General features: G+C 70.3%; 48 protein-coding genes and 5 pseudogenes (1 of these 53 only partly in view). 28 read left to right on the forward strand and 25 right to left on the reverse strand.

Annotated features, from left to right (window positions below):
• Positions 1-165: the start of a TetR/AcrR family transcriptional regulator gene (locus tag HUV60_RS19190; protein WP_257850155.1), read on the reverse strand. Its footprint begins 471 nt before the window's first position; only the first 165 of its 636 coding nucleotides appear in the window; its start codon is at positions 163-165; its stop codon lies off the left edge, out of view.
• 134 nt (positions 166-299) lie between these two features.
• Between HUV60_RS19190 and HUV60_RS19195 the strand changes: the two genes are divergently transcribed.
• Positions 300-1,085: a VOC family protein gene (locus HUV60_RS19195; protein ID WP_257848485.1), complete on the forward strand. Its 786-nt coding sequence runs from the start codon at positions 300-302 to the stop codon at positions 1,083-1,085.
• A gap of 219 nt (positions 1,086-1,304) precedes the next feature.
• Positions 1,305-3,659, forward strand: coding sequence for a serine/threonine-protein kinase (locus tag HUV60_RS19200; protein ID WP_257850156.1), 2,355 nt, complete (start codon positions 1,305-1,307; stop codon positions 3,657-3,659).
• 677 nt (positions 3,660-4,336) lie between these two features.
• On the opposite strand, the gene HUV60_RS19205 is transcribed toward HUV60_RS19200, so the two are convergent.
• Positions 4,337-4,528, reverse strand: coding sequence for a hypothetical protein (locus HUV60_RS19205; RefSeq protein ID WP_257848486.1), 192 nt, complete (start codon positions 4,526-4,528; stop codon positions 4,337-4,339).
• Between the two features lie 249 nt (positions 4,529-4,777).
• Positions 4,778-7,807, reverse strand: a complete 3,030-nt coding sequence (locus tag HUV60_RS19210; RefSeq protein WP_257848487.1) for an AfsR/SARP family transcriptional regulator — start codon at positions 7,805-7,807, stop codon at positions 4,778-4,780.
• A 491-nt stretch (positions 7,808-8,298) separates the two neighbouring features.
• Here HUV60_RS19210 and HUV60_RS19215 point away from each other — a divergent pair, with 491 nt between their 5' ends.
• The 3 genes from HUV60_RS19215 to HUV60_RS19225 all read left to right on the forward strand — a co-directional run bounded on the left by HUV60_RS19215 (position 8,299) and on the right by HUV60_RS19225 (position 12,537).
• A complete protein-coding gene (locus HUV60_RS19215; RefSeq protein ID WP_257848488.1) occupies positions 8,299-9,156 on the forward strand; it encodes an LLM class F420-dependent oxidoreductase in 858 nt (285 codons plus the stop codon).
• 109 nt (positions 9,157-9,265) lie between these two features.
• On the forward strand, positions 9,266-11,857 hold the full coding sequence (locus tag HUV60_RS19220) for a bifunctional FO biosynthesis protein CofGH (protein ID WP_257848489.1): 2,592 nt from the start codon (positions 9,266-9,268) through the stop codon (positions 11,855-11,857).
• Between the two features lie 110 nt (positions 11,858-11,967).
• A complete protein-coding gene (locus HUV60_RS19225; protein ID WP_257848490.1) occupies positions 11,968-12,537 on the forward strand; it encodes a hypothetical protein in 570 nt (189 codons plus the stop codon).
• 10 nt (positions 12,538-12,547) lie between these two features.
• Here the strand turns inward: HUV60_RS19225 and HUV60_RS19230 are convergent, their stop codons facing one another.
• Positions 12,548-12,889, reverse strand: coding sequence for a DNA-binding protein (locus HUV60_RS19230; RefSeq protein WP_257848491.1), 342 nt, complete (start codon positions 12,887-12,889; stop codon positions 12,548-12,550).
• Between the two features lie 397 nt (positions 12,890-13,286).
• Here HUV60_RS19230 and HUV60_RS19235 point away from each other — a divergent pair, with 397 nt between their 5' ends.
• The gene (locus tag HUV60_RS19235; RefSeq protein WP_257848493.1) at positions 13,287-14,423 is read left to right on the forward strand and encodes an ADP-ribosylglycohydrolase family protein; all 1,137 of its coding nucleotides are present in this window, start codon (positions 13,287-13,289) and stop codon (positions 14,421-14,423) included.
• A 43-nt stretch (positions 14,424-14,466) separates the two neighbouring features.
• On the opposite strand, the gene HUV60_RS19240 is transcribed toward HUV60_RS19235, so the two are convergent.
• From HUV60_RS19240 to HUV60_RS19250, 3 genes are all read right to left on the reverse strand, one after another.
• Positions 14,467-16,035: a sodium:solute symporter family protein gene (locus tag HUV60_RS19240; protein ID WP_257848494.1), complete on the reverse strand. Its 1,569-nt coding sequence runs from the start codon at positions 16,033-16,035 to the stop codon at positions 14,467-14,469.
• 355 nt (positions 16,036-16,390) lie between these two features.
• Positions 16,391-18,268 (reverse strand): MFS transporter, encoded by a 1,878-nt coding sequence (locus tag HUV60_RS19245; RefSeq protein ID WP_257848495.1) that lies wholly within the window; start codon positions 18,266-18,268, stop codon positions 16,391-16,393.
• A gap of 215 nt (positions 18,269-18,483) precedes the next feature.
• A complete protein-coding gene (locus tag HUV60_RS19250; protein WP_443047345.1) occupies positions 18,484-21,093 on the reverse strand; it encodes a D-alanyl-D-alanine carboxypeptidase in 2,610 nt (869 codons plus the stop codon).
• A 228-nt stretch (positions 21,094-21,321) separates the two neighbouring features.
• Between HUV60_RS19250 and HUV60_RS19255 the strand changes: the two genes are divergently transcribed.
• The 3 genes from HUV60_RS19255 to HUV60_RS19265 all read left to right on the forward strand — a co-directional run bounded on the left by HUV60_RS19255 (position 21,322) and on the right by HUV60_RS19265 (position 23,648).
• Positions 21,322-22,083, forward strand: coding sequence for a GOLPH3/VPS74 family protein (locus HUV60_RS19255; RefSeq protein WP_257848496.1), 762 nt, complete (start codon positions 21,322-21,324; stop codon positions 22,081-22,083).
• Positions 22,084-22,372: 289 nt separating this feature from the next.
• A complete protein-coding gene (locus HUV60_RS19260) occupies positions 22,373-23,230 on the forward strand; it encodes a helix-turn-helix domain-containing protein (RefSeq protein ID WP_257848497.1) in 858 nt (285 codons plus the stop codon).
• A 226-nt stretch (positions 23,231-23,456) separates the two neighbouring features.
• Positions 23,457-23,648 (forward strand): DUF397 domain-containing protein, encoded by a 192-nt coding sequence (locus HUV60_RS19265; RefSeq protein ID WP_257848498.1) that lies wholly within the window; start codon positions 23,457-23,459, stop codon positions 23,646-23,648.
• 216 nt (positions 23,649-23,864) lie between these two features.
• Here the strand turns inward: HUV60_RS19265 and HUV60_RS19270 are convergent.
• From HUV60_RS19270 to HUV60_RS19290, 5 genes and pseudogenes are all read right to left on the reverse strand, one after another.
• Positions 23,865-24,149, reverse strand: a pseudogene (locus HUV60_RS19270) (MerR family transcriptional regulator); the annotation flags it as partial.
• Between the two features lie 750 nt (positions 24,150-24,899).
• Positions 24,900-25,409, reverse strand: coding sequence for a glutathione peroxidase (locus HUV60_RS19275; RefSeq protein WP_257848499.1), 510 nt, complete (start codon positions 25,407-25,409; stop codon positions 24,900-24,902).
• Between the two features lie 156 nt (positions 25,410-25,565).
• Complete coding sequence (locus tag HUV60_RS19280; protein ID WP_257848500.1) at positions 25,566-26,393, reverse strand: SAM-dependent methyltransferase; 828 nt, start codon at positions 26,391-26,393, stop codon at positions 25,566-25,568.
• Between the two features lie 229 nt (positions 26,394-26,622).
• Complete coding sequence (locus HUV60_RS19285) at positions 26,623-27,177, reverse strand: ester cyclase (protein ID WP_257848501.1); 555 nt, start codon at positions 27,175-27,177, stop codon at positions 26,623-26,625.
• A gap of 88 nt (positions 27,178-27,265) precedes the next feature.
• Positions 27,266-27,511 carry a hypothetical protein gene (locus HUV60_RS19290; protein ID WP_257848503.1) on the reverse strand — a complete coding sequence of 82 codons (246 nt, stop codon included), beginning with the start codon at positions 27,509-27,511 and terminating at the stop codon, positions 27,266-27,268.
• A gap of 105 nt (positions 27,512-27,616) precedes the next feature.
• Between HUV60_RS19290 and HUV60_RS19295 the strand changes: the two genes are divergently transcribed.
• Positions 27,617-27,781, forward strand: a complete 165-nt coding sequence (locus HUV60_RS19295) for a hypothetical protein (protein ID WP_257848504.1) — start codon at positions 27,617-27,619, stop codon at positions 27,779-27,781.
• A gap of 189 nt (positions 27,782-27,970) precedes the next feature.
• Here the strand turns inward: HUV60_RS19295 and HUV60_RS19300 are convergent, their stop codons facing one another.
• Positions 27,971-29,023 carry a sodium:calcium antiporter gene (locus HUV60_RS19300; RefSeq protein ID WP_443047347.1) on the reverse strand — a complete coding sequence of 351 codons (1,053 nt, stop codon included), beginning with the start codon at positions 29,021-29,023 and terminating at the stop codon, positions 27,971-27,973.
• A 716-nt stretch (positions 29,024-29,739) separates the two neighbouring features.
• Here HUV60_RS19300 and HUV60_RS19305 point away from each other — a divergent pair.
• Entirely contained in the window at positions 29,740-30,078 is a 339-nt protein-coding gene (locus tag HUV60_RS19305; protein ID WP_257848505.1) for a MerR family transcriptional regulator, read from the forward strand.
• A 295-nt stretch (positions 30,079-30,373) separates the two neighbouring features.
• On the opposite strand, the gene HUV60_RS19310 is transcribed toward HUV60_RS19305, so the two are convergent.
• The 5 genes from HUV60_RS19310 to HUV60_RS19330 all read right to left on the reverse strand — a co-directional run bounded on the left by HUV60_RS19310 (position 30,374) and on the right by HUV60_RS19330 (position 33,966).
• Positions 30,374-30,685, reverse strand: coding sequence for an SCO5918 family protein (locus HUV60_RS19310; RefSeq protein WP_257848506.1), 312 nt, complete (start codon positions 30,683-30,685; stop codon positions 30,374-30,376).
• 49 nt (positions 30,686-30,734) lie between these two features.
• The gene (locus HUV60_RS19315) at positions 30,735-31,139 is read right to left on the reverse strand and encodes a CBS domain-containing protein (protein ID WP_257848507.1); all 405 of its coding nucleotides are present in this window, start codon (positions 31,137-31,139) and stop codon (positions 30,735-30,737) included.
• A 51-nt stretch (positions 31,140-31,190) separates the two neighbouring features.
• Entirely contained in the window at positions 31,191-32,681 is a 1,491-nt protein-coding gene (locus HUV60_RS19320; RefSeq protein WP_257848508.1) for a DEAD/DEAH box helicase, read from the reverse strand.
• Between the two features lie 280 nt (positions 32,682-32,961).
• Positions 32,962-33,165, reverse strand: a complete 204-nt coding sequence (locus HUV60_RS19325) for a cold-shock protein (RefSeq protein ID WP_004986771.1) — start codon at positions 33,163-33,165, stop codon at positions 32,962-32,964.
• 573 nt (positions 33,166-33,738) lie between these two features.
• A complete protein-coding gene (locus HUV60_RS19330; protein ID WP_257848510.1) occupies positions 33,739-33,966 on the reverse strand; it encodes a DUF5133 domain-containing protein in 228 nt (75 codons plus the stop codon).
• Between the two features lie 72 nt (positions 33,967-34,038).
• On the opposite strand from HUV60_RS19330, the pseudogene HUV60_RS19335 reads away from it, so the two are divergent.
• The 9 genes and pseudogenes from HUV60_RS19335 to HUV60_RS19375 form a co-directional block, all read left to right on the forward strand.
• Positions 34,039-34,740 (forward strand): annotated as a pseudogene (locus tag HUV60_RS19335) (potassium-transporting ATPase subunit KdpA); the annotation flags it as partial.
• Positions 34,737-34,980 (forward strand): annotated as a pseudogene (locus HUV60_RS19340) (potassium-transporting ATPase subunit B); the annotation flags it as partial. The pseudogenes HUV60_RS19335 and HUV60_RS19340, both read left to right, overlap by 4 nt.
• 310 nt (positions 34,981-35,290) lie before the next feature.
• Positions 35,291-36,358 (forward strand): right-handed parallel beta-helix repeat-containing protein, encoded by a 1,068-nt coding sequence (locus HUV60_RS19345; protein WP_257848511.1) that lies wholly within the window; start codon positions 35,291-35,293, stop codon positions 36,356-36,358.
• Between the two features lie 704 nt (positions 36,359-37,062).
• On the forward strand, positions 37,063-38,193 hold the full coding sequence (locus tag HUV60_RS19350; RefSeq protein WP_257848512.1) for an acyltransferase family protein: 1,131 nt from the start codon (positions 37,063-37,065) through the stop codon (positions 38,191-38,193).
• Between the two features lie 496 nt (positions 38,194-38,689).
• A complete protein-coding gene (locus tag HUV60_RS19355) occupies positions 38,690-38,830 on the forward strand; it encodes a transposase (RefSeq protein ID WP_257848514.1) in 141 nt (46 codons plus the stop codon).
• A gap of 318 nt (positions 38,831-39,148) precedes the next feature.
• Positions 39,149-40,015, forward strand: a pseudogene (locus HUV60_RS19360) (ISAs1 family transposase); the annotation flags it as partial.
• A 207-nt stretch (positions 40,016-40,222) separates the two neighbouring features.
• The gene (locus tag HUV60_RS19365) at positions 40,223-40,345 is read left to right on the forward strand and encodes a hypothetical protein (RefSeq protein WP_257848516.1); all 123 of its coding nucleotides are present in this window, start codon (positions 40,223-40,225) and stop codon (positions 40,343-40,345) included.
• Between the two features lie 173 nt (positions 40,346-40,518).
• On the forward strand, positions 40,519-41,874 hold the full coding sequence (locus tag HUV60_RS19370; RefSeq protein ID WP_257848517.1) for a chloride channel protein: 1,356 nt from the start codon (positions 40,519-40,521) through the stop codon (positions 41,872-41,874).
• Positions 41,875-42,314: 440 nt separating this feature from the next.
• Complete coding sequence (locus HUV60_RS19375) at positions 42,315-43,733, forward strand: DUF2252 domain-containing protein (protein WP_257848518.1); 1,419 nt, start codon at positions 42,315-42,317, stop codon at positions 43,731-43,733.
• Between the two features lie 251 nt (positions 43,734-43,984).
• Here HUV60_RS19375 and HUV60_RS19380 read toward each other — a convergent pair whose 3' ends face one another.
• From HUV60_RS19380 to HUV60_RS19395, 4 genes are all read right to left on the reverse strand, one after another.
• On the reverse strand, positions 43,985-44,431 hold the full coding sequence (locus HUV60_RS19380; RefSeq protein WP_257848519.1) for a hypothetical protein: 447 nt from the start codon (positions 44,429-44,431) through the stop codon (positions 43,985-43,987).
• Entirely contained in the window at positions 44,428-44,694 is a 267-nt protein-coding gene (locus HUV60_RS19385) for a hypothetical protein (RefSeq protein ID WP_257848520.1), read from the reverse strand. Before HUV60_RS19385 ends, HUV60_RS19380 begins: the two co-directional genes overlap by 4 nt.
• Positions 44,695-44,807: 113 nt before the next feature.
• Positions 44,808-44,942, reverse strand: a complete 135-nt coding sequence (locus HUV60_RS19390; RefSeq protein ID WP_257848521.1) for a hypothetical protein — start codon at positions 44,940-44,942, stop codon at positions 44,808-44,810.
• 67 nt (positions 44,943-45,009) lie between these two features.
• Entirely contained in the window at positions 45,010-45,528 is a 519-nt protein-coding gene (locus HUV60_RS19395; protein ID WP_443047348.1) for a transposase, read from the reverse strand.
• An 84-nt stretch (positions 45,529-45,612) separates the two neighbouring features.
• Here HUV60_RS19395 and HUV60_RS19400 point away from each other — a divergent pair, with 84 nt between their 5' ends.
• Positions 45,613-46,086: a tyrosine-type recombinase/integrase gene (locus HUV60_RS19400; RefSeq protein WP_257848522.1), complete on the forward strand. Its 474-nt coding sequence runs from the start codon at positions 45,613-45,615 to the stop codon at positions 46,084-46,086.
• Between the two features lie 92 nt (positions 46,087-46,178).
• Here HUV60_RS19400 and HUV60_RS19405 read toward each other — a convergent pair whose 3' ends face one another.
• Positions 46,179-46,526, reverse strand: a complete 348-nt coding sequence (locus HUV60_RS19405; RefSeq protein ID WP_257848523.1) for a hypothetical protein — start codon at positions 46,524-46,526, stop codon at positions 46,179-46,181.
• A 587-nt stretch (positions 46,527-47,113) separates the two neighbouring features.
• Here HUV60_RS19405 and HUV60_RS19410 point away from each other — a divergent pair.
• The 4 genes from HUV60_RS19410 (at position 47,114) to HUV60_RS19425 (ending at position 51,731) form a co-directional block, all read left to right on the forward strand.
• Positions 47,114-47,833 carry a Crp/Fnr family transcriptional regulator gene (locus tag HUV60_RS19410; protein ID WP_443047349.1) on the forward strand — a complete coding sequence of 240 codons (720 nt, stop codon included), beginning with the start codon at positions 47,114-47,116 and terminating at the stop codon, positions 47,831-47,833.
• Between the two features lie 172 nt (positions 47,834-48,005).
• The gene (locus HUV60_RS19415; RefSeq protein ID WP_257848525.1) at positions 48,006-48,710 is read left to right on the forward strand and encodes a hypothetical protein; all 705 of its coding nucleotides are present in this window, start codon (positions 48,006-48,008) and stop codon (positions 48,708-48,710) included.
• Positions 48,711-48,723: 13 nt separating this feature from the next.
• Positions 48,724-50,853, forward strand: coding sequence for a hypothetical protein (locus tag HUV60_RS19420; protein WP_257848526.1), 2,130 nt, complete (start codon positions 48,724-48,726; stop codon positions 50,851-50,853).
• The gene (locus tag HUV60_RS19425; RefSeq protein WP_257848527.1) at positions 50,850-51,731 is read left to right on the forward strand and encodes a hypothetical protein; all 882 of its coding nucleotides are present in this window, start codon (positions 50,850-50,852) and stop codon (positions 51,729-51,731) included. The genes HUV60_RS19420 and HUV60_RS19425 overlap by 4 nt, the downstream gene beginning before the upstream one ends.
• An 18-nt stretch (positions 51,732-51,749) precedes the next feature.
• On the opposite strand, the gene HUV60_RS19430 is transcribed toward HUV60_RS19425, so the two are convergent.
• Entirely contained in the window at positions 51,750-52,289 is a 540-nt protein-coding gene (locus HUV60_RS19430; RefSeq protein ID WP_257848528.1) for a hypothetical protein, read from the reverse strand.
• A 110-nt stretch (positions 52,290-52,399) separates the two neighbouring features.
• Between HUV60_RS19430 and HUV60_RS19435 the strand changes: the two genes are divergently transcribed.
• Complete coding sequence (locus HUV60_RS19435; protein ID WP_257848529.1) at positions 52,400-53,662, forward strand: OmpA family protein; 1,263 nt, start codon at positions 52,400-52,402, stop codon at positions 53,660-53,662.
• Between the two features lie 57 nt (positions 53,663-53,719).
• The gene (locus tag HUV60_RS19440; RefSeq protein WP_269441207.1) at positions 53,720-54,967 is read left to right on the forward strand and encodes a hypothetical protein; all 1,248 of its coding nucleotides are present in this window, start codon (positions 53,720-53,722) and stop codon (positions 54,965-54,967) included.
• Between the two features lie 824 nt (positions 54,968-55,791).
• Here the strand turns inward: HUV60_RS19440 and HUV60_RS19445 are convergent.
• Positions 55,792-56,613 carry an HARBI1 family protein gene (locus HUV60_RS19445; protein ID WP_443047524.1) on the reverse strand — a complete coding sequence of 274 codons (822 nt, stop codon included), beginning with the start codon at positions 56,611-56,613 and terminating at the stop codon, positions 55,792-55,794.
• 483 nt (positions 56,614-57,096) lie between these two features.
• Between HUV60_RS19445 and HUV60_RS19450 the strand changes: the two are divergent.
• Positions 57,097-57,405: pseudogene (locus HUV60_RS19450) on the forward strand (tyrosine-type recombinase/integrase); the annotation flags it as partial.
• Positions 57,406-57,671: the final 266 nt, after the last annotated feature.

Genomic DNA, 57,671 nt, shown 5'->3' on the forward strand with positions numbered 1-57,671 from the left:
GTACTGATAAAAGGTCGCGGGAGAGGTCCCCGCCTTCCGGGCGACATCGATGACTTTGACATCCCGGTAGGGGGAGGAGCTGAGCATCTCGCTGAGGCAGTCGAGCAGCTTCTGCCGGGTCGCCTGCCCTCGCCGGCCGGCCACGCGGCCGTCGACGGTACGCACTTGTCCTGTCATGACGTCAGCTTACCGAGGGGTGATGGGAGCGCGATTCGGCCGACTGCAAATGGGGTGTGAGGTGTGTCCGCGCCGGGTGTGCCTGGTCTGCGCGGTGCGTGCGGCGCCGCTACTTTGACGGCATGGCCGAAAACAGGGCATCGGAGTACACGGAGGGCACCCCGTGCTGGGTGGACGCGCAGCTTCCCGACGTGGAGGCGGGCAAGCGGTTCTACGGCGAACTCTTCGAATGGACGTTCCAGGATCAGTCGGAGCAGCCCGAGTGGCCCTCACCGGCCACGCGCCCCGCGCGGTCCGTGCGCCCCTCGCCGCCCCTGGGGACGGTGCGGGCCCTGCTCGGCGGCAAGCCGGTGGCGTCCCTCGCGCACAAGACGGACGGCCGGCTCCCCACCGTATGGACGGTGTCCTTCGCGACCCCGGACGCCGAGACGCTGTGCCGGCGGATTCTCGCGGCGGGCGGGCAACTCGTCTCGGCGCCGCGCGCGGTCGGCGGACTCGGTGTCACCGCGCTCGTCACGGACCCCGAGGGTGCCGTCTTCTCCCTGTGGCAGGCCGGTGAACGACCCGGCTTCGGCCGCCGGCACGAGCGGGGCGCCTTCGCCTGGGTCGAGCTCTACACCCGGAACGCCGAGGCGGCCAACGCCTTCTACGGTGCCCTCTTCCATGACGCCCTGTTCGGGAGGAACGCCGAGCCCGACTTCGGCCGTGCCCCGGTCCTTGACGTCTTCCCGGCCGAGATGCCGCCCCATTTCCTCGTGCACTTCGCCGTCGAGGACCCCGAGGCCGCCATGGCGGACGTGACCCGGCTCGGCGGCCGCGTCCAGGTGCCGCCCTTCGAGACGTCGTACGGCACGGTGGCCGTGGTCACCGACGACCAGGGCGCCTCCTTCGCCCTGCTGTCCCGCTGAGCGGTTCCCGGGGTGGTCCTTCGGCCGCCCACCCTGCCCCTTGTCCGCCCCATTGCTTTGCATATGACACCGGACACCCCTTATGTCGCCGGGTTCGCAACCAGGGCCCCGGACAGGAAGAATCGGGGTGCGTGCCGCCACGGGGCTGCGGTGGTGAGACGCTGCACTTCGGTCGCGCACAGGTGGTGGCGCGATTCGCACGGGGAGGTGGCAGGCAAAGTGGTGGATCAGCTGACGCAGCACGATCCGCGGCGTATTGGGCCGTTCGAGGTGCTGGGACGGCTGGGTGCCGGCGGCATGGGGCTGGTCTATCTCGCGCGGTCGGCGTCCGGCCGGCGCGTGGCGATCAAGACGGTCCGCACCGAGCTGGCCGAGGACCAGTTGTTCCGCGTCCGCTTCACACGCGAGGTGGAGGCGGCCCGGGCCGTCTCCGGTTTCTACACCGCGGCCGTGGTGGACGCCGATCCGCGCGCCGCCGTGCCGTGGCTGGCCACCGCGTACGTCCCCGCGCCCTCGCTCGAGGAAATAGTGAACGAGTGCGGGCCGATGCCGGCCCAGGCGGTGCGCTGGCTGGCGGCCGGAGTGGCGGAGGCGCTGCACTCGATCCACGGAGCCGGGCTCGTCCACCGCGACCTCAAGCCGTCGAACGTCCTCGTCGTCGAGGACGGCCCGCGGGTGATCGACTTCGGGATCGCCTCCGGTGTGTCGAACACCCGCCTGACGATGACGAACGTCGCCGTCGGCACCCCCGCCTACATGTCTCCCGAGCAGGCCAAGGACTCCCGCAGCGTCACCGGTGCCAGCGACGTGTTCTCCCTCGGGTCCACCCTGGTCTTCGCGGCCACCGGACACGCCCCGTTCCACGGCGCGAACCCGGTCGAGACGGTCTTCATGCTGCTGCGTGAGGGCCCGGACCTGGACGGTCTCCCGGACGAGCTGCGTCCGTTGATCGAATCCTGCATGCAGATGGACGCGCCGGCCCGGCCCAGCCCCGCCGACCTCCAGTCCCAGCTCGCCCCGCACCTGTTCGGCTCCGGCTCCGACGACAGCGGTACGGCCTCCGCGTGGCTGCCCGAGCGGGCGGTGAGCCTGATCGAGGGCCGTCGCAACGGGCGTCCGCCCGCCCGTCCCGCCCCCGTCCCGGGCCGCAGCGTCGGTGGCGGCCGGCCCGCGGTGCCGCCCCCGCCCCCGGTCGACCCCGTCATCCCGCCGCCCCCGCCCCGGCCGCCGGTGCCGGCCGGCGCCGCCCCCGACACGGGCCCGGTCCGGCTGGCCGGTGCCGCGGTGCCCATCGGTCCCGGCCCGCGCGTAGCCGACACACGCGCCGCCGCCGTCAAGGCGCCCCCGCCGGAGGCCGCCCTCGCCGCCTCCTGGTCCAAGCCCCGCCCCGGCGTCAACGGGGACGACCCCGCCCCGGGCGGGACGCCTCCCGGGGCGCCGGAGCAGCCGAGCGGCTGGCGGCCGTGGCGCTTCCGGATGTCCAACGACGTATGGGGCATCCCGTCCGTCGCCGGTGACCTCGTCTACGTCACCTCCTTCGAGGTGCACGCCCTCGACGTGGCCACCGGCCGCCGCCGGTTCAAGACCCGGGACGTCGCCTGGTCGATGGCGGTCGCCGACGGCCGGATCCATGCCTCCGACGGCCCCACCCTGTTCGCCCTGGACGCCCGTGAGGGCGGCGACCTGTGGCGGCTGTCCACGGACGCCTGGGTGTACTCGCTCCAGGCCGACCGCGGCACCGTCGTCACCGGCACCCGCGGCGGCGGCGTGCAGGGCTGGGAGGCGTCCACCGGCCAGAAGCTGTGGGAGGTCACCGGCTGCCAGACCGACTTCGAGTCCCCGGAGGCCGGCCCCGCCGTCCACGACGGCACGGTCTACGTCTGGCAGGACGCCCGCCTGCGCGCCCTGGACGCGCGCACGGGCGAGGAGCGCTGGTCGTACCCCATCGGCGACGCGGCCTCCTGCGGCGGTGTCCCGGTCCGCCTCGCCCCCGCGCCCGACGGATACGTGTACGTCTGCGCGGGCACCCGCGTCCTGGCCCTGGACATCGCCGGCGGGCACGTCCGCTGGCACTTCGAGGCCCCCGCGGTCTTCCTCTCACCGCCCGCCTTCGTCCCCGGCCCGGCCGTCGCCGGCGGCGGTGTGTACCTCGCCGACTACCTCGGCACGGTCTACGCCCTCGACGCCACCGACGGTCGCGACCGCTGGCGCATCGCCACCGAGGCCCGCTCCTCCGTGGAGCCGGTCCTGGCCGCCGCCGGGCACGTCCACGTCGGCAGCGGCAAGGGCCTCTACACCCTGGACGCCGTCACCGGCACGCCCAAGTGGCGCTTCCAGTCCGGCGGCGACATCGTGGGCGCCCCCGCGGTCGCCGAGGGCCGGATCCACTTCGGCTCCACCGACCATCTCCTCTACACCCTGAAGTCCGACGACGGCCGGCTGAGATGGAAACTCGCGACCGGCGGCGAGATCACCGGCTCCCCGGTCGTCCGGGACGGGGTCGTCTACGCCTGCAGCAAGGACCGTTGCGTCTACGCCCTGGACGCGGAGAAGGGGACGGCCCGGACGACGTGACGGCCGCCCCGGGGCCGGGCGCGCGATGGTCGCCCGGATCACGCCCCCGGAGCGCGGGACCCGGCGGGTACCCACCCCGCCACGGCCGCCGCCTGCCGCCCGCGATCCGGGGCGGCAGGCGCATCCCGGAGCGGGAGCGCCCGGCGGTCGTTTCCGGCACAGGCTCCGGGGGTCTGGGGTCTGGTGGTCCGGAGGTCCGCAAGCACGGACGGGGGCACCGGCGAAGGCGGTCGGCGCCGTGCTCCGGACGTCCCGCCCGTCGGCCGCTCCGTGTGGCGGGGGACCGCCGTCGCCCGTCGTTGAGGGACTGGGGGACTGTCCGGGCGCCCGTACCTCCGCGTGCGGCGCCGCGAACGGCCGTGCTCCGACGCTGTCCCGCCACGCGTCGGGACCGGGAGGGTGCCGAGGAGCGGGCTGAGGGGGGAGAGCCGGGGCCGGCCCGCCCGCTGTTTCCGGGCAGGCGGACGGGCCGCGACGGCTCCCCCTCCGTGCCGTCGCGGCCCATCCGTTTCCCGTGCTGTGCGGTCCGCCTGGACTCTGTTGCTCAATTCGGGGGAGGGTCACGCACCGCGTCCGAGAGGGGCCGGCCGGGGCCGGACCGCTTCCTCGCGAGGCCCGTTCCCTGCGCCCCGTCGACGGGCCGGCGTCACTCTCCGCAATGGAGCAGCAGAGTCCGCCTACCGGGTCGGTCTGAAAGGCTCCGACGTGGCGTGGATGTCCTTGGTCTCCAGCGGCTCGTCCGTGGCGTGGATGTCGCCCTGGGCGGTGGCGCCGCCGTCCTCACTCTTGCCGTCCTGGGCCTTGGTGCCGAGCGGCTCCGAGGTGGCGTGGATGTCGCCCTGCGGCTTGACGACCTGCTCGTCGCTCATGATTCTTCCTGCTCCCCTGTGTGGTGTTCCTGCCGTCCGGCCCGTCCGGGCACTCCCCCGAGGGTGACCGGACGGGCCGTTTCGGCCGCTCGGCCCTGACGGGCCTGTGCTGTGACCTCTCCTGACGACCCGCCTGCCCCCCGACGCGACGGATCGACTGGGTCCATCGTCCCGCCCGGCGATAAACGAACGATGAACGCCGCGACGACGGGCATCGACACAGCCCGCGGCCTCCCCGCCGTGCCGCCCTCAGGCCGCCTCGACCGGCGTCAGCAGGGCCCGTACCGCTGCCGCCTCCGGTGACCCGAGCGCCTCGTAGATACGGACCGCCTCCTCCCAGCAGACGCGGGCGCGGCCCGTGTGGCCGACGCCGGTGAGGGCGTGGCCCAGGACGGTCAGGACGTTGCCGCGCCGCCACTCACCACCGATGCCGCGCAGCACCGTCAGTGCCAGCTCGGCGTTCGCCGCGCCCTGGGCGTACCGCTGCCCGGCGAGGTCGACCTCCGCCAGGCGGAACAGGGTCATGCCCTCCCACAGCCGCTGCCGGCTGTCGCGGAAGACCTCCAGCGCCTCCAGGAGCCGGTCGGCCGCGTCGACGAGCCGGTGGCTCTGGGTGAGGGCCATGCCGAGGGCGTAGCGGCCGTTCGCGCCGCGCAGGGAGTTGCCCATGGCGTCGTAGATCTCCATGCCCTCCTGGGCGAGCGCCACGGCGCTGTCGGTGCTGCCGGCGGCGAGCCGGACCCGTGAGAGGTTGCAGAGCGCGCTCGCCTCACCGGGGCGGTCGCGCAGCGTCCGGAAGTGCGCGATGGCGTGGGTCAGATGCTCCTCGCCGGCCTCGGTGCGGCCCTGGTAGAGGGCGATCACTCCGCGGGCGTTGTGGGCCCAGCACACGGGCAGCAGGTCGTCGGCCCGCCGGGCCAGCCGGACGACCTGATCGGCCTCCTCGTCGGCCAGGTCGAACCGGCCGCCGTCGAGGTGCGCGTGCGCCAGCGTCATCAGCGCCCGTGCCTCCACCCGCGCGACACCGGCCTTCCGGGCGGCGTCGAGAAGGGTACGCGCGGTGGCCTCGTACTCCTTGGAGTTGGCCCCCGACTCCGACAGGTCCACGGCGGCCCACAGCAGGTCGATGCTCCGGCGCAGCGTGTCCGGCAGGTCGGCGCACTGGCGGGCGAAGGACAGCAGGCAGTTCGCCTCGGTGTAGAGCCAGTCCCGCGCCGCCCTGCGGTCGGGGAAGCGCAGTCCGGGGTGGTCGGTGGCGGCCAGATGGTCGGCCAGCCGGTCCCCCGGCCGCTCGAGTGCGTACACGCCCGCCGCCGTCGCCAGGTAGAAGTCCAGCAGGCGGGAGAGGGCCGCGGCGCGTTCGCCCGGGGGCCGCTCGTCGCGTTCGGCGCAGGCGCGCGCGTAGAGGCGGACCAGGTCGTGCAGGCGGTAACGGCCGGGCGCGGCGGACTCCAGCAGGGAGGTGTCCACCAGGGACTCCAGCAGGTCCTCCGTGTCGTCGGCCGGGAGGTCCAGGACGGCCGCGGCCGCCGCCAGGGAGATGTCGGGGCCGTCGGCCAGGCCGAGCAGGCGGAAGGCGCGGGCCTGGGCGGGCTCCAGCTGGCCGTAGCCGAGTTCGAAGGTGGCCTTCACCGCGAGGTCGCCCGCCTGCAGTTCGTCCAGGCGGCGGCGCTCGTCGGCGAGCTTGGCCGTCAGCACGGACACGGTCCAGGTGCGGCGGGCCGCGAGACGGGAGGCCGCGATGCGGATGGCCAGCGGGAGGAACCCGCACGCCGCGACGACGTCCAGTGCGGCCTCGCGCTCCGACGCGACCCGCTCCTCGCCCACGACCCTCGTGAACAGGGCCAGCGCCTCGTCCGGGGACATCACGTCCAGGTCGACCAGGTGGGCGCCGGCCAGGTCCACCATCCGCACCCGGGACGTCACCAGGGCCGCGCAGCCCTCCGTGCCCGGCAGCAGGGGCCGTACCTGGGCCGCGTCGCGCGCGTTGTCCAGCAGCACCAGCACTCTGCGGCCGTCCAGCGCGGAACGGTACAGCGCCGCCCGCTCCTCCAGCGAGTCCGGCACGGCCGCCTCCGGAGTGCCGAGGGCGCGCAGGAAGGCGCCGAGGACCGTCTCCGGCTCGGCCGCCCGGGAGCCCGCGCCCTGGAGGTCGACGTACAGCTGGCCGTCGGGGAAGACGGCCCGCGCCTGGTGGGCGACGTGCACGGCGAGCGTCGTCTTGCCGACGCCGCCTATCCCGGCCAGCGCGGACACCGCCATCACCCGGCCCTCGGCCGAGGCGAGGATCGCGCCGAGTTCGCGTACGAAGGACGAGCGGCCGGTGAAGTCGGGCACATTAGCGGGGAGTTGTGCGGGACGGACGGGGGAGGCGGCCGGTTCGGGCGGCGCGGGGGAGGAGGGCTCCGCCAGCTGGGGGTCCGCCCGGAGGATGCGCTGCTGGAGCTCCTGGAGGCCGGGGCGCGGGTCCACGCCCAGCTCGTCGGCGAGCAGCCGGCGGGTGTCCGCGTACACCGCCAGCGCCTCCGCCTGGCGGCCGCTGCGGTACAGCGCCAGCATCAGCAGCTCGCGCAGGCGTTCGCGCAGCGGGTGCGCCGCCGTGAGCGCCGTCAGCTCCGAGACGGCCTCCGTGTGGCAGCCCTGCTCCAGGTCCATGTCCAGCCGCGTCTCCGAGAGTTGGAGCCGCCACTCCTCCAGCCGCACCCGCTGCGCCTGTGCGTACGGGCCCGGTACGCCCGCCAGCGTCTCGCCGTCCCACAGCGCGAGGGCGCGGTCCAGGAGCGTACGGGCCGTGTGCAGGTCCCCGGCGTTCCTCGCCCGCTCGGCGTCGGCGGCCAGCCCCCGCGCCACCCCGACATCCAGCGCGCCCTCGCCCGTCCCGCGCACCGCGTACCCACCGGACTCGCTGACCAGAACGCCGGACCCCAGCGTCTTCCGCAGCCGGGACGCGTACGTACGGACCGCGGCCAGGGCCTGTGAGGGGGGCTTGTCGCCCCACAGGGCGTCGATCAGCTCGGCCGCCGTCGCCGTACGTCCGCCGCGGAGCAACAGGGCTGCGAACAGAGCGCGTTGCTGCGGACTGCCGGTGCCGACGGGCTCCCCGTCACGCCAGGCGCGCACCGGGCCGAGCACGCTGAAGCGCAGCACCGGCGGGGCGGGCGACTCGGGCGGCTCCAGCCGTTCCCGTGACTCCCGTGACTCCCGCGACGCCGGCGACGCCGGTGGCTCCGCCGGCGAACCGGGACGCCGCTGCTCCGGTACGCGCGGTGCGCCGTCCATGCAGTCTCCCTATACATCCTCAACAACCACGCCAGTCTGCCTTGTCCGTGACGGATGCGGCAGTCGTGCGAGACGGCGATCACACGGGCGCGCACGGTCCGCGAGTCCCCCCCCCACCTTCTGCGCACACGTGCGCACGTGTGCCGCACGGACGGTGCGCCGGGGGCCGGTGACCGCCCTGCGTTTGTGCCCGCCGTGATGGTCCACGGCCCCGGGCGTCCAGGCCCGCCGTCGTACTTCCGCCGGGGGCTGCCGGCGGCCCGGGTCCGCGAACGCGGCCAGGGCGGGGGCGCGGTGTGGTGTGGTGCGGTGCGGTGAAGCCCTCGCGCGGTGCGGTGAACTACCTTGCCAGGAAAGGGAATCGGCGGATTCGAGGGGGAGCCTACTGGTCGCCCTTCCTGACGCCGGAGTCGGTTCCGACTGGTCGGTATGGACAGATGCTCCGGGCCCGGGTATTGATGACTCCGTCGTCCGCGTACGAAAGGCCGCTCATGCGCATCGCCGTCACGATCTTCCTCACCGACGAGACGATCACCCCCACCCGGCTCGCCCGTGAGCTGGAACAGCGCGGGTATGCCGGGCTGTACCTGCCCGAGCACACGCACATCCCCGTCGAACGGACCACCCCGTACCCGGCGGGCGCCGAGCTGCCCCGGGAGTACACCCGCACCCTGGACCCGTTCGTCGCGCTCGGGCAGGCCGCGGCCGTCACCGGGCGGATCGGCATCGGCACCGGCATCACGCTCGCCGCGCAGCACGACCCGATCGACCTGGCCAAGCAGATCGCGACCCTCGACCACCTCTCCGACGGCCGGTTCACCCTCGGAGTCGGCTTCGGCTGGAACGTCGAGGAGGCCGCCGACCACGGCGTGCAGTGGCATACCCGGCGCGATCTGGTCCGGGACCGGATGGGCCTGATGCAGGCCCTGTGGTCGGAGGAACCGACCCCGTACGAAGGCGAGTTCGGCAGTGTCCGGGCCAGCTTCGTGTACCCCAAGCCGGTCCAGAAGCCGCGGGGCCCGGTCGTCGGGCCGCGCACCCTGGTCGGAGGGGCGGCAGGCCCGAAACTGTTCACGCACATCTGCGCGTACGCCGACGGCTGGCTGCCGATCGGCGGGCGCGGCCTGTCCGAGTCCCTGCCCGCGCTGCGCACCGCCTGGGCCGACGCCGGCCGCGACCCCGGTGCCCTCCAGGTCGTCCCGTACGCGGTCCGGCCCAGCCCGGGGAAGCTCGCCCACTACGCCGACCTGGGGATCGACGAGGTCGTGGTGCAACTGCCGCCGGAGGAGGAGGCGGGGGTGCTGCGGGCGCTGGACGCGTACCAGCCGTACGTCACCGACGCCCGATGAGGGCGCCCGGTGAGCACCTTCCGGGCACCCCGCCGGGTGCTCACCCGGCACCCCCCGGCCCCCGGACCGGCCCTCTATGTCCTGATCACCCCGAACGTATCCTCGAGGAATGACGACATCGGCATCCGCGACCTCCGGAACCGGCCCGACCGAGAACTCCATGCGTCGCGCCCTCAAACGGGCGAGGGACGGGGTGTCCCTCGACGTCGCCGAGGCGGCCGTCCTGCTCCGGGCACGCGGTGAGCAGTTGGAGGACCTGTCCGCCTCGGCCGCCCGGGTCCGGGACGCGGGCCTCCTGGCCGCGGGCCGGCCCGGAGTGATCACGTACTCGAAGAGCGTCTTCATCCCGCTGACCCGGCTGTGCCGGGACAAGTGCCACTACTGCACGTTCGTCACCGTGCCCGGCAGACTGCGCCGCGCCGGGCACGGGATGTTCATGTCGCCGGACGAGGTGCTCGACGTCGCCCGCAAGGGCGCCGCCGCCGGCTGCAAGGAAGCCCTGATCACCCTCGGCGACAAGCCCGAGGACCGCTGGCCCGAGGCGCGCGAATGGCTCGAGGCGCACGGCTACGACGACACGATCGCGTACGTCCGCGCCGTCTCCGTGCGCATCCTGGAGGAGACGGGGCTCCTCCCGCACCTCAACCCGGGCGTGCTGACCTGGACCGACTTCCAGCGCCTCAAGCCCGTCGCGCCGTCCATGGGCATGATGCTGGAGACCACCGCGACCCGCCTGTGGTCCGAGCCCGGCGGCCCGCACCACGGCTCCCCGGACAAGGAACCCGCCGTCCGACTGCGCGTCCTGGAGGACGCCGGCCGCTCCTCGGTTCCCTTCACCTCGGGCATCCTCATCGGCATCGGCGAGACGTACGAGGAGCGCGCCGCGTCCCTCTTCGCGCTGCGGAAGGTCTCCCGGGCCCATCACGGCATCCAGGAACTGATCATCCAGAACTTCCGCGCCAAGCCGGACACCGCGATGCGCGGCATGCCGGACGCGGAACTCGACGCCCTGATCGCCGCGGTCGCCGTCGCCCGGCACGTCCTCGGTCCCCGCGCCTGCATCCAGGCCCCGCCCAACCTGGTCGACTCCGAGTACGAGCGGCTGATCGCCGCAGGCATCGACGACTGGGGTGGCGTCTCCCCGCTCACCATCGACCACGTGAACCCCGAACGCCCCTGGCCGCAGATCGACGAACTCGCCGAGAGGTCCCGCGCGGCCGGCTTCGAACTGAGGGAACGCCTCTGCGTCTACCCGGAGTTCGTCCGGCGTGGCGAGCCCTGGCTGGACCCGCGGCTGCGCCCGCACGTGGCGGCGCTCGCCGACCCGGCCACGGGCCTGGCGCGCTCCGGTGCCCTCCCCGAGGGGCTGCCCTGGCAGGAGCCGGACGAGGCATTCACCGCCACCGGCCGTACCGACCTGCACCGCACCATCGACACCGAGGGCCGCACCGGCGACCGCCGTGACGACTTCGACGAGGTGTACGGCGACTGGGGCGCACTGCGCGAGGCCGCCGCCCCCGGCATGCGGCCCGAGCGCATCGGCACCGACGTACGCCAGGCCCTCGCGACGGCGGCCGGCGACCCGACCCGGCTCACCGACGACGAGGCCCTCGCCCTGCTGCACGCCGACGGCCCCGCGCTGGACGCCCTGTGCCGGATCGCGGACGACGTACGGAAGTCGGCGGTCGGCGACGACGTCACCTACATCGTCACCCGCAACATCAACTTCACCAACGTCTGTTACACGGGCTGTCGTTTCTGCGCCTTCGCGCAGCGCCGCACGGACGCCGACGCGTACACGCTCTCCCTGGACCAGGTGGCCGACCGTGCCCAACAGGCTTGGGAGGTGGGCGCGGTGGAGGTCTGCATGCAGGGCGGCATCCACCCCGACCTGCCCGGCACGGCGTACTTCGACATCGCGAAGGCGGTGAAGGAACGCGTCCCCGGCATGCACGTGCACGCCTTCTCCCCGATGGAGGTGGTCAACGGCGCCACCCGCACCGGCCTGTCGATCCGCGAATGGCTGACCGCCGCCAAGGAGGCCGGCCTGGACACCGTCCCCGGTACGGCGGCGGAGATCCTCGACGACGAGGTCCGCTGGATCCTCACCAAGGGCAAGCTGCCGGCGGCCACCTGGACCGAGGTCATCGAAACGGCCCACGACCTGGGCATCCGTTCCTCGTCCACGATGATGTACGGCCACGTGGACCAGCCCCGCCACTGGCTCGGACACCTGCGCACCCTCGCCGGTATCCAGCAACGTACCGGCGGCTTCACGGAGTTCGTCACCCTTCCCTTCATCCACACCAACGCCCCCGTCTACCTGGCCGGCATCGCCCGCCCCGGCCCGACGGCCCGCGACAACCGCGCGGTCACGGCGATGGCCCGTCTCCTCCTCCACCCCCACGTCCCCAACATCCAGACCAGCTGGGTCAAACTGGGCGCGGAGGGTGCGGCGGAGATGCTCCGTTCCGGCGCCAACGACCTGGGCGGCACGCTGATGGAGGAGACCATCTCCCGCATGGCGGGCTCCTCCTACGGCTCGTACAAGTCGGTCAAGGACCTGATCGCGGTGGCGGAGGCGGCGGGCCGCCCGGCCAGGCCCCGCACCACCCTGTACGGAGAGGTCCCGGAGGAACGGCAACGGGCGGCCGAGGCGTCGGACGGCCACCTGCCGGAACTGCTGCCGGTGCTGGACTGAGGGGCCGGGGGAGAGACCGAGCTGGGCAGGCCGGGCAGTAGGATGATCTGACCCTCGGTGTCCCCGACGCCAGGGGTCGGAACTCCGCCCGACCTAGGAGATGCGTACCGGTGCCTGCCCGTCTTCCTTCGTGGGCCTGGGTGACCGGGCTGACCACGGGGGCGCTAGCCGTAGTGGCGGTCCTGGGCGTCCAGGCGGACCAGGGGACGAAGCCCACCGCGTCCACGAGCCGCCCGAGCGCGCCGGCGACGGCGGACGCGAAACCGTCCGCCGAACCGGAGGAGAAGGAGACCGGGGCGGAGGCGGTCCCGGCGGACTCCGGCACCGGTCGCCGTATCGTCTACTCCCTCGACGCGCAGCAGGTGTGGCTGGTCGACGCCAGCGACGCCCCGCGCCGCTCCTTCGAGGTCTGGCCGGGGACGGTCGACCCCGACCCCGGTACGTACACGATCGGCACCCGCACCGGGGCCACGACCGGCAGTGACGGTGTGGAGGTCGAGCACGTCATCTACTTCGCCGTGAAGTCCGGCGTCTCCATCGCCTTCTCCCACGCCGTCGACGGCTCCTCGCCCCCGCCCGCCGAAGGCCGCCAGACCGGCGGTATCCGCGTGGCCAAGGACGACGGCGAGGTCCTGTGGACCTTCGGCACGGCGGGGACGCCGGTGCGGGTCGTCGAATAACCGTGTGAGGTCAGACCGTCTCGGCCACCCCACGTGGATGCCCGGCAGAGAGCAGGCCGATGTCCTCCACGTCGGAGGTCAGGATGGTCACCCGGCCGGGATGCCGCAGGGCGGTCGCGCAGAGCATGGCGTCGACGGCGTACTTGTGGTCGTGAAGGCCGGCGGCACGCAGCAGAGCGGCGGCGGACTGGGCGAGCGCCTGGGCGACCGGTTCCACGCGTACACGTGGGAGCGTCCACCGCGGCGCCGCATCGTTGATCTTCGGATGGACCACCTCGACCAGCACCACGGCGGAGGTGATCACGGGCGGATCGGCGTCACGGGCGGCCGACAGCCATGCGTGGACCCCCACTGCGAACGCGGCGACGCCCTCCGTGCCGCCGGCCGTGACGAGGAGGCCCTCGCCCACCACGGCCAGGCCCTGGTCCTGGCCGTGGACCCCGGGTACGCGAGCAGGGGCGTGGCCCTCTCCCGACTCGGCCGCCACGGCCGGGCGCTACGGCCGGGCGCTACGGGACCTGGACCGTGCTCTGGAACTGAGCCCGTCGTACGAGTGGGCGCGGGCGCGGCGTGACGAGGTCCGACGCCGTCTGGACGAGGCCGGGCGTAGGTGACCAGGTGGGGTCGGACCGGTCACTTCGGTCACCGCTCCCATACCTCTCCGTGCCCTGAGCCGATCCTGATCCGACCGCCCCTGTTCGCATACAGTGCTTGGCGTCGCACGTACGCACGGTGTCCGGGAGGTCTGGGTGGACGCGACTGGCGGACCCGTGTGGGGGCGCCGCGAGCAGCAGGACTTCCGCAGCCGGGTGCGCGGGACACTGCTCGGGGTGGCCCTCGGGGACGCGCTGGGCGCGCCCGTGGACGGCCAGGGCGTCGACGCGATCCGCCGGGCGCACGGTGCCGCCGGGATCACCGGGCTCGCCCCCGCCCACGGACGGCGCGGTGCCGTCACCCATCTCACCCAGATGACCCTGTTCTCCGTGGACGGCCTGATCCGCGCCCAGGTGCGGCGCGACACCGGTGCCTGGCACCCGCCGACCGACCTGCACCGCGCGTATCTGCGCTGGGCCACCACCCAGCGGGACTGGGGGCCCGACGAGCGCCGCAAGGAGGACGGGTGGCTCGCCCGTGAGGAGTGGCTCTACGCCCGCCGCGACCCGGCCCGCGCGCTGCTGATCGGGCTGGGGGACGAGAGGATGGGCACGCCCGAGGAGCCCAAGAACCCGGGTGAGGCGGGCCCCGAGGCGGCGGCCCGGTCGGCGCCCTTCGGGCTGCTCGTCGGCTGGGAGCCGCAGCTCGTCGCCCAGCTCGCCGTGGAGTGCGCGGCACAGACCCACGGTCATCCGACCGCCTACCTCGCGGCCGGCGCGTACGTGGTGATCGTGCACGGGCTGGCCCGGGGCGAGACCCTCGACACGGCGGTGCAGCGGGCACTCGCTCTGCTGGCCGCACGGCCGGGGCACCAGCCCGTGTCGGACGCCCTGCAGCACGCCCTGGGTGCCGTGCGGCAGGGGATGCCGACACCGGAGCGGGTGACCCGGCTGAGCGGGGCCGGGGACGCCGAGGGGCTCGTCGCCGTCGCCGTGTACTGCGCGCTGGTGGGGGAGGACATACGGCACGGGCTGTGCCTCGCCGTCAACCAGGACGGGCCCAGCGCGGCGGCCGGTGCGCTGACCGGCGGGCTGCTGGGGGCCCTTTACGGCGAAACGGCCCTCCCGCCGGCCTGGCTGGCCGAACTGGAGGGCCGTCCCACGCTGCTGGAACTCGCCGACGACTTCGCCATGGAGATGACCCAGGGTCCCGCCCTGCACGGGCCGGCCGGGTCGTCCCCGGCCTGGATGGCGCGCTATCCGAGAGGGGCGGGCGGCTCCCTGACCGGGTGACGCCCATGACTTCCCGGACGCCCGTGGCCGGTGGCGGGCGGTCCTAGTCCGTCGTCCGGGCGGGTGCCGCGTCCGGGGCTCCGGACTGCGCAGGCACCGCCGCCGCGGCGGAGTCGTCACCGTCGGTGTTGATGCGCTCGATGACCGCCATCCGTTCCGGGGTGTCCTCCGGCTTCGCGTAGCCGACCAGGACGTACAGGATCAGTGAGACGGCGAGCGGGATCGAGACCTGGTACTCCAGGGACACGCCCCCCTCGACGGCCCAGTGGACGGGGTAGTTGACCAGCCAGAAGGCCAGCAGGCCCATGGACCAGCTGGTGAGCGCCGCGGTCGGGCCCGAGCGGCGGAACGGCCGCAGCAGACCCAGCATCATCGGGATGGCGATCGGCCCCATCAGGCCGGCCACCCATTTGATGACCACGGTGATGATGTCCTTGAAGGTGGGCGAGTCGACCTGTGTCGCCACCGCCATGGACAGGCCGAGGAAGACCACGGTCGTCACCCGGGCCGCGAGCAGCCCCGTCCGGTCGTTCCAGCGCCGCGCCCTCGCCGACAGCACCGGGGCGACGTCCCGGGTGAACACGGCCGCGATGGCGTTGGCGTCCGAGGAGCACATCGCCATCGTGTGGGAGAAGAAGCCGACGATGACCAGGCCCAGCAGGCCGTGTGGCAGCAGTTGTTCGGTCATCAGCGCGTACGAGTCGGAGCCGTCCGCCTTCTGGGACTCCACCAGCAGCGGCGACATCCACATCGGGAAGAACAGCACCAGCGGCCAGACCAGCCACAGCGCCGCCGAGAGCCGCGCCGAGCGCTCCGCCTCGCGGGGTGTGGCCGTGGCCATGTACCGCTGGGCCTGGTTGAGCATGCCGCCGTTGTACTCGAAGAGCTTGATGAACAGGAACGCCAGCAGGAAGATCGTGCCGTACGGCCCGACCAGCGGCTCCGCATGACCCTGGAGCTCCGGCTCGTCCCACACACCGAAGAAGCCTCCGTGGTCACCGAGTTCGACCACCACGGCGAAGAACATGGCGAGACCGGCAAGCAGTTGGATGATGAACTGTCCCAACTCCGTCAGTGCGTCCGCCCACAGGCCGCCGATGGTGCAGTAGATCGCCGTGACCACGCCGGTGATGAGGATGCCCTCGTTGAGCGAGACGCCGGTGAACACCGCCAGCAGCGTGGCGATCGCCGCCCACTTCGCGCCCACGTCCACGATCTTCAGCAGCATGCCGGACCAGGCCAGCGCCTGCTGGGTCTTCAGGTCGTAACGGTTCTTGAGGTACTCCAGCGGGGACGCCACATGGAGCCGGGAGCGCAGCCGGTTGATCCGCGGGGCGAACAGCTTCGACCCGATGGCGATACCGAGGGCGATGGGGAAGGACCAGGTGACGAAGGACGTCACGCCGTACGTGTACGCGATGCCGGCGTAGCCGGTGAACATCACCGCGCTGTAGCCCGACATGTGGTGGGAGATGCCCGAAAGCCACCAGGGCATCTTTCCCCCGGCCGTGAAGAAGTCGCTGACGTCGCCCACCCGCTTGTGCGACCAGACACCGATGGCGACCATCACCGCGAAGTAGCCGATGAGCACCGCCCAGTCGAGACTGTTCATGTCCCCCCTTCCAGGGTCCGCCTTGTGAACTCCGCTCAGCTGGTTGACACTTCGCCCGAGCGGGGTAGGTCTGCGGTGGGTCCGAGGTGCTTGTGCGGCAGGGCGCGAAGTGCCCGCTCATCGTGAATGTACAGATGTGGGCATGACAATGATGGGGAGGGTCAAGAGCGCGCAAAAATGTTCACGCTGATGACCGGTGTTCATGATGTTGAATGCCCGAGTGGGGTGGAGATCGCTGTGTCCGGCGCGTGAGCGCACCCGCGCAGACGAGCCCCGTCACGTCCGGTGCGGCGGCACGGTGTCCACCGGATCCGGTAAGGCGCCGGTCGGTCCTCGGACCCGCTGCGTCAGCCGGTCAGCGCAGTTCCGCCGGGCAGGGCGTGCCCCGCTGCACGTCGTACGGCGCCGCCAGCCGGTACGTGCCCGGCTCCGGCGCGAGCAGCACGGTCCACTTGTCGCCGTTCTCGTCCTCTTCTGTCTCCATCAGACAGCCGTTGAGGTTGTCGTACGTCTTCGGCCGGTCGTCCCCGCCCCCGTCGACGGTGCCGTCGGAACGGCTCCTGGACTCCTCCGTCTCCTGCGGGCCCTCCAGTTTGTTGCCGTCCGCGTCGACGATGCTCAGCCACGGCGAGTACGGGATGCGCACGACGACCCGGCCCGCCCTCCCGACCCGCATCGTCATCTCGCTCTGGCTGGCCCGCTCCACGACCGCGTTCGGCTCGGCCAGTGAGGTCGGGTCGTTCACCGCGAACAGCTGCCAGTTGGCGTCGCCCCAGATCTGCTGGAGATACGGCAGCCCCCGCTGCACCAGTTCCCGCTCCCGCTTACTGCCGTCACCGTCCGGCTCGTCCTTCGGCAGCACCACGAAGTGCACCGCCCACCGCTTCAGCCACTCGTGATAGTTCGCCGAGTTGAGGGTGTCGTCGTAGAAGAGAGGGTTGCGCTCCATGTCGGCCTGCCGGTTCCAGCCCCGCGCCAGGTTGACGTACGGCGCGAGCGCCGAGGCCTCGCGGTGCGAACGCGCCGGGACGACCTCCACCCGCCCCTTGTCGGCGCCGACCTCCTGGAGCTCGTTCACCAGCGGCGCGAGCTCCCGCGCCCAGGACGCGGTCGGCGTCGTGTGCACGACGTCGTCGACCGACTTGAAGCCGATCCATCCGACGAACCCGACGAACGCCACGACGATCGCGTACCACCTGCGGCTCCGCGGCACGGCGAACGGCAGCGCCGCCACCAGCGCCACCCCGGCGAACAGCATCGCCAGCCGCGTGATGTTGGAACCGATCTGCGAACTCACCAGCCAGACCAGCACCACGCCCAGCCCGTACACCGCGGCCGTGATCCGGACCGTGATCCACTTCCGGGGCACCAGGACGCACACCAGCACGGAGAAGACCAGGGGCAGGACGACCGAACCGAACCCCATCGGCTGCGTCCCCGAGAACGGGAACAGCCAGGCCGACACCGCCACCACCGCGGTCGGCCCCAGCCCCAGCGCCCACGCCCCCGGCCGCCGTTTCTGCAGGAACAGCGCCACCGCCACCAGCCCCACGAACAGGCCCGCGACCGGCGAGGACATCGTGGCCAGCGCCGCCAGCGGCGCCGCGCACAGGGCCTTCGCCCAGCGCTTGTAGCGCCAGCGGTACGGCCAGCAGAACACGACGGCGACCGCGGCCAGCCCGAACATCATGCCCAGCCCGAACGTCACCCGCCCCGAAGCCGCGTTGCCCAGCAGCCCGAACACACCCGCGAGCGCGGCCCACAGCGGGTTGCGCACCGCCCGGCTGCGGATCAGCAGCATCGTCAGCAGCGCGGCCGACACCGTCCCCGCGAGCATCATCGTCGTCCGCACACCGAGGGCCGACATCAGATACGGCGACACCACGCTGTACGACACCGCGTGCATCCCGCCGTACCAGGCCATGTTGTACGCGGAGTCGGGGTGCCGGCCGACGAACTCGGCCCAGGCGTCCTGCGCCGCGAGGTCACCACCACTGTTCGCGAACGTGAAGAACCAGGCGACGTGCAGCGCACCGGCGAGCGCGGTGACGGACAGCACCGGATACCGCAGCATCCGGGCACGCACGGCCAGAACGACGGCCTCGGGGCGGGAAGCGCGGGGGGAGACGAGGGCGCCCGGCGGCTGGTCGTCGGCTTCCGGCAGGGGTATTCGCGGGCCGGACTCCGGGCCCGGACCGGCGTCGTCTGCGTGTGTCGGCTCCGCAGTGGCCACCTGAAGGCACTCCCCGTATGGCGTCTTCGTGTTCGCGTCGTCGTAGCGCGTGGTCGTGGTGCGTGGTGCGTGGTCGTGGTGCGGTCACGGTAGCGGTGCGATCACCGGCGGCCCGCCCGTTTCGCGACGCTAGCACGCACCCCGCCGACCGTCGCCCGCGGTGGGCACCGGCCGGCGGGATGCGATGCCCGCCGTTCGCCGTCGAGCGTCGACGATCAGCTCACGCGCGTGAGCTTGGCCGTGAAGCCCGGTTCCACGAGGTCCTCCTGGAGAGCGACCGGGACCTTGACGGCGCCGCTGTCCGTGCCGTCGCCCACGGTGAGCGAGCCCACCTCCGTACCGGCCTTCGCCTGGTGCGGCACCTCCTCCCCGGCGAACGTCAGCTTCACCTCCAGCCCCGACCAGCCGGCGGCCTCGACGTCCTCGGTGAGGACGACGGGCGTCCGGCCGCCCAGCCCGTCGTCCACGTACCCGACGACGCTGTCCTTCTTCAGGACCGTCGCCGACTCGAGTGCCTCCTGCGCCGCCCGGATCAGCTGGTCGCCCGCGGAGAGCGCACCGGCCAGGATCGTGTTGTCGGCGCCGCCCGCGGGCTGGCGCACCACGGCACCGACGATGGTCCGGGTCTCGCCGTCGACGTCCTTCTTCGCGGCGAAGACGAGGTTGCCGAGAGCCGAGGTGGTCGTTCCGGTCTTGATGCCGACGACGCCGTTGGACCCCACCAACTGGTTCCAGTTCGGGTGGTTGACACCCTTGTAGTCGTCGTACGACATCATCGCGGCGATCTCACGGAAGGCGGGCTGCTTCATCGCCGCCCTGGCCAGCTTCACCTGGTCCACGGCCGTGCTCACCGTCGTGTCGTTCAGGCCTGAGGGGTCCGTGTACGTCGTGTTGGTCATGCCGAGGTCCGCGGCGGTCTTGTTCATCTTCTCGACGAACGCCTTCTCGGACCCCGCGTCCCAGCGGGCCACCAGCCGCGCCACGTTGTTCGCGGACGCGATCAGCACGGCCTCCAGTGCCTCCCGCTGTGAGATCTCGTCACCGGCGGTCACGTTCACGGTCGACTCCTGCCCGGCGTCGGACTGCTCCTCCGCGGCGTCGTCGATACCGATCGTCGGACCCTCGGCGCCGCTCTTGAGCGGGTGCTCGCGCAGGATCAGATACGTGGTCATGACCTTGGCGACACTGGCGATCGGCACGGGCTTCTGCTCACCTGAGGAGCCGAAGGTACCGATGCCCTGCACGTCCAGCGCGGCCTGCCCGTCGGCCGGCCACGGGATGTCGACCTTGCCGCCGTCGAAGGTGTAACTGTCCTCTGCGGTCAGTTCGAGTGTGGGAGCGGGGAGCGCACGCATGTTCTGCACGACCGCGAAGACGATCACCAGAAGCGCGACCAGCGGCGTCCAGATCTTGACCCGCCGCCAGGTCGTGCGCAGCGGGGTGTCCGGCGGCGGCGGGGTGTTGGTCAGCTCGGCCAGCAGATCCAGCGGCGGCTTGGGCGGCAGCGGCTGCTGCCGCGTCAGCTCCGGCCCGACCTGCGGGACGTGGCGGGTGCTGTCGGCCGGGGGCGCGGACGGCGCGGACGGCCGTGCCTGAGCCGAAGGTGGCAGCCGCAGCGCGGTGGTGGCGGAGTCCCCGCCCTTCGACAGCTTCGAGGGCTTACGGGTCTCGGGGTCGTCCAGGTCCTTGAGCGGCACGAACGTGCCGGCGCGCCGGGAGTCGGACTTGGAATCCGACTCGGGTGCGGCCGTGGAGGCCGACGTGGACCCGGGTCCGGCCTCGTCGGTCGTGCCGGCGTCCTCGGCCGCGTCGCTCAGCTTGAGCATGGTGGTGGGCTGGTCGACGGCGGGCGCCGGGGGACGCGGGGCCTTGAAGACGGCGGTGGGCTGATCGGTGGGGGACTCGGCGTCGCCGGTGCCGTCGCGGCCGTCGCGGCCGTCGCGGCCGTCGTCGGTGTCGGTGTCGTCGGCCTGGTCCGCGCTCGGCTCGGGGGTGGCATCGGCCTCGGGTCCGGACGTCGGCCCGGGGGCTGCGTCCGTGGTGCCCCTGTCGCTGTCGTTGCCGTCCTCGGCCGTGGGGGAGACGTCGTCCTCGGGGGAGGCGTCAGCGGCGGCCTGGGAGGCGTCCTCGTCGGCGTCCGGGGCGTCGTCGGTGGTGTCGGCGACGGGGGCTGCGCCGGCGTCGGCCTCCGCCTCCGGCTCGGACGCGGGCTCCCGCTCGCCCTCCGCGTCGGAACCGTCGGTCTCGTCGGACCCCTCGGGCGCGTCGGCGCCGTCTGCGGATCCGCGCTCGGAAGCCCCGCCGGCGCCCCCGTCCCGGCTCGCGCTGCCGTCCCTGCCGTCCTTCGGGCCGCTCCTGGCGCCCGTGTCGCCGTCGCCGGCGTCCTCGGCCTCCTGGGCGCCCTCGGCGTCCTCGCGGTTCCCGCCCTGATCCACCTCGTCCGCCGACCGTACCCACGCCGCGACGACGGCATCCAACGGCTCCTCCTCGCCGTTCGCCGCGGAATCGTCACGCCGGTCGGACGTCCCCTCCCCGTCCCCGGCGGAGTCGGGGGCCTCCTCGTCGTCGGTCTGCGCGCCGCTCACCGAAAGCACCCGGGTGGCCGTGTCCACACCCCCGCGCTCCCTCGCAGACTTCGACGACGTGGATGAATCCGACGTCGAAACGTTCCGGGGCACCCCCAGCCGGGGGTCCCGCTTCCCGGCGGAGCCCCCCTCGCTCCTGGCTCCGGGAACCGGGCCCGCGCTCCCCGCCGTCGCTTCTTCCGACGACTCGCGCTGCTTCGACCTGTCGGGGGACTCGCCCGCCACCGATGCCTCCTCCATGCGCCGCGCGTCGCGCGTACGCCAACCGAACCGTGAACCCGTTCCGCCGCCCGCGACAGCGCTCCGCAGCCCTGTCCGAACCATCTGCCAGTGTCCTGTCTGCGGACTTCCCCCACGCGGTAGACGAGAACGACATACCTATCGGTTCCCTTACAAACCAGTCACGTGCTCTCGACAGACCAATGTGAGAGGGGTCACCCTGTCATTCATCCACGCGGGGAGGCATGGATGGGCAGGAGCCGCAGAACACTTCCGGAAGAGCTTCTGCTGCTGGCGTTGGACCCGACCACGGGTACCACTGCACAGCCGCAGTCGCTCGACCTCGGTCTGGCCGGAGCACAGCTAGTGGAGCTGGCGCTGGCCGGACGGATAGCCCCAGACGGGGATCGTATCGCCGTGGTGGTACCACGGCCGACTGGAGATCCGACATTGGACTGCGCGTTGGAGCTGCTGCGAAGGCGCGGCGCTCCGGTCCGGGCGGTCAACTGGATTGGCGGGCCGCGACTGGGGCTCCGCCAGACCTACCTCTCGTATCTGGAGCGGTGCGGCATGGTGCATGCCGTGGCCGGTCAGATGTGCGGGGTGCTGCCGACGACTCGCTACCAGGCGACGGACACCGAGATCAGCCGGGAGATCAGGGCCCGGCTGGACTCCGCGATCCGTACCGGCGTGCCACCGGACCCACGGACCGCGGCGCTCGCCGCACTGGCGCATGCCGTGGGCCTCGGCAAGCACCTGTACCCGGGGAACGAGGGTCGCTCCTCGCGTTCCCGGTTGCGGGACCTGATCCGGCACGACCCGATGGGCGGCCTGGTGGCGCACGCCGTGATGGACGTGCAGAACGGCGTGGCGGCCCAGCCGCGCCGCAACCCGGCCCCGGCAGGAGGCCGTCAGGCCGCCACCGTCGGCGGCAGGGGCGGACCGGAACCCGCCCGTGGCGTTCCGGCCCAACCGCGCCACGGATCCATGGCGCGCGCAGTGGCCCACTAGGGCCACTGACCGGCCACGGCACCACAGACCCGGTCACGGGAGCCGCTGTCCGAGCGGGGCGGAGAGAGTGCGCGCACTCTCTCCGCCCCGCTCGGCGTGCCGGAAACCCGCCACCGTACCGACTTCGCACGGTTCCGTGCCGCCGGCGCCCCCGGACCGGGCTGTACCCGCGGGATATCCGCTGTTTCCCAGCGGCAGGAAGCGCCTTGGTGGCAGTCTGCTCAACACCAGATACGCAAAGTGGCAAGTACGAGTAAGTGCGAGGCACGCAGCCGGAGGTGCACGTCCCGTGGCGTCCAACGTCAATCCCACCGTCAGGCGGCGCCGGCTGGGCCAGGAGCTGCGCAGGCTCCGTGAGCTCAAGGGCATGACGGCGGAGGAGGTGGCGGAGCGCCTGCTGGTGTCGCAGTCGAAGATCAGCCGGCTGGAGAACGGCCGGCGCAGCATCAGCCAGCGGGACGTCCGCGACCTCTGCGGCGTCTACGAGGTCGAGGACCAGCGGATCGTCGAGTCGCTGATGCAGATGGCCAAGGACTCGCGCCAGCAGGGCTGGTGGCACGCCTTCGGTGACATCCCGTACAGCGTCTACATCGGTCTGGAGACGGACGCGGAGTCGCTCAGGGTCTACGAACCGCAGATCATCACCGGCCTGTTGCAGACCCGCGCGTATGCCGAGGCGATCGTCCGGGGCGGTTCGCCGGAGTCGTCCGAGCAGGACAACGGCAAGCGGGTCGAGGTCCGCCTGTGCCGGCAGAGCCGCATCACCGCCGGGACGGACCCGCTGCGACTGTGGGTGGTGCTGGACGAGGCGTCGTTGCGCCGGGTCGTCGGAAGCCGACAGGTCATGCGTGAACAGCTGGAACACGTCATGGAGTTGTCGCAGCAGCCGCACATCACCGTGCAGGTCCTGCCGTTCGAGGTCGGCGCGCACTCCGGCATCAACGGCCAGTACTCCATCCTGGAGTTCGCGGACGCGGCCGATTCGAGTGTCGTGTACATCGAGGGCGTGACCAGCGACCTGTACCTGGAGAAGCCGCACGACGTGCAGAAGTACACCGTGATGTACGAGCACCTGAGGGCCCAGTCCCTGAACGTGGAGCAGTCCCGTCAGCTGGTCGAGCGGGTTGCGAAGGAGTACGCGCGCTGAGGTCCCGGCAGGCAAAAGGGCGGAATTGTACACCGCTGACATGCCTGGCTGGAAGTATCTCCTGGAATATGCCCCCGGTCGAGTGAATGGCTGCTCCGAAAAAGGATGTTGGCGAGTAGCGTCGATCACGCCAACCGTCAGTGAAGGTTGGCGCAATCCGTTCTGCGGGTCCCTGCCGGACGCGCAGTCCGGTGACACCGACTCAGCAACCCGCTACGGAGCGAACATGGCAATTCGTCTGGGCACCACGGAAACGTGGACGACGTCCTCCTACACCAACAACAACGGCGCGTGCGTGATGGTCAGGTCGACCACCGAGGAGGCACTGGAGCTCGGGGACACCAAGGTCCCCGAGGGGCCGAAGCTGGCCTTCCCCACGGACGCGTGGGGCGCTTTCGTGGCCTCGGTGAAGGACTGAGAAGGCCGGACCGCACAGGGACGTACAGCGGGCCGCCAGCAGCCCCGCCCCTACGACGGGACACCTGCCGGCGGCATCAGCGCAAGCCCGTCCCAGGACCCCGTCACAAGCCCGGTCCCAGCACGACCGCACGGCTGAGGAGCCCTCTCGACGAGATCGCCGTCCTTGCCGAGAGGGCTCGGCCCGTGCCCGCGTCCCGCGACCGCGGCTACGCCGCTACCGCACCGGGAACGCCACGCCGCACACCGGGTCCTCGGCCCCCGCGGCGCCCCAGTCCGCGAAGTACACCTCCCGGCAGGGCCGTGCGGCCGTCAGCCCCCCGGCCGCCATCCACTGCTCCACGGCCTCGAACGCGGCCAGAATCTGCGGATGAGCCCCCCGCGCCTTGGTGATCCGGGTGCGGGCCGGCCGCTGGGCCGGCTCCACCCGCACCGCCGTCCCACGGGCCCGCCCCTGCGTATCGGCTCAGGCCCGCGCCGCCGCCTCGTCGGCGACCGGCACGCCTCGGCGGGACCGGCAGAACCGGTACCCGGTGACCTCGTCGCCCCGCGCCGGAACCAGCAGCCCAGCCGGTCGTACAACCGCGACGCCTTGGCCGGCAGACGCGCCCGCGCCGCGAACGCGCCGGTGCCGAGCAGTTCCTCGTCCACCGTGCCGTCCTCCGCCGCCGGGCAGCCCTTCCGCCCGGCGACACGAACGCTCCCCCCTGCCCCAGGGGCAAGGTCAACACCCCGGCGGACCCGAGGCCACCGTGGACGGGGCCGCTCTCCTCGAGGGAGCTTTGCCCGGCTAGCTGACTCTGCTGCGCAATTACCCGGCGTGATGACGCCGTGCCGATACGGCCTTCAGAGCGCGTCGCAGATGCAGGCAGGCCGGGCGCGGCCGAGCCCTGAAAGCATGGCACGTGATCGCTCGCCGAATTGAGCAGCAGAGTCCTAGCTCCCTCCTCCGCGGGTCACTCTTTTGCACAGCCTCCGGGCTGGATCACGGTCCTGAAGCGATCGTGCTTCGGCGGGTTCTGCACCGCGGACCGCTGCGCTGATCGGTGGCTGACCAGCTGTGATCAGTTGATCTTCCCGAACGGGTGACCTGCGGAGGACGGAGCTAGCCGACTCTGTTGCTCCATTGCGGAGAGGGACGCCGGCCTGTCGGCGGGGCGCAGGGAACGGGTCTCGCGAGGAGGCGGTCCGGCCCCGGCGGGCCCCTCTCGGATGCGGTGCGTGACCCTCCCCCGAATCGGGCAGCAGAGTTTTAGCCGAGCGCACCCTCGACCGCCGCCACGACCTCTGCCGACTCCGGCTCGGTCTGCGGCGAGAAACGGGCGACGACCTTGCCGTCCCGCCCGATCAGGAACTTCTCGAAGTTCCAGCGGATGTCCCCGCTGTGCCCCTCGGAGTCGGCGAAGCCGACCAGCCGCTCGTACAGCGCGTGCCGTCCCTCCCCGTTGACGTCGACCTTCTCGGTCATGGGGAAGGTCACGCCGTACGTGGCGGAGCAGAACTCGGCGATCTCCTCCGAGGTGCCGGGCTCCTGCCCCATGAACTGGTTGCAGGGCACGCCGAGCAGCGTGAAGCCCTTCGCCGCGTACTGCTCGTGCAGGCGCTCCAGTCCGGCGTACTGCGGGGTCAGCCCGCACCGGGAGGCCACGTTCACGACGAGCACGACCTGACCCGCATACCGCGCCAGCCCGGCGGGACCGCCGCTCAGAGCACCGATCTCGACATCGAGGGGAGAAGAACCGTTGGTCTCTACAGTCGTCATGACCGGATGCTAACTCCACGACAGGACGCACCGTTGCCCGGCGTCGGTCGTCCCGGCCGTCGGCCCGCCCCCCCAGCGGTCCCGGAGGAAGGGAAGGGAAGGAGAGCGGGGAGCCGGCACGCGTCGGCTTCCCCGCCCTCGCGTCGGCCGGGCCGCCTACGGCTTGCGGGCCACTCCGCCGTAGGCGTCCACGGCCTTCCCGTCGTCCTCGCCCGGTGTCCCGGCCTCGGGCCGCCACTCCGGGACCCGTACGACACCCGGTTCGACCAGTTCGAGGCCGTCGAAGAATCCGGCGATCTCCTCGACCTCGCGCACGTAGTACGGCACGGCGCCGCTCGAGTTGTACGCGTTCGACGCGGCGATCATGCCCTCGCTCGTCGCCGTACTGTCGCTGATCACGAGGTAACTGCCCGAGGGGAGAACCGCCATGAGCCGGCTCACCACTTCACGGGCCTGCTCGTAGTCGGCGACGTGGCCGAGCGTGTTGAGGATGATCAGGGCGACGGGGCGGGACAGGTCCAGCGTCCCGGCGGCGGCCCGCAGGACGGACTCGGGGTCGTAGAGATCGGCGTCCAGATAGTCGGTGCGGCCCTCGGGGGTACTGGTCAGCAGGGCGTTGGCGTGCGTCAGCACGATCGGGTCGTTGTCGACGTACACGATCCGCGCGTCCGGAGCGACGCGTTGTGCCACCTGATGTGTGTTGTCGGCGGTCGGCAGGCCCGTACCGATGTCCAGAAACTGTCGCACCCCCTGCTCCTCGGCCAGATGGGTGACGGCCCGCCCGAGGAACCGCCGACTGGTGAGTGCCACGTCGACCAGCCCGGGGAAGATGCCCTTGATCTGGTCCCCGATCTCCCGGTCGATCTCGTAGTGGTCCTTGCCACCGACGAAGTAGTTCCAGAACCGCGCCGAGTGCGGCTTCGTCGTATCGATACGGGCACGCGTCTCGAAACCGGCGCTGTCCTGAGTAGTGTCCTCCGACACGGCTGAGCCTCCTGTGGTGAGCGTGACCAGTGGGTCCAACCTAGGCGAACTCACCGGCCTCGCCTGTTGGTTGGCGGCGAACCCGGTAACCGAAGTGCGTGTTCCAGCCATCGCCGGAGCACGTACACGCAGCGCAGTGCCAGGCGCTACAGGAACCCCTGGTCTTCCTTCTGGGCGCGGACGAAGGCGGCGAACTCCGGAGGTGAACCGGGCGCCGCCTGAGAGGCGCTCAACTCGAACTGGCTTCAGAGGCAGGGGGAGTGGTGTTGACGAGCGTGGGGTGGGGCTCGTCACCGGACATGGCGAGGAGGCCCTTGAGGCAGCGTGCCGCCAGGAGCCAGTTCCGGGGGTTCCTCATGTTCAGGCCGCCGATGAGCTGCTTGAGCATGGTCAGGCTGTCGAAGTAGACGCGCTCGCAGACGAGGTTCTCATCGGCGTCGAAGATGAAGTACGCCGTCATGCGCACCCGGAAGCGGCTGCCCGTGGGCGGTATGGCGCCGAGCGGGCCGAGGTGGGTGCCGAGCAGCCAGAACTCGGTGATCACGGCGTCGTCGCTGTGCCGTATGGCGATGATCTCGTGGTCCTGGTCGGGGAAGGCGACCCGGCTGTCGTGATAGTAGGCCCGCACGGCGGTGTCGCCGTCATGGACCTGCATGGTCGGGATGAGTTCGTAGTGCGGGTGCGGGAATGTCGACAGGACGTCGTCCCACTCCTGGCGGACCTCGTCCCGGAAGTGGTGGAGGACGAGCTGGTGACGGGCCTTGCGGATCTCGTCGGTGGTCATGAGGTCCTACCTTTCTTGATGTGGGTCTGAACTGGTCATGCGGACTGGCGGATACCGGCGGGAGGGACGAACCCATGCCGTGTCAGCCCTATGTGATTTCGGGTATGGCGGACCGTGTGACGGGGTCGGGGCTGGTGACGTGGACGCTTCCGCGCCCCCGGTGCAGCTCGTAGGTACCGGAGCGGAAGGGGCGGTAGCCGTCGGTGACCGTCCACGAGCCGATGCGCCGGACCCAGGCCACCGGCCCCACCGCGAACACCTCACCGGTGCCTGTGGCCAGGGTGCCGCGCAACCGGCTGCGATGGCCCTCCGGCTGAACGCCCTTCTGTCGCACCGGTGTTCCGTCTCCACCGGCACACACTATGGCGCAAGGCGGCAAGCCCTTGCTCCGGGCGGAACGCCCTTCTCGGCCAACTCCTCCTGTCCGCTTCCTTGCTGTATGTCCACCCTTCAGGGGGCGGCGAAGCGGAGCAGTACGGCGATGGGGCCGGTGGTGACGACGGGCACCGACGCGGTTCCGGCGCCGGACCGGTTCGGCTGGTGGAACGACATGGTCGGCCGAAGGGAGACCGCGCGCTCCGCCGAAGCCCCGACCGATCGGTGAGGGTGGCAGCGGATACCTGACCTCCCGGCGGCTTCGGAGTCGGACGGGCACGCCACACGGCCACGGGCATCGGCCGCCCGTGGCGAAGCACCTCCGGGCCCGAAGCGCTGGGGTGTCGCCCTGCGCTTCGGGCCCCGGGGGCGAGGGGCGAGGGCTACGGAGGTGCTGTGCCGAGCCGTGGTGCCGGGCCTAGACGGCGAGGACGGTGACAATGCCGAGGTAGACAGCCAGGAGCAGGACACCGTCGAATCCCACGCGCAGCCAGTTGGCCCGCTGGCGGACGAGCAGGCCGCTGAGGAGGACAGTTGTCATCACCAGTGAGCCGCTGGTGAGGAACAGCTCCTGCGGGGCGGCGGCGTGGAAGAGCGAACCTCCTCCGTAGGCGATGTCGCCCACGACCAGGTTGAGCGCGTCGAGGCAGTTGCCGCCGATGATGGCGGCGATGGCCAGGGTCACGGCCCCACGGCGTACGGCGGCGATGGACGTGACCGTCTCCGGCAGCGCGTTGACCACCCCCATGAAGACCGCGCCGACGAGACCCGCGCTCAGACCGGTGTGCTCCGTGAGGCTCTCCGCGGCGCGGGCCACGGCCCACCCGCCGACCGCGACGATCACCGCGGCGGCCGTGAACTCCGTCCACAACCGCCGGGTGCTGTGGGAGGTCACGGCCTCGTCGTCGGCATCGCCGTCGGGGACGTCCGCCAGCGTGTCCGTGGTGCGCACGGCTCGCCACATGGGAGACCCCTGCCCGCGTATGAGCCGCAGGCCGCCCCAGTACAGAGCCACCATGGCGACGGACGCGGGGTGGACCCCCAGCACGGTCACGTCCGGACTGAACGTGGCCATCAGCGCGATGCCCAGCAGCACGATCAGCAGGCAGCCGAACATCATGTTCTGCAACGAGGCGGCAGCGTGCTCCAGGTTGGCCTCCCGGTGGAACGCGTCGGCCACCGCGATCGCCACGGTCTGCGCGGCGATGCCGCCCACGGCGTTGCTGTACGCGAGCTGCGGTTGGTCCGAGGCCGCGCTGACCGCCGTCATCACGATCCCGGACATCGAGGTGACCAGCCCGAACAGTACGGCGCCGAAGAACGCCTCGCCCCACCCTGTCCGGTCGGCCAGTACGTCGCCCACGCTCGCGAGCCGGACACTGCACACCACGGTGACGCTCGTGGCCAGGACGAAGACGGCGATGCTCCAGCCCAGTGGCCACAGCTCGTTCAGGAATGCGGGCACGGTCACCTTTCACACGGTCCGGAGGCGGCAGAGCTGACCAGTTACCCCGGCCCTCCTCCCCTCATGTGCGCGCCACGGGATGCGAATCCGCGCCCCCGCTTCAGGAGGAAGGGGTGTCACGCGGCGCAGCCAGGCACCGCCCGTCCCCGCTCCAGCCGGAGGCGGGCGGCTGCGGCTGATGGACCCCGGTGGGGAACCTTTCACTCGAACGGGCTGAAATCTGTTGTGGCTGATGTAGACATGCGGCCGTTGAGGAGTTAGTGTCTCTGTTGTAGCCAGGAAGTCGGTGGGGCGTGGCAGACACGAACTGCCCGCACGAAGAACAGAGGTAATAGCACGGCGGTGGAGCGGCGGGGCCGGAGTCCGCTTGGGGTCCCCTCGCTGACCGCCGGGCTCGGTGGCCGCATGAGGGTCACCAGCCGTACGCAGAATCCGCAGTACCGGGCAGCACCAAGAGGCCCGTCAGAAGAAAGAAGGAGGGCGACGCCATCAGGATCGCCCGGGCGAGAACGGTTCGCCCGGGTACCGCAGGCCCCGGAACGGAAGGTGGTCCCACGGTCACGCATCCGCGATCCCCGCATTCTCCGCCCCCCGACGGGGGCCGGCGCGGAAACAGAAGGCCGGCATGGCAAGAAGCCGGTCGATGGTGTTAGAAATCCCTCGGGGCCTTGGTGCCGTACGGCACCAAGGCCCCTCGACGCATTCCCCCATCAGAGGTGCAGATGACCGCAGACACACCGCTCGACCGAATCGACGACGACGACTACCCCGCTTACACCATGGGGCGAGCGGCGGAGATGCTCGGCACCACGCCCGCCTTCCTGCGGACCCTTGGTGAAGCCAGGCTGATCACGCCCCTGCGCTCCGAGGGCGGTCACCGTCGCTACTCCCGCTACCAGTTGCGTATCGCCGCCCGCGCCCGCGAGATGGTCGACCAGGGCACGTCCATCGAGGCCGCGTGCCGCATCATCATCCTGGAAGACCAGCTCGAAGAGGCCCAGCGCATCAACGCCGAACTGCGACGCGGTGATGTGGGGGCCGACCACACGACGGACGCCTGACCCGCACCTCCACAGCGGGAGGTGAACCACCTGGTCCGTAACCGGCAGCCGATCAGGCCGGACGTCGTCGCCCGGCCCGGTACGGCAGTCCGAGGAGACGAGGAGACGAGGAGCCCGGGCTGCCGGGCGGTCTCCGGAGCGGCAGCCCCCTGTTGCGCAGGTCACCCGCAGGAGTGGTTCTGGACAGGGCAGCCGCCCGACGCCTGACGAGACCGGGAAAACAAGCAGGCACCGGTACAGCCACCACTGCTGTCCTGGCGGCTGTACCGGTGCCTGCTCGCGTCTGTCCCGCCGGTCAGACGGACAGGGGGGCGCCGAGCATCGCGGAAGCCCGCTGGAGCGGATCCACGGTCCTCGCGGGCGCGGCCTGGGGGGCGGCGGTGCGGCAGGTGAAGCCAAGCTGGGCCATGGCCCGGAGGACCTCACCGGCGCTGAAATCGCGGCGGTCCTGGTGGGTGATGACCTGGCCGACCTGCTTGGCGGGGTAGTGGCGACGCCCGATGATCACGGAGTCGCCTACGACCGGCTCGGGCTTGACGCCCTTCATCGATTCCAGCACACCGTTCTTGGTGAGCTCGAACGGAAAGCGTGCGATGACACAACGCATGATGCCTCACAAGGAGAAGAAGGGGAGAGAGCCGACCCGGTGAAGCGGTTCAGCGGGAGCGGCCGAGGGCGCCCGGGACGTTGCCGTGTTCGTCGGCCACGGGACGGGCACCGGGCAGACGCCGCGGCACGGCGTGCCCGGCTCCGGCCGCCGTGGTCGGCGGCGAGGTGACGGGCCCGCCGCCGTCGGCGACGTCGCGCAGGCGGACCCGGTCCGTGTACCCGGTACTGTCCCGCACGGCGATGAGCCGGGCCCGGGTGACCAGGCCGGTGCACCGGCCGTCCTCGTCACGGACGAGGAGATGCCCCGTACGGGCGGCGGCCATGACGGACAGCGCCACCTCGACGGTCATGCCGTCCCAGACCTGAGGACCGGCCGCGTCCACAGCATCGGCCGCTGTCCGGTGCACGGAGCTGGTGTGCGGGGAGCGGGACCGTGTCTGGACCAGCGTCAAGAGATGCCTCCTGCGGAGATGGGCCGGCTTCCTGATCGGGACGACGGGGGCCTAGGCTGCCGCGTCGGAGACGGACTGCCGTGCGGGCGCGCGCCGGGTGGCCGAAGCCGGGCGGCGCCGGCCGCGGGTGGAGCGGCGCTTGGGGCGTTCGGCCACCGGCGCGGTGATGACGACCGGGATGCCGGAGGGGGCCTGGGCGCCGGTGATGCGGTGCAGGGCCTCCGTGCCGGCGCGGACCTGGGTCGTCTGCGGGACGATGCCGGCCGTCACCATGAGGCGGGTCATGGCGCGGCGCTGGTTCGGGGTGACCAGGGTGACCACGCTGCCGGACTCCCCGGCGCGGGCGGTGCGGCCGCCGCGGTGGAGGTAGTCCTTGTGGTCCGTCGGAGGATCGACGTTGACGACGAGGTCGAGGCTGTCGACGTGGATGCCGCGCGCGGCGACGTTGGTCGCCACCAGCACGCTGACGTGCCCGTCCTTGAACTGCTTCAGCGTACGGGTGCGCTGCGGCTGCGACTTGCCTCCGTGCAGGGCGGCGGCCCGTACCCCGCTGTTCAGGAGGTGCTCGGTCAGGCGGTCGACGGCGTGCTTGGTGTCCAGGAACATGAGCACGCGGCCGTCGCGTGCGGCGATCTCGGTGGTGGCCGCGTGTTTGTCGGCGCCGTGGACGTGGAGCACGTGGTGCTCCATCGTCGTGACCGCGCCGGCCGACGGATCGACGGAGTGCACGACGGGGTCGTTCAGGTAGCGGCGCACGAGCAGATCGACGTTGCGGTCGAGCGTGGCGGAGAACAGCATGCGCTGGCCCTCGGGGCGGACCTGGTCGAGCAGGGCCGTGACCTGCGGCATGAAGCCCATGTCGGCCATCTGGTCCGCCTCGTCGAGGACGGTGACGGAAACCTGGTCCAGTCGGCAGTCGCCGCGGTCGATGAGGTCCTTGAGACGTCCGGGGGTGGCGACGACGACCTCGACGCCGCCGCGCAGCGCGTGGGCCTGCCTGCCGATCGGCATCCCTCCCACGACCGTGGCCAGGCGCAGCCTCACGGAGCGGGCATACGGAGTGAGCGCGTCGGTGACCTGCTGCGCCAGCTCACGCGTCGGTACGAGGACCAGCCCCAGCGGCTGCCGGGCCTCGGCGCGCCGGCCGGCCGTACGGGCCAGCAGGGCCAGCCCGAAGGCGAGGGTCTTGCCGGAACCGGTGCGCCCCCGGCCGAGGACGTCGCGGCCGGCGAGGGAGTTCGGCAGCGTCGCGGCCTGGATCGGGAACGGTACGCTCACGCCCTCCGCGCCGAGCGCGGCCAGCAGCTCCGCGGGCATGTCGAGGTCGGCGAAGCCCGCCACGGCGGGAAGCGCCGGGGTGATCGTCCGGGGGAGAGCGAACTCACCCGACAACGCGGAGGGCCGACGGCTGTGACCGCCGGAGCGGACCGGCCCGCCGGAGCGGCCCGGGACCGATGAGCCGAACCGTTTGCCGCTCCTCCCCGGATCGGCGCCGCCCGTACGGGTGCGGGGGAATCGGTCGTTCGTGCGTGTGCGGTTCATGGGGGACCTTCCTCGATACGGCACATATCAAGGAATTCCCGCAGCGATGAGCGGCATGGAGAATTGCAAGAACAGGCCGGATGGAATGAAAAAATGAATCAATCGTGCGCTGCAGAGCAATAGCGGGGCCGCGTTCTGGTGCCCCTCTGAAGGTGATCCGTATGCGCAGTTCTGCGATTCCTCGCGGTTGTCCCGCAGGCGAAAACGCTGCGGGAAGTGCGTACAGTTGGGGCCCGCACCCCGAAGGCTGCGGGCCCCAACTGTACGGTGTGCGCCGGCGTCAGGCGGGAACGATGTTCTCCGCCGTCGGGCCCTTCTGGCCCTGCGCGATGTCGAAGCTCACCTTCTGGCCTTCGAGCAGCTCGCGGAACCCCTGGGCGGCGATGTTCGAGTAGTGGGCGAACACGTCGGCGCCGCCGCCGTCCTGCTCGATGAAGCCGAAGCCCTTTTCCGCGTTGAACCACTTCACAGTGCCAGTAGCCATGTCTTGTTCTCCTTCGGGAGCAGTGAATCGGTGCCCGCACTGTGCGGACACCGTGTCGCCGCAATGATCAACCCGCCGGAACAAAGACCGGTGCCAAAAAACACTTCCAGTGGCGCAGAAGCCGACTGAGGAGAATTTGGAATTTCGGGAACCACAACTGCAACTGGGATCGACAGTAGCACGATGTGGCAGTCGGTGTGCGCTGGACAATTCCGCTCTGTTCGTTGCTGCAAGGAAACTGCCCGCACGGTTCCGTAGAACTCTCACTCCGCGGGTGCAGATATAATGTCGTCCAGACCTCGACGCCCCGCGAATCCCCGGCTCCGGCTGTGAGTGCGACGATTCGGACCGGTGGAGGCCGACAGCGGGACGGTCGCGGGACAGGTCCTGGAGGCCGTCGACCGGACTTCCGGTCGACGGCCCGGTCCCCTCTCGAGCGATCAACTCGCAACCGTTACCGAGGTGTTCCCGGGATCTGCATGATCACCAGGCGGATCACTGCCCTCCGGACCGCGTCCACGGGCGGCTCTCGGTGACAGGGCTACCGGTCCGGCGGGTGCGGAGCGGGAGCAGTCAGGTGACGACGAGAGAGCCGTCGGCGGTACGGGCCGCGGTCAGCCTGCGGCGAGCGGCGATGAGGGCGGAGCCGATGTCACGGGTACCGGTGGACACGCACAGGGTGTAGGCGACGTCCTCCATGCGCCGGCGTGCTTCCTCGCCGCCGGTCTCGGTGTGCACCATGCGCAGCGTCTCGTACTGCTCGATCAGGTTTTCCAGCACGTCCGGGTGTGCCATGAGCATCGGAGGTTTCCCTTCTACCGTCACCCGCATGAGTCATACACGGACCCGTTTGCCCCGGGCTCCGGCCGCTATTCCTCGATCTTCGCGGTGGCCACCACGCTGACCTCCACGGGTACGGTGGACTCCTTCCACTCCTCCTTCACCGGCCTCGGCGGCGGTATCACGATGCTCGGCACGATGCTCGGAGAGATCGCGCCCGGCGGCGTCGGCTCCGGCCTCTACGGCATGCTCGTCATGGCGGTCATGGCGGTCATGGCGGTCATGGCGGTGTTCAGCGTCGGCCTGATGGTCGGCCGCACCTCCGAGTACCTCTGCAGGAGGACCGGCACCCGTGAGATCAAGTTCGTCGCCTGCCACATCCTGATCACCCCGGCCCTGGTACTGACCTTCACCGCCGCGCCGATGGCGCTGTCCACTCCGGCGAACTCGATGACCCACAGCGGGCCGCACGGTTTCCCCGAGATCCTGTACGCCTACACCTCCGCCTCGAACAACAACGGCTCCGCCTTCGCCGGTCTGAACGCGGACACCCAGTGGTTCAACACCAGGCTCGGCATCGCGATGCTGCTCGGCCGCTTCCTGCCGATGGTGTTCGTCCTGGCGCTGGCGGGATCCCTGGCGGAGCAGAAGCCGGCTCCGACCACCGCGGGAACCCTGCGCACCGAGAAACCCCTGTTCACCGGGCTGCTGGTGGGGGTGGCCCTGATCACCACCGGTCTGACCTACTTCCCGGCGCTTGCGCTGGGCCCCCTCGCGGAGGGACTGGCGTCATGACCACCGACACGCACCAGCACGAGGACCCGATGTCCCCCCCCGGCCCGGGCGCCGCACAACGACGTACCCACCGGTCCCACGTCCGGCCAGGGCCGTGTCGGCGCGGGCGTCTTCGACCCGAAGCAGCTGGTCAAGTCGCTGCCCGACGCCCTCCGCAAGCTCGACCCGCGGGCGATGGCGAAGTCGCCCGTCATGTTCGTGGTCCTGATCGGGTCCGTTCTGACGGCGGTGGGGGCGGTGGGGGCGGCGACCGGAGGCGCCCTGCTGCCGGCCCAGATGCTGCGCAAGGCCGAAACCGGCACCGGACAACCCTGATCGGGCCGACGAATCTCCGACGAGTGGCGCCCGGCTGCGCCGCGCGGTGCTCTTCCACCTGATCAGCACCGTGCGGCACGACCTGCCACCCGGTTCGGGGCGGCTCCTGCCGCGCCTCTGCCCCCGGCCCGACGGCCGGGGGCAGAGGCGGGGAACAAGCCCGATCGGTGACTTTCCATATCCATATGGTTGCCAAGAGTGGCGGTGCTGCGAGGTGGCCCATAACGTCGAGCTCATGAGGAAATGCCAGGTCACAGGCGTCATTTGCGCCATCGCACCCCTCGTCGCCGGCATGGGAGCCCTTGCTCCGGCCGCCTTCGCCCGCAGCGGACCCGAGCAGGTGGTCCGTCCGGGCCAGTCCATCCAGAAGGCCGTCGACGCGGCCGCACCCGGAGCCACCATCGTCCTGACGCGGGGCACCTATCGCGGAAGCGTCACGATCACGAAGCCGCTGACCCTCCGGGGCGCGGACGAGCAGACCGTGATCGTGCCCGGAACGGACGAGGAGGCACGGAGTGCGTGCGCGGAGGCGGGGAACGGCGTCTGTGTCACCGGCACGGACGCACAACCCGTCACCGGGGTGCGGATCCGGTCACTGACCGTCGAAGGGTTCAAGAAGAGCGGTGTCCTGGCCACGCGCACCGACCGGCTGGAGGTCCACCGGGTGACCGCCCGGGACAACGGCCAATGGGGCATCGCGCAGGACCGCTCCACCAGCGCCTCGTTCCGCCACAACACCGCAAGCGGCAACGGCGACGCCGGGCTGTACACCGCCAACGTGTTCGAGGCTGACGCGGAGAGCGAGACCCTCGACACCCGTGGCACGGTGATCAGCGGCAACCGCCTGACCGGCAACCGGATCGGCATGACCACCCGTCGGCTCAGGAACCTCACCGTCGAGCACAACGTCGTCGCCGGGAACTGTGCGGGTGTCTTCGTCGTGCTGCCGCGCGCGGTGGGCGACCTGACCGTCCGCCGCAACGCGGTCTACGAGAACAACACATCCTGCCCCGCCACCGCGCGCCTGCCCCACCTCCAGGGGGTCGGCATCGTCCTCGTCGGCGCGGAGGAGGTGCTGGTGACGCAGAACGCGGTCCGCGACAACGTGGGCGACTCCCCGTACTCCGGCGGGATCATCGTGTTCGGCAGCTTGGACGGCGTCCCCAACGAGCGGAACGTGGTCCGTGACAACCTCGTGCTGGGCAACCTCCCGGCGGACCTGGCCACCCGCGACGCCGAGGGGAAGGACAACAGGTTCATCAACAACATCTGCCAGACCTCCGAACCGGCAGGCGGGTGCTGACCGGTCAGGGCGCGGCGGCCCGGGGCAGCCGTCTCCGGGGAGCAGAGGCGATGGCCGCAAGGGAGACACCCTTCCCCCGGCATGCGGCCACGGACGCTGTCCCGCCCCGGGACCCGCACTTCCCCGGCTGCGGCACACGGGCGACACGTCGGCCTCCACGGCCGGAACCGGGCATGGCCATCGTCGGTCTGTCGGTCTGTCGGTCTGTCGGCCTGTCGGCCTGTCGGCCTGTCGGCCTGTCGGTCCGTCGTTGCGGAAGCCCGGCGGCTCGGCCGGCGAGCGGATCCGTCGTGTCCATGACGCCGACGTCACCTGACGGCAGACCGGGCGTGGCGGCGAATGGCTCTGGGTGCGCGGCCCGCTCGCCAAGGGCGCCGTGAGGCGAGAGGCATGCGTCGGGAGTGGGGAGGGGAGCCCCGCTTGCCCTTCTCGCAGGGAGCGCTGTACGTGGTGTGTGCAGGCGGTCCGGCCCCTCGGTGGGCGGACTCCGTGGAAACGAGGATACGAGCGGGGCGGGCAGTGCGGCGGGAACGCCGGCGAGAGGTGCGTCAGGGCTCCTGATGTGCATGTGGAGTTCACTGTATGAACCCGAGCCGGCAACCAAGCCTTCCACGGAGATCGGCACGGTGTGCCCAGCCCCGTCAAGTCGAGCACCGGTACGGCGGCCAATTCCGCTGCCGAGCCGCTGTCAGGAGTCCGCCGTCATGAGGGGCAAGCCACTCCCGAGGCGTGCCGCCACTGTCTCCGGTGACCGCGTCGGCGGGGCGGGCCGGGCCAGGAATCCGTGGTGGGACAACACCCGGTTCCTCTCCGCCTTGCTGATCGTGATTCTGCACACCGGCGGCAGCCTCCTGGCGCGAGAGGACGCACTGCACTCCTTCCACATCGCCAGCTGGGCCTTCCGGGTGCCTGCCTTCGTCATGTTGGCCGGTGTGTTCAGCAGTGCGGGACCGCTCGGCCCCCGTTCCCTGCGCACCCTGCTGCAGAACATCGTGCTGCCCGCCCTCGTGTTCAGCTTGCTCTACTCGCTGGAGAAGCACTGGCTGGGCGACGAGTTCATCGTGCACGTCGTCCAACTGCCGTGGACCCTGTGGTTCCTGATGTCCCTCTTCTTCTGGCGGCTGCTACTGCCGTTGGTGGTCCAGCTGCGTCACCCGCTGCTCGTCACCACCGGCGTCGCCCTCGCCGTGGGGTACGTCGAGGAGTTCGGGCTGGCCTTCTCGGCGAGCCGCACGCTCGTCTACCTTCCGCTGTTCTATCTCGGCTGGCGGATCGGCCAGGGCTTCCTGAGCACCTGGTTCACCAGCCGGTGGAGCCTGTTCGCGGCGGTCGCCGGGATCCTTGCCTCCTGCGTCGTGGGATGGCTGTGGCACAGGGACATCAAGGGCAACTGGCTTTCCATGCGCCATTCCTACTCCGCCGCCGATCCGCTGAGCCTGGAGTGGGCCTGGGGCGTCCGGCTGCTGGTGCTGGCCACGGCCGCGGCCCTGGTGCTCTGTCTGCTGCGGCTGATGCCCCGGCGGCGGCTGCCGCTGGTCACCACGGTGGGCGCCGGCGGGTTCACGATCTACCTACTGCACCCGCTGTTCATACTGCCGGTCCGGGAAATGGGCTTGATAGCACGGGTGAACACCCCGGCCGAGATCGTTGGTCTGGTGCTGTGCGCGGTTCTGCTGACGACGGTGCTCGGGTCCCCGCCGGTGCGCCACCTGGTCCGTCCGCTGACCCGGCCCTCCACCGGCTGGCTGTTCGCCCCCGCCGTACCCGGGCCGCAGCAGCCGGTACGGGGACCTGCTCACGTACCACCCGTACCGGAGCCCGCGCGCACCCCGTAGTCCTCCGCGGCCGGCTCCTCGTCACTCACCTTGAACGCGTCCCCGGGCCGGCGGCCGAACGGCTTGTCGCAGGCGGCTTTGGATCCGGTGGTGACTCTGTTGCTCCATTGCGGAGAGTGACGCCGGCCTGTCGGCGGGGCGCAGGGAACGGGTCTCGCGAGGAGGCGGTCCGGCCCCGGCCGGCCCCTCCCGGATGTGCGGTGCGTGACGACCATCCCTCGAATTGAGCAGCAGAGTCGGTGGTCGCCGCGGGGGCGGTGGGAACGGTGCAACAGTGCCCGGTCCGATGGAGCCGAGTCCGTGGATGGCGCCGAGGCGGACTGGTGCGGCTCGGCGACGAGCCGGCTGTGGCGGGCGGTCGTGGTCTGCACCGGGTGGCCGTCCGCGAGCGCCGCCGCGCGTGCGGGCGCGTATCCCCCAGCCGGACTGAGGTTCCCCCTGCTGGCCGGACAGCTTGATACTGGGACGGATGTCCGGGAGGAAGTAGTCACAGGTAGTGAGTAGCAGCATCATGAGTAAGCGGTGCACGGCCGAGTTCAAGCGGGACGCGGTCGCCTTGGCGTTGTCCTCGGTGAAGACGGTCACCGAGGTCGCGAGGGATCTGGGCGTGGGTCCGGAAGGGCTGCGCGGGTGGTGAAGCAGGTGAAGGCCGACCGCGGAGAGGGGCCCGCCAGGGCTTCGGCGTAGTCGGCTGACGTCCGCTTCCTGACAGATGACCAGGTTGGGCGGGGTTCGATGCAGAACAGGCACGGACACCTGTGATCATGGAGTTCTCTACGCTCTGTGATCCTGGGAAGCCAGTGCCTGTCGACGCATCATCTCTGTTCTCTCCCGCCTTTGACCAACTCGGCCCCCACCCGGGAGCTGCACCCGGGGAGATCCCCGGCCTGCTGGAACGCCTTGCGCAGGTCCCCGGCCCGCGTGATCCCCGCGGGGTCGGCATCCACTCGTCACGGTGCTGGTCCCGACCGCCTGCGCGGTCCTCGCCGGCGCGAGGCCGCTGCTGGCCGTGAGTGAATGGGTGGCCGACACCCCGGCGGAACTCCTCGAGCGGCTCGGCATCCGCGTCGACCCAATCTTCCCGAAACGCTCCTGGCCTGTGGAATCAACGATCCGCAGGCTCCTGGCCAGGACCGACACAGACGCCTTGGACCGGGCCGTCGGAGCCTGGCTCACCGACCGGCAGAAGGACGCGGGCGGTTTGCGAGGACTGGCCGTCGACGGGAAGTCGCTGCGGGGTGCCGCCCGCGCGAAGGGCCGGAAAATCCATCTCCTGGCCGCCTGCGACCACACCAGCGGCCTGGTCCTCGCGCAGATGGACGTCGGGGAGGAAACCAACGAGATCACGCGGTTCCAGCCCCTCCTGGACACGCTGCCCGACCTGTCCGGCACCGTCGTGACCAGCGACGCCATGCACACCCAGCACGACCACGCCACCTATCTGCGCGGGCGGGGCGCCCACTGCATCGTGATCGTGAAGCGCAACACGAAGAAGTTCTGCACGCAGTTGAAGTCCCTTCCCTGGAAGCAGGTCCCGCTCCGTGACCGGACGTGCGCGCCCGGTCACGAATGCTCCGAGATTTGCAGGCTGAAGGTCTGCACGGTCAACAACCTGCTCTTCCCCGGTGCCCGCCAGGCCGTCCAGATCGTTCGCCGCCGCGTCCACCGCAAGACGGGAAAGATCAGTCTCAGGACCGTCTACGCGGTCACCAGCCTCGCCGCGGAACAGGTCCCACCCGCCCGGCTCGCCCAACTGGTCCGCGGGCACTGGACGGTCGAGGCCCTGCACCACGTCAGAGACGTCACCCTCACCGAGGACGCCTCACAACTGCGTACCGGGAACGCACCCCGGGCGATGGCGACCTGCAGAAACCTTGCGATCGGAGCCCTCCGCCTAGCCGGCGTCCGCAACATCGCAGCCGGCCTCCGCCGGACAGCCCGGGACCAAAATCGCGCCCTCACCCTTCTGGGCCTCACATGATCAAAAAGGGCAAGGCCCGACTACGCCGAAGCCCTGACCATGATGCAGATGCTGGCCGACGTGATGCTGGTGGGAATGATCGCGCGGGTCCTCCTCGGCGCTGTCCGGGTCGCAGAAGACGCCCGGTCGGCCGGCTCCGGCGAGCCACCGGGCGCGGAGGAATCCGGTTGAGCAAGGGTGACGCGTCAGAGTCACCCGCATGGGCGGCGTTGAAATGCCCGCCGGTCAACGGCGTGCCAGGCTCGCAACCGCGCCGCTCGCAGCAGGCGGCGGGGCGTTCCGGGTTCGCTGAATTCGGCCGATGAGACCACAGGCGAGGTCCGCATCGCGAGGAGGCAGTGTGCATGCCGGTCGCCAGGACTGGATCCGAGGCCGCGTCACCCCAGGACCCCCTGACGCTTCTGCGGAGCCGCGCATACCTGGTGTTGTTGGTGACGGCCGCGCTGATCGGCGTGCCGGTGTCCGCGGCGGCGTTCGGCTTCCTTGCGCTGGTCGGTGAGATTCAGCCACTGGTCTACACGGATCTGCCCAAGTCGCTGGGGTTCGACGGAACCCCACCGTGGTGGCCACTGCCGCTGCTCGCTGTGGGGGGACTGCTTGCCGGACTGACGATTCAGTACCTGCCGGGGCACGGCGGGCATGAGCCGACGGCCGGGTTCAAGACCGCCGGCCCGCCCTCGCCCATCGAGCTGCCCGGCATCTTTCTCGCCGCCCTGGCGACGCTCTGCTTCGCTGCCGTCCTCGGTCCCGAGGCACCGCTCCTGGCGCTCGGCGGCGGGCTCGCCGCCGGCGCCGTGCGGATGATCAAACGGGACCCGCCGGAGCAGGTGAGCGCGGTGCTGGGCGCGGCGGGCAGTTTCGCGGCCGTCAGCTCGCTGCTGGGATCACCGCTGCTCGGAGCATTCCTCCTGATGGAAGCCTCAGGGCTGGGTGGGCCGACGATGGCGCTGGTGTTGGTGCCCGGCCTGCTGGCCGCGGGCATCGGTGCACTCATCTTCGTCGGGCTGGGAAGCTGGACAGGGCTGGGCACCTACTCGCTGGCACTGCACGACGTACCCGAGGCCACGCACCCGACAGCGGCGGAATTCGGCTGGGCTCTGGTCATCGGTCTGTCGGCCGCACTCGTGGGCGTGGGAATCCGATGGCTCGCCGTCCGGTTCAGGGTGCACGTCGAGAGGCGCCGGGTGCCGACCACGGTGGTCATGGGCCTGGTCGTGGCGGGGCTGGCGATCGGCTACGCGGAGGGCACCGGCAAACCGGCGACCGATGTGCTGTATTCGGGGCAGACGGCGCTGGATCCCCTTCTCACACACAGCGCCGCGTATTCGGTGGGAGCGCTGTCGCTGCTGGTCGTGTGCAAGGGCCTGGCCTATTGCGCATCACTGAGCAGTTTCAGAGGAGGCCCCATCTTTCCCGCGATGTTCGTGGGAGCGGCGGGCGGCATCCTGTTCTCCCACCTGCCGGGACTGACCCTGGTCGCGGGGTTCGCGATGGGTATCGGAGCGATGAGCGCCGCCATGCTGAGACTCCCGCTGGTCTCCGTCCTGCTCGCCACCCTGCTGGTCGGGGCACAGGGGCTCACCGTCATGCCGCTGGTGATCGTCGCGGTCGTGGTCTCGTACGTCGCGACGGCGAAGCTCACGCCTTCTCCCGCCACGGACCCGGGGCAGGAACCGAGGGCGGGCCGGCAGCAGCCGTGAGCTCGCCGGGAGACCTCCGTCCGTCTGCTCGCCGCAGTCATCGTGCGGCGCCGAGCGGATCGCCCGCCGCAGCGAAGCCTCTCCGGATGGGGATGGTCGTGCCGCGGGATCATGACGCCACCATCCAACGGCGGACCCGCACCTGGCTCCCTGAATGTGCGGCGGCCAGGGTGGTCCAAGTCGTCTGGAGCACCGCCCGGAGTTAGGTTGTAAGTGGATGCGTCCATCTCATCCGACGGGGTCCGACGGGGTCGGAACAAGCACCGTCCGCGGTGGCAGCCACCTGGTCGGGCCCGCACTCGACGTCAACGGCAAGGCTCACGACTCCGGCGACCCCATGCCGTCGGCGCGAACTTCGTCCCGGGCAGCGGAGCACGATCCGCTCCAGACGGTCATGGCCGACGCCTGCGCGTCGGCCACCACATCCTGGAGCGTCCACAATGAACGACAACCATCTCTCTGGCGACGAGACACGGCACCTCACCCCGCATGAGCGGGTTGCCCGCGGCAAGGCAGCACGCGTCGACGCGCCCCGTTCCAGCCACGCCGAGTTCATGCCCCCGCCGAAGCGCCCGGACCCGGTGGAGATCATCGAGAAGCAGTCCGCGACGCGAGTGCCGGAACTCGTGCCGATCCGCTACGGCAGGATGAGCGAGGCGCCGTTCCGTTTCTATCGCGGGGCCGCCGCCATCATGGCCGCGGACCTCGCGGAGGCGCCGCGCACCGGGCTCAGGGTGCAGTGCTGCGGGGACGCGCACATGCTGAACTTTCGGTTGCTGGCCTCTCCGGAACGCCGGCTGATGTTCGACATCAACGACTTCGACGAGACGCTGCCCGGACCGTGGGAGTGGGACGTCAAGCGGCTGTCGGCCAGTCTGGTCATCGCGGGCCGGGCGAACGGCTTCGGTTCCAAGGAGCGGGTGTCGGTGGTGCGGGAGACCGTGCGGTCCTACCGCGAGCGCATGCGGAGCTATGCCGGACTGGGCAATCTAGACGTCTGGTACTCCCACTTCGACGCGGACGAGCTGCAGGAACAGTTCGCCCCGGTACTGAGCGCCGAGCAGCGCGATCGCTGGGAACGCACCCGGGAGCGAGCCCGTGCGCACGACACACTGCAGGTCTTCGACAAGCTCACGCATGTCATCGACGGAAGGCGTCAGATCGCTTCCGATCCTCCCCTGCTGGTCCGGCTCCAGGACCTGCTGCCGGACGCTGAACGCGGTCGGCTGGAGCAGGAGATCAGCCGGCTGATCGAGCGCTACGGCCGGACCCTGCAGCCGGACCGCCGGTTCCTGCTGGAGAGCTATCGCCTTGCCGGCATCGCCCGCAAGGTCGTCGGCGTGGGCAGTGTGGGAACCCGTTGCTGGATCATCCTGCTGCTCGGCAAGGACGACGAGGATCCCCTGTTCCTCCAGGCCAAGGAGGCCGAGGAGTCGGTTCTGGCGCCTTACGTCGGAGGCAGCGCGTTCAGCACGCAGGGCGAGCGTGTCGTCGTCGGCCAACGGCTCATGCAGGCCACCAGCGACATCTTCCTGGGCTGGGAGCGCGTCCAGGGCATCGACGGCAAGCGGCGGGACTTCTACGTACGCCAGCTGCGCGACTGGAAAGGCATCGCTGTGGCCGAGAGCATGTCACCCAAGCGGATGGGCCTGTTCGGCCGGCTGTGCGGTGCCACGCTGGCCCGCGCCCATGCCCGTTCCGGGGACCGCATCGCGATCGCCGCGTACCTGGGCGGCGGCGATGTCTTCGACCGTGCGCTGGCGACGTTCGCCGAGTTGTACGCGGACCAGAACGAGAAGGATCACCAGGCCCTGGTCGAGGCCATCCAAGCCGGACAAATCCCGGCCGAAGCGGCTTGACGCTGCGGGATCCCCCACGAGTCCGGCATACGGCCGGACATCCGGTGGACCACCGCCGACTCCACGGTGAGATAGGCCACGTTCCACCTGTCGAGTACGAGACCAACTACTACACAGAACTCGCACAACCCCAGCTCACAACCACAATCTGAAGCCTCTACCGAACCCGGGGCGATTCAGTGTGCTGTCCGGCGAAGGCCATGGGTTGTCTGGAGCCCGGCGAGCGGCCGGAGTGAGGTGCGGGTGTCCCGTCAGACCTTCTCGACTCGCACGGAGTGGCCTGCGAGGAGTCGGTTCATGTCGTCGGTGTCGGAGGTGAAGACGGTTGCCTCGGCTCCCTGTGCGGCTTCTCGCCCGGCTACAGCCGCCAGAACGGCGTCGACGGCGTACTTGTGCCCGTGCAAGCCGGCCGCCTTCAGCATGCCGCGTGCCATGGCGATCACCTGGTCGTCCGTGTGCACGATGCGGATCCGGGACAGGGTCCAGTTCCACAGTGCCTGCCGCGACGCTTCGCGTGGGTCCCATGCCTCCAGGGTCGTGAGCGCCGAGGTGACGATCGGGATGTCGAGCCGCGGGGCCGTCTTGATCAGCGCGGCCATCTCCCGGTCGCCCTGGACTGCCTTGGAGAGGGCTTCGGAGTCGAACACGAAGACGCGCTGGCGCGGCCGGTGCAGCTTCGCTCGGGCGGTGCGGCTCACGCGGCCTCGTCCGAAGCCGATCGCTGCTCGTCATGCCAGCCGTCGATGGCGGCGATGCGCTCCAGCGCTGCCTGCTGCTCGTCGTCCGTCACGGCGCCGTGCTCTTCCTCGAGCCGGTCGGCCAACTCGCGCAGTCGGTCCATGGCGTCCTGGTGAGCGGCGGCGGCCGCGATGTAGCCGGACACCCCGCGTGCGTCGACGCGCTCCTTGATCGATTCCACCAGCTCTTCCGACACGGTGATGGTGATCTTCCGGGTTGCCATACTTCGAGTATGCCACGCTCTGTGTGGCGTGGCTTGACTCCTCGAAGAAGCCGGCTCCGAAGAGCAGGGGTGCGCGGGATGCCGCCCTCCACCCGGTACTACAGCCGGTGTTGTCACGGTGAGTGGTCTCGTTGGCGGTAGTGGCTGATGCGGGCCCTGGTCTGGCGCCGTCGGCGCCGGCGGTTCCAGTGCAGGGCGAGCCAGGTCCTGGCGGTGCGGGCGGGTGCCAGGACGATCCGGTCGTACATGCGGCGGATCTCGTTCAGGGACAGTGGGACGACGGCCTCCTCCTGCTCGTCGGTCGGGCCGGTGGGTTCACGGGGTGGCGTGGTGAGGGCGTATGCGTCGACTCCGCACGCCGGTGAGGAAGGCCAGGGCGAGCATGCACACGGTGGTCTGCCGGTACCAGGAGACCCAGCGGACCTGGTGTTCCTCCAGCCAGGCGCGCAGGGACCGTGAGCCGCCGCAGAGCTCGTCGGCCAGGAAGTAGGTGAAGGCCACCCCCGCCGCGAGAGCGCGCCCGGCCACGCGCCGGGCCGGCTCCGGCTTGGTCACCACGGTGCGGGCCCGTTCCTCGGGCACCCCGGCCTCCCCGCAGCGCCGGCGGTGTTCCTCACTGCGGCCCGCCCAGTGCTGCCCTGCATACAGCTCACGGTCGATGATCGCCCGCCCGCGCGAGGACCCGTAGGACAAGTGGAAGCTGACCTGGGCGTTCTCGACCTGTCCGGTGACGCCGGTGTACTGGCGGGCCACCCCGGCACTCTGGGTGCCCTTCTTGATGTCACCGGTCTCGTCCGCGGTCAGCACGGCATCCTGGTCCCGCAGCGAGTTCACCACGAACTCCCGCACCCGGTCGCGCAGTTCGTCGGCCTCTCAGGACGCACGGGCCAGGAAGTCCTGCAACCGGTCCGGCGAGGCATGCCCAAGAACCACGAACGCCGGTCCGTACCGATCCCGAGATTCCTGGCGGAGGAGCTGAAGCCCCACGTCGAGGGGCGGGACGAGGACGAGCTCCTGTTCACCGCCCCGCAGGGCGGACCGCTGCGGGCCCGCAACTTCCGGCAGCGGCTCTTCGCGCCGGCGGTCGTGAAAGCCGGACCGGGGCACCTCAAGGTCACCCCGCACAAACTGCGCCACACGGCCGCCTCGCTCGCCATCGCCAGCGGTGCGGACGTCAACGTCGTCCAGACGATGCTGGGCCACAAGTCGGCGACGCTGACCCTGGACACGTACGGGCACCTCTTCCCGGACCGTCTCGACGAGGTCTCGAAGAAGATGCACAAGCGGCGTGCCAAGCAGTTGGCCGAGGCGCAGATCAGGCTGGAGGAGGCCGAGCGGAAGGCCCGCCAGGCCGCCGAGGCGGTGGCCGCCCAGGAGGAGGACTCGGCGTGATGTGGGTCTGATCCGTGCCGAGAAACGGCAAACGGAGGGGGCCGCCGTCACTGGTATGGAACCGGTGGGGGCGGCCTTCCGGTCTTTCCGGGTCAGAGCAGCCTCGGCCGGCGGCCATCCCGCCGGGCCCGGTCCATCGCGGCAGCGGTCTCGTCCTCGGCCAGCGCCTCGATGTGCTCAGGCACTGACCGCTCGTCGAGCACGAAGAGCCGGCCACCGACGAGGCGAGTGGCGGTCTTCCAGCCCAGACGCTGGCCGGCCTCCCGCGCCGCCTGCCGAACGTCCTTGAGGTCGCCCATCTCCGCGAGGTCGTCGCTGTCCAGGACCAGCTGTCCGAAATACCCCTCGTACTGCGGCTTCAGAGCGACCCGCATCAACGACTCCAGCCGGTCGGCCAACTTCTCGTACCGGCGCCGGGACAACTCGTTCTTCGCGGGCATCTCGCACAGCTCCCCACCTCTGCCCGCAGCCGCATGTGTGCCATATGTGTGCTGCGCGTACGAAGGCCCTTCCGTCCGTCGGACGGAAGGGCCTCTGACCCGGCGTTTTGCTGTGCCCCCGGCAGGATTCGAACCTGCGACACCCGCTTTAGGAGTTTTCCCGGGGCGGGGCTGTGACCTGCGGAAACGTCACCGAAAGGGTGCCTGGCCTGGGGAAACACCCCTCCATAGTTCTCACGTGTTCGCGGGGTTTCCCGGCCTCATGTGTGCCGAATCCGTGCAGCTTCGAGCACCTGTCCGAGAGGATCCGACTGCTCGTATAGCCGTAGAGGAGTGAGCTTGTTCCGCCAGACATCCTTGTTGTGGTCAGGCTAAGAGTGCGGCCTCGTGCTCGGCGGGACAGCGGTAGCCGAGGCTGCTGCATGGGCGCTCATCGATCTGGTGTGCGCCCCTGGCATGCGCCCAGCGCATCAAGTGAGCCCTCCGCGCACTCTGCCCTGGTCCTCTGACAACTGCTTCTCTGGAACAGCTGATTCGCATGGATCAGAAGCAGATCAAAGTTGGTGCGGAGAAGGAGAGAAGTGCCCTTGACGCCGCAGTCCGCATCCCAGGGCCCGGAAGGGTGGCCTGCCCGCAGCTTCCTCGGTGGTCTGTCGGAGCCCGTCCGTACCAAGCTGCTCAGGATCGGTACCCGCTGCCGTTATCTACCCGAAGAGATCCTGATCCGTGAGGGTGACTTCTCCAACCATGTGGTGCTCTTGCGCTCCGGATTCGTCAAGGTCACCGCTCGCCTGGACAATGGCCACGAGGCGTTGCTCGCCATCCGGGTCGGAGGGGACATAGTCGGCGAGATGGCCGCCATGGACGACGGCGCGCCGAGGTCGGCCACGGTCACCGCCTGCGGAGAGATCGTCGCCAGCATCGTTCGCGAGTCCGACCTCCGGTCCTTCCTCGAATCCCACCCCGAGGCGGCGCGTGCGGTCAACAGGATCGTCGTGCAGCGGCTGCGCTGGTCGAACCAACGGCGAGTGGAGTTCGGGGGGTATCCGGTCAAGGTGCGTCTTGCCCGCGTGCTCGCCGAGCTGGCGACCTCGTACGGGCATCCGGTGCCGCGTGGGCTGGTCATAGGGGTCGACCTCACCCAGCCGGAGCTGGCCGCGCTCACCGGCTCGGCGGAGGTCACCATCCACAAGGCGCTCGCCGAACTGCGCAGAGACGAACTCATCACCACCGGCTACCGCCGTACCACTGTCCTCGACCTGAATCAGCTGCGGGAAATCGCCCAGCTGCCCGCGGCCGTTCCGTAACAGGGGCGTCGCCCGCACCGCCTGCCGAAAACCGTATTTCTACGACCCACTCGGGTTTCCCCGCCTCCGGGCGCACAGTTGACGCCCGACCTCGCTCGACCAAGGCAGATGGGTGACCGAGTCCATGACATCGCAATCACATTCGCAGGAGATCATCACGCGGCATCTGTGCATGGCTGCCGACGTGGAGAAGTACAGCCGCCTCGACACCCCGAGCCAGGAGGCCTTCCAAACCGACCTGGTGCGGGTGCTGGAAGAGGCGGCGGTGCTCAGCGGCCTGGACCGCACGGCCTGGGAACGTCAGCCGCAAGGCGATCAGGAATTCGCCGTCCTGCCGCTCGAAACCCAGGAACCGGTGGTACTCGGCGGCTTTGTACGGAACCTGGCCGTCCGGCTCGGCGAGCGCAACGCCAACCGCGCCGAAGAAGAGCGGATGAGGCTCCGGCTCGCCATCGACTTCGGCGTGGCCCGCACGGCCGCTCTCGGCTACAGCGGGCCCGCCCCCGTCTCCGTGGCCCGCTATCTCAACGCGCCCCAGCTGAAGCGGGTGCTGGAGGCTCTCGGCTCGACCGATCTCGCGTTGATCGTCTCCGACCGGATCTACCAGGACGTGGTCCGGCTCCGAGGCGAGGGCCAGGGCCTGGATCCGAGTCGGTACGTCAGGGTGCACGTTCACCAGAAGGAGTTCAGCGGCTACGGCTGGATCCACGTACCGGAGCACGGCCGGGAGGAGCTGGAGCCGCTCGTGGCCGACCCGGAGCCGGAGGAGGCCGCGACCCCCGCGCCCACCAATGTGGTGAAGAAGAACAAGGGCGGCGTCTTCCACTTCGGCAGTGGCGACGCGGCCAGGACCATGCACAAGAAGTACTACGGGTGATGGTGCGTGAGACATGGACGACAAGACCGAACCCATGAGCGAACGCATGGACCCGCTTCCGGCTGAGCCGTCCGCCGATGTGGAGGCGGCCGCGTCCACACCCGCCGACACGGAGACCACCGACGAACAGATCGATCACATCCGGCAGTTGCGGGAACGGGGCCTGGCGCAGACCGTCGTCGACGGGGGAGTCGAGGCGAGAGCCGTCGGCTTCGGCAGCGGTGACGCGGCCGGGACGATCTACAAGAACTACTACAGCACCCCGGCCGTCGACCCTGTCGACGGCCGGGTCCCGGAGGACGACCTGGACCGGCTGCGCGAGCTGTACGTGGCACCGGCCACGCACACCGCTCTGGTCGACCACCTGACCAGACACGGGATCGCGGTGCTGCGTGGGGCCCCCGGCTCGGGGCGTTACACCACGGCACTGCTCGCCGTGCGGCAGGCGATGGACACCGGCGTCGTTGTCCTGGACTCCGAGGCGGGCGTGCGTCGGCTGGTGACGGACGAAAGAGGCCTTCAGCCGAGCCGGGGCCACGTCATCGAGGGCGACGGCACGGAGTGGGCGAACGAACTCCGCCCGCAGTTGCTCATACGGCTGCGAGCAGCGACGTACGGCCGTTCCCCACTGGTGATCATCGTCGACGACCACGTGCCGGTCGGAGGTCTGACCGGGCACGTGGTCGAGCACGAGGTGGCGGACGTGATGCCGTTTCAGGTGCTGGAGCGGCATCTGACGGTGCTGCTCGCCGACCGGCCGCTGGACTGCCGCAAACTGTTGGAGCACGAGGGCCTACGGGAAGACTTGCGCGGACGCAGGTCCATGGCCGAGGTTGCCGGCCTGGCCGGTCAACTGGTGCGGCGGGCGCGCGACGGCGACGACGTCGACCAGATCGTGCAGGGGCTGGGAGCCGAGCTGCGGGCCAAAGCGGTGAGGCTCCTCGGACCGCCGCGGAAGAATGCGGCCGACGGGGCCGGAAGGCAGCAGTTGTCCCTGTGGTCGCACGCGTTCCTGCTGGCCAGTGTGGTGCTCGACGGGACGACGCTGAGCCGGGTCAGCCGGGAGTCCCACCGGCTCGCGGAGCTGCTGCACGGGGTGCGCTCACCCTCCTCGGTCCCGGCGATGCCGCTGTTCGAGGAGAGCGTGCGGGACTGGCTCGACCACTCCGACGTGGAGTTCACCGACCGGACCGGGCAACCGGTCGGGGCCCGGCACCCGGAGTGCCTGGTGCGGGTCAGCCAGCGCGGTCTCGGTGGGGCGGTCCTGGAGGTGCTGTGGCATGACCACAGTGGGGCACATGGCCCCCTGCTGGAGTGGCTGGACAGCCTCGTGGTCCGGGGCGAGGAGGACATCCGGGTGGCTGCCGCTCAGACGGTCGGTCTGCTGGCGACCTTCGACTGGGCGTACGTACACGAGGAACTGCTCGTACGTTGGGCATCCGAACGAGGGGAACACGCCGACCGGCGGCGGCTCGCGGCGGCCTGGGCACTGGAACGAGCGGTGACCGATCCGCTGCTCGCCCCCCGGGTTCAGCGTCTGCTGTCGCGCTGGTCCCAGCGCCGCGACTTCCAGGCGTGCGCCCAAGTCGCTTACGGCACTCGGATCGGTGCGATGTTCCCCGCAGAGGCACTGAGCAGTCTGGAGCGGATCGCTGGGGCGGGGACGAAGAGCGTGTGGGCCGCGGTACGGGAGATCTACGCGGCCGGATCACGAGCCCAGGTCCTGGAGAGGCTGGCCAAGTGGTCGGCCTCGTCACGCCACTGGCTGCGCGACGATGCGGCGAAGTGCCTCCAGGGGCTCAGCAGATTCCGTGGCGAGCGAGCGGTCACCGCCTTCCTGGAAGAGCCGGGGCCTCGTGAGCACCTGCTGCTCCTGAGCCGACGGACCCTGCTCAGCACCAGCCGTACTCACCGCCAGTGCGGCTGGAACTGCATGAGGCTGTGGGTGGAGCGGGCCGGGGACGAACCAGGCCTCGACGAGCTAGTGGCCGAGTTCTTGGCCGAGCTACCCGAGCCGGGCGTTGAGGGCGACCGGCTGTGTGAGCGGCTGCTGTTCCACCTGCGGTTGTGGGGTCATCAACTCCCCGACGGCGACACGGCCGTACATATCAAGTCCCTTCTGGAGGAGAGGTGGTCGATGTGATCAGAACATCGCGTCGTGACCCGTTCGCCTGGCTGCGAGGTCTGTTCGACGGCCGACCGGAGCAAAGGGTGCCCTTCGAGGCCGTGACGGTGGACGTGCCGGAGATCGTGTCGGTGCATCGCAACTCGACCGTCAGGTTCGAAACCCCTGCCAAGGGTGACGGGTTCGGCTTCCAGGTCGAAATCCGCTGCGACTGGTGCGCCGAGGGGCGCCTCGACCAGGAGACGCTCGGCCGTGCCGTCGACGGCTATGAGGCGGTCATGCCCCAGCTGCTCACGGAGCGAGTCCGTGACATCGCCCGTCGTTACGAGCCGTTCCGTGCCGAGGAGGCCGAGCTCGCCGTCAACGACCGCCTGCGGGAGGGGGAATGCTTCGAGAACGGGCTGGTGAGTTGTCGTACCGTCGCCTACCTCCAGCCCGCGCCGGAGGTACTGGAACAGCAGCGCAAGGCGGCCCTGGAACTCCAGGACATCGAGCACCGGTACGCGAAGTCGGCGCTCCAGGTACAGCTGCTGAGCGAGGTCGCCGAGAAGTGGCGGGCATTCCTCGCCGGCGGGTTGGCAGGGGTGCGGCAGAACGGCGACGCGCTCGCCTGGCTCACACCATGGGCAGTGCTGTTGGCCGAGCAACCGGACAAGGCGGCCACCGAGGTCGGTGACATGTTCCGGCAGCGACAGAACCAGGTCGACGGGTTCGTCAAGCTTTTGGAGAAGCAGTCGAAGGCGTATCAGGCGCAGGATCTCTTCGAGTTCGTCGCCACCAGCGAGCATCAACTCGGCCATGCGATGCGGTTGTTCGGCCTGCCTCTGCCGGGCGAGCTGGACTCCGAACGAGAGCTGGCGGAGCCGCTCCCCCGAGTCCGGCCGGCCCGGGACTGAGGCAACGGCGCGCGTGGATCAGGCCAGCAGTGGACCGGTGAGGAAGGAGAGCCCGACCGTAACCGCCAACAGCCCCGTCCAGACAACGCCCCTGGCGATGTATCGGTGCTTGGCCATCACCACTTGGGCGAGCACCGGGATCAGCTGCCAGATCTCCTTGCGTTCGCTGTCCTTGTCCGCCGGCGGAGGGGTGCCATCGGCGGTGGCCAGCAACGGCAGACTGAACCTGTTCGGGGTGGGCGGCGGCCCCAGGCGGGGGCGGAGAGCCTGGACCACGCAGTACACGGCAGGCAGGAACGCTGCCACGTGCAGCAACAGCAGGACGGGCGTGACCCACGCACCGGGCCCGCCCCGCTCCCACGCCTCGCGCACTACGCCACCTTGCGGTACGGCCGAGGCCATCAGCCCCGCTTGAACGGCACCGAGGATGCCGACCTTGGTGTCGGCGAACTGGGCCGACGCTTGGAGTGACGTGTAAACGGTCAGCCCCGACTGGAGGTCGGCGCCTGTCTCCTCTCCTGCGGTGGCGCTTTCGGCGGACGGAGCGGAACTGGGCACGGAGGACCTCCTGGCACCGAATGGTCGATGACTTCCAGTAACTCCCCTCGTTTCGCCGGAGAACAGTCACAAATATGCATTTTCCTACTTTGGAGACCCCAGTGAGCCTCTTGACTCAAACACGCTCCAGCCGGCTCATCGCTGCGGCGTGCGCGCTGACCGCCGTCGTGGCGGGCAGTGGTTGCAGCGCGTTCGACACGCCCGAAGCGCAGCCCTGCGCCTGGCTGGACCGCGGCTCCGACGGCGCGGACAACACTGGACGGCAGACCATCGTGCTCGTGGACCGCAGTCCGTCCGCCCGGCCGGACCGGACCACCCGGCTGGGGGGTCGGGTACCGGATTGGACGACCACTCTGCTGGCTGCTCGGGAACTCGCGCCCGCGGCGTGGGAGGGCGGGACCCTGTCCGCCGCCGGCTTCGACGGCACCCGGGCCACCGTCAGTTGGGAGGTGGACCGCGCGTTCGTCGCCCCCGTGAAGGGCAATGACACGCTGAAGAAGGACCGGCGGAGCGGTCGGCGCGGCTGTCTGGAACAGCGGCTGCGGCAGTTGGCCGCCGAAGCGCCGAGCACCGGCCGAACCGATGTGCTCGGTGCGCTCGCCGCGGCCGACGACCAACTCGGCTCGCAGGGCGGCCGCCGCAGGATCGTCGTGGCGACCGACGGGCTGACGAACACCGGCTGCGCTGACCTGCGCAGCGCCGGGTTCGACGGCACGGCGGAGATTAAGGCGACGGTGGAGCGCTGTCGCGAGGCAGGCGAACTGCCCGACCTGACGGGCACCGAGGTGAACCTCGTCGGCATCGGCCACGCCGCCCGGGGCAAGGCACCGTCCTCTCCGCAGACCGCCTGGCTGATCACATTCTGGACCAGTTTGTGCGACGCGACTGGCGCCTCTTCCTGCGACGTGACCGCCACCGCCCGTGTCCGCCCGGCAGGAAAGAACACCCTGGCCGGGAAGCTGGAACCGGAGGTGACCTTCCCCGCCGTCGCTGAGCAGCAGTCCGGGCGGAACACCACGATTATCCTGCCCGGCTCCGTCCTGTTCGCGTCCGATCGGGCGGAGCTGTCCCGGTCGGCACAGAGCGCGCTGGACGACGCCGCCCGCCGAATCACCGACCTCCACCCTGTCTCGGTCGCAGTCTCCGGCCACACCGACTCACGCGGCAGCGAACAGCGCGGTAGGCAACTCTCGCTGGCCCGGGCACAGGCCGTCCGGGCCGCCCTCGCCGAGCGAGGGATCACGGTGGCGTCCGCCCATGGGTACTCCGACGACCGGCCCAGCTGCACCCCTGAGTACCACGATGGCATACCGGACTACGCGGCCATGGCGTGCAACCGCCGCGTAGAAATCGCCGTGACGGTGCGCGGCTGATCACCCCGGCGCCGCCCGCAGCCTTCGAGAAGCACATCGCAGAAAAGGACGTCGTCCATGTCCCAGAACCATCGAGGCATCCCGTGCCACCACGGCTGTGGATGCGACATCCGGCACCTGGTGAAAAGCGCAGAGCATGGTCCCGAACGGGACCCGGAGCACCTGGACAACGGCGAGATGCGGATGCTGTTGCGCGCGGCTCGTGAGGTTGCCGAACTCGTGGGCCACAACCGCGAGCAACTCGCCGCAGTCCGGGCCCGTACCATCGACGCCCACGCGCGGACCGAGGAGGCGGTCCAGTCACTGGCTCGTTTCGAGGCCGCTGGCTCTCTCCGGACGACCAGGGCAGCCCAGGAGGCAGTCGAACACCGCCACGCGGAAGACGGGGCCCACGACAGGCGCCGCCGCGAAATGTGGATACGGGTCCTGCGCTGGCCGGTCGTCGCCGCCATGGCCCTGTTCGACGCGTGGTATTTCATGCGGGTCTTCCAGTACCTCACCACCAGCGAGGAGGCGGACTCGCTGGTCGAGCAGACGGTCTCCTTCCTGCCCGGTGTCGTCCTGGCCCTGGCCCTGATGCTGTCCGGCCACGCGATCGCGGCCCCGCTGCACCGGATACGCGAGTGGCTGCACGCTCTCCGCGACCGCCGCCCGGGACTGTCCTTGCTCGGTTCGCTCGCCCTGCCCGTCCTCTACCTGGCCGCAGTGTTGTCCACGGTCACCATGTGGGCGGTACTGAGGGCCCGTGACACGGGAATGGAGGAGATCAAGGGTGCCCGCTACGCGCCCGGCTGGGTCGCCGTGCTAATGCTGGTGCTCGCGATCACTGCCATTGCGATGAAGGTCGTCGCCCACAACCCCTACGCGGACAGCGCGGCCGAGGCCCGCCATGGCCTCCTGCGAGCCAGGCTGACGTATGCCTGGCTGGTACGGCGAGTCGGCAATGCCCTGCGCGAGCATGAGCGGGCCTGGAGCGACCTGTGCGCGGTACGCGATGAACTGGCCTCGCAAGTACGCCTGGAGAGCATGCGCGTCTGGGAGGCGGCCATCCTCACGGCCCGCATGTTTCACGGACAGGCTGGCCACCTCCCGCCCGCCCCGGCCGTCTCGCCGGGCGGAGCGGAAGCGCAGGCGCCGACAGCCGCGTGGGTGGCGCCGCTCTTCTCCGGTGTGGTCGAGCCCCCGCCAGAGCTCGGCCCCTTGGTCGAAGCCCACCGGATTGCCGTCACGTGTGCCCCGGCCGAGTTGCGCGCCCGTCGCACCGAGCTGATCAGCCGCATCGACTGTCAACTCGGCCCGGTATGACGCCGGCCGGGAACAGCCGCGGGAGCCCGCGTCGACTCCGTGTCAGCCTGATAGGTGTCCGGCCGGGTGCTGCGGTTCCTGACCGCATCCGAATCTTGGAGGAGGTCTCCGAGAAGACCTCTCCGAGAACGCCGTACCCGAAGCGGAGCCCGAGCCTGACGACGCGGAGGATCCCGGCCGAAGTGTGTGCCGGATGGTGCTGATCTTTAAGCGGAAATACCGGAGCCCGGCGATCCGTCCGCTCACGCAAACGGCCCCGCACGAGGAGTCCGAGGCCGATTAAGAGCCCTCCCTGGGAAGAAACCCCAGGTCAGAGCGGTAACACGTTGTGCCCCCGGCAGGATTCGAACCTACGACACCCGCTTTAGGAGTTCGGCCGGAGCGCCGCGCGGCCCCGCACTCTCAAGGCTGCCTGCTCCGTGAAGGACCAGGCACGACCGACGAGGTCCACCGCTGTTGATGTCAGTGATGGATGTCAGATCCCTCGCCCGTCGCCCGCAGTCCATGTCACCCGCTAACGGGGCGCTGGACTCAGCCCGCCACTGCTGCGCCCGTCAGGTAGGTGAGGAGGACCCCACCAATCATCCCTTCGCAGATGCCAGCAATCGTGCTGCGGCTAGCAACCAACCAGGCAGCGACCATAGTCATCACCCTTTCTCGCACGCTCTCAGACGTGAAGTCCCGGTTGGGGCGAGGAGGCAAACGACAGAGGAACGCCACGGACACAAGCAGCGCGGAACCCAGCAGCAGTGCCGGGCTCAGCTCAGCGCTCTGCCAGTGAGTCTTTGTCAGTAATGGATCATGGCGTTGTGTGATCGTTCAGTTCAGATGGTGCGGTCGTACTCGAGTTGGAGCAGGACGAGGGCTGCTGCGGCGATCTTCGTGATGCGGCTGGGGTCGAGGCTGACCCTGCGCAGGGCCTTGAAGGTGGTCTTGAGCAGGGAGTTGGCGCGCTCGCAGACACCATGGATGCCGCGGATGACCTTGTTGTAGGTCTGCTGGGCCTCGGTCAGCTCGCCTCCGGCGGGCTTCTTGTACGGGTGGCGGAAGCCGTCGCCGGCGTTCTCGTAGCCGAGGTCGACCAGGGTCGGCATGTCCAGTTCGGCGGCGATGCGGTTGAGGGCGTCGACCAGCCCGTGGTGGCGGGCGCAGGTGGTGTCGTGCTCTCGGCCGGGGCGGACCGGTGAGACCCAGATCGGCCAGCCGTCCGGGGTGGCGATGACCTGCACGTTCCCTCCATGGTGCCGGTGTTTTCCGGACCACCAGAGGTCTGCGCCGTTGGGGCCGGGGGCGGCGACGCGGTCGGTACGGATGACGGTCCCGTCGAGGTTCAGATGTGTCAGCCCGGCCGCTTTCGCACGCTCCAGCGCGGTCGCGAGGTCCGGTGCCCCGGCCGCCAGAACGGTCAGCCCCTCGTGGAGGTAGCGGTAGGCGGTGGAGGTCGACACGCCGTTGTCGCAGGCAAGTTGGGAAAGGCGGGTGCCGTCGATGAACCAGCGCAGAACGAGCACCGCCTGGCGGAAGCAGCCCAGCGCACGCCTGCCCCTGCGGGTTCCGGACACGATGCGGTGATCGCGCAGCAGCCGGGCCAGGTGCTCGGCGGTGGACCGCTTCACATCGAGCACGGCGGTGTATGTGACACTGATCGACACGTGAGGCCCCTCGGTCAGAACAATCCGTCGCAAGATCGTTCCTACCAGGGGCCTTGCTCCTGCCCGGACTTGGGGACCGCACGGGCCGCAGCGTCAGCTTCGCGATCACAGCGAGCGACGGATGCTTACTGGGAAAGACTCAATATCACACCCCTGGCTTGGCTGATGCTGTGAATACGAGACAACCGCCCCTCGATGCGAACTACGGGCAGGGCGGTTGCTTAGGTCTCGTGTACTGGTCGAGAGGTCGCTTGTGGTGCGTGCCAGTCGCCAGGGGTCGGGGCGGTTGCTGTACTTCGCTGCTGTACCGCAGTGCGGAGTGAGGCAGGCCCTGGACTCAAGCTCGAAGAATGGTGTCTCGCATCGCCTCTCGTACAGCCCGGCGACTTGCATGGATTGACCGCCACGCCTCCTCGTACTCCCTCGACCCCGGAGTCGCTCCCTTCACTACTGCATCGCGAAGGGTCAGGATCGAACTGGCAGGAAGGCGGGCATGTTTTCGTCACGCGCACCGGTCGTCCGGTGGAGCCCCGGAACGTCTACCGCTCCTTCACTCGGGTTGCCGAAACTGCGGGCCTCCGGGTGATCCGCCTGCACGATGCTCGGCACGGTTGTGCCACGATCCTGACCGCGGCCGGGGTGGCTCCTCGCGTCGTGATGGAGATCCTCGGGCATAGCCAGATCAGCATCACGATGGATGTCTATACGCACGTCGTCCAGGACACGCAGCGCGAGGCGATCAGCCACATGGACCGGCTGCTCAAGAGGCGTCCTGGCCGTGAGTGACCGCCGCCGTTGATGTCAGGAGTGGATGTCAAAGGCCACCTAGGAACGTTCCTAGGTGGCCTTTTCGCTTGTGCCCCCGGCAGGATTCGAACCTGCGACACCCGCTTTAGGAGTGGGATCGAATCCGTGCCGGACGGTGCTGAGCATTGCCGCGTGGTGCTCTTCTGCCTGATCAGCGCCACGCGGCTTGATGCGCAATCCCCTGCGTGGCGGCTTGTGTTTCGCCGTCCGCTCACGCATCGCTCACGCCTGTGCTGGAATCCCAC

It is taken from the genome of Streptomyces sp. KMM 9044 (assembly GCF_024701375.2).
Taxonomy (GTDB): Bacteria; Actinomycetota; Actinomycetes; order Streptomycetales; family Streptomycetaceae; genus Streptomyces.

What these genes read in the sequence shown, in the direction of transcription:
- HUV60_RS19195 (WP_257848485.1), top strand. Translation starts at nt 300, where the DNA reads ATGGCCGAAAACAGGGCATCGGAGTACACGGAGGGCACCCCGTGCTGG.
- HUV60_RS19205 (WP_257848486.1), bottom strand. Translation starts at nt 4,528, where the DNA reads ATGAGCGACGAGCAGGTCGTCAAGCCGCAGGGCGACATCCACGCCACC.
- HUV60_RS19210 (WP_257848487.1), bottom strand. Translation starts at nt 7,807, where the DNA reads ATGGACGGCGCACCGCGCGTACCGGAGCAGCGGCGTCCCGGTTCGCCG.
- HUV60_RS19215 (WP_257848488.1), top strand. Translation starts at nt 8,299, where the DNA reads ATGCGCATCGCCGTCACGATCTTCCTCACCGACGAGACGATCACCCCC.
- HUV60_RS19220 (WP_257848489.1), top strand. Translation starts at nt 9,266, where the DNA reads ATGACGACATCGGCATCCGCGACCTCCGGAACCGGCCCGACCGAGAAC.
- HUV60_RS19240 (WP_257848494.1), bottom strand. Translation starts at nt 16,035, where the DNA reads ATGAACAGTCTCGACTGGGCGGTGCTCATCGGCTACTTCGCGGTGATG.
- HUV60_RS19250 (WP_443047345.1), bottom strand. Translation starts at nt 21,093, where the DNA reads ATGGAGGAGGCATCGGTGGCGGGCGAGTCCCCCGACAGGTCGAAGCAG.
- HUV60_RS19255 (WP_257848496.1), top strand. Translation starts at nt 21,322, where the DNA reads ATGGGCAGGAGCCGCAGAACACTTCCGGAAGAGCTTCTGCTGCTGGCG.
- HUV60_RS19265 (WP_257848498.1), top strand. Translation starts at nt 23,457, where the DNA reads ATGGCAATTCGTCTGGGCACCACGGAAACGTGGACGACGTCCTCCTAC.
- HUV60_RS19275 (WP_257848499.1), bottom strand. Translation starts at nt 25,409, where the DNA reads ATGACGACTGTAGAGACCAACGGTTCTTCTCCCCTCGATGTCGAGATC.
- HUV60_RS19285 (WP_257848501.1), bottom strand. Translation starts at nt 27,177, where the DNA reads ATGACCACCGACGAGATCCGCAAGGCCCGTCACCAGCTCGTCCTCCAC.
- HUV60_RS19295 (WP_257848504.1), top strand. Translation starts at nt 27,617, where the DNA reads ATGTCCACCCTTCAGGGGGCGGCGAAGCGGAGCAGTACGGCGATGGGG.
- HUV60_RS19305 (WP_257848505.1), top strand. Translation starts at nt 29,740, where the DNA reads ATGACCGCAGACACACCGCTCGACCGAATCGACGACGACGACTACCCC.
- HUV60_RS19310 (WP_257848506.1), bottom strand. Translation starts at nt 30,685, where the DNA reads ATGCGTTGTGTCATCGCACGCTTTCCGTTCGAGCTCACCAAGAACGGT.
- HUV60_RS19320 (WP_257848508.1), bottom strand. Translation starts at nt 32,681, where the DNA reads ATGAACCGCACACGCACGAACGACCGATTCCCCCGCACCCGTACGGGC.
- HUV60_RS19325 (WP_004986771.1), bottom strand. Translation starts at nt 33,165, where the DNA reads ATGGCTACTGGCACTGTGAAGTGGTTCAACGCGGAAAAGGGCTTCGGC.
- HUV60_RS19330 (WP_257848510.1), bottom strand. Translation starts at nt 33,966, where the DNA reads ATGCTCATGGCACACCCGGACGTGCTGGAAAACCTGATCGAGCAGTAC.
- HUV60_RS19345 (WP_257848511.1), top strand. Translation starts at nt 35,291, where the DNA reads ATGAGGAAATGCCAGGTCACAGGCGTCATTTGCGCCATCGCACCCCTC.
- HUV60_RS19350 (WP_257848512.1), top strand. Translation starts at nt 37,063, where the DNA reads ATGAGGGGCAAGCCACTCCCGAGGCGTGCCGCCACTGTCTCCGGTGAC.
- HUV60_RS19365 (WP_257848516.1), top strand. Translation starts at nt 40,223, where the DNA reads ATGCTGGCCGACGTGATGCTGGTGGGAATGATCGCGCGGGTCCTCCTC.
- HUV60_RS19370 (WP_257848517.1), top strand. Translation starts at nt 40,519, where the DNA reads ATGCCGGTCGCCAGGACTGGATCCGAGGCCGCGTCACCCCAGGACCCC.
- HUV60_RS19375 (WP_257848518.1), top strand. Translation starts at nt 42,315, where the DNA reads ATGAACGACAACCATCTCTCTGGCGACGAGACACGGCACCTCACCCCG.
- HUV60_RS19385 (WP_257848520.1), bottom strand. Translation starts at nt 44,694, where the DNA reads ATGGCAACCCGGAAGATCACCATCACCGTGTCGGAAGAGCTGGTGGAA.
- HUV60_RS19390 (WP_257848521.1), bottom strand. Translation starts at nt 44,942, where the DNA reads ATGTACGACCGGATCGTCCTGGCACCCGCCCGCACCGCCAGGACCTGG.
- HUV60_RS19400 (WP_257848522.1), top strand. Translation starts at nt 45,613, where the DNA reads ATGCCCAAGAACCACGAACGCCGGTCCGTACCGATCCCGAGATTCCTG.
- HUV60_RS19405 (WP_257848523.1), bottom strand. Translation starts at nt 46,526, where the DNA reads ATGCCCGCGAAGAACGAGTTGTCCCGGCGCCGGTACGAGAAGTTGGCC.
- HUV60_RS19415 (WP_257848525.1), top strand. Translation starts at nt 48,006, where the DNA reads ATGGCTGCCGACGTGGAGAAGTACAGCCGCCTCGACACCCCGAGCCAG.
- HUV60_RS19420 (WP_257848526.1), top strand. Translation starts at nt 48,724, where the DNA reads ATGGACGACAAGACCGAACCCATGAGCGAACGCATGGACCCGCTTCCG.
- HUV60_RS19440 (WP_269441207.1), top strand. Translation starts at nt 53,720, where the DNA reads ATGTCCCAGAACCATCGAGGCATCCCGTGCCACCACGGCTGTGGATGC.